A 57,425-nucleotide genomic window follows, 5' to 3' on the forward strand; every position below is an offset into this window, starting at 1 on the left:
GGAAGCTCAATGTCGCTCATCGAAATCACTGAAGTCCGCAAGAGCTTTGGCACCACCGAGGTGCTGAAAGGCATCAATCTCGATGTGGAGGCCGGCGAAGTCATCGCCATTATCGGCAAGAGCGGTTCGGGCAAATCGACCCTGCTTCGCTGCATCAACGGCCTGGAGACCATCACCGACGGCTCCATCTCCGTGGCCGGCGCGCAGCTCCTCGATGACGAAGTGCATCTGAAGGCACTGCGCCTCAAGGTCGGCATGATCTTTCAGCAGTTCAACCTCTTCCCGCACCTGACCGTCGGCGGCAACGTCATGCTGTCGCAGACCGTGGTCAAGAAGACCCCGAAAGCCGAAGCCGAGGCGACCGCCCGCAAGATGCTGGAGCGGGTAGGGCTGGGCCACAGGTTCGACGCCTATCCCGACGAGCTCTCGGGCGGCCAGCAGCAGCGCGTCGCCATCGCCCGCGCGCTCGCCATGCAGCCGACCGCACTTCTCTGCGACGAGATTACCTCCGCACTCGATCCGGAACTGGTCGCCGAAGTTCTGGCCGTGGTGCGCGAGCTTGCCGCCGAGGGAATGACGCTTCTGATGGTAACGCACGAGATGAAGTTCGCCCGCGATGTCTGCAGTCGCGTCGTCTTTATGCACCAGGGCCGCGTTCACGAAATAGGCCTGCCGGAGGAAGTCTTCGCCAATCCGCAGACGGCCGAGCTGAAGCAATTTCTCGGCGTCAATTAGGAAACGACGACATCTCTCGCTTATACCGGCCGGCATCGTCGTCGGGGATGGCGCGCGAGCGCCGCTTTGCTCGTGCGGAGGCAGACGAGGGAAGAGGCCGCGCATGCCAGACTATTGTGTCCGGTGGGCTGCTCATGGTCGACCGTCCTCAGGACTTCGACCGAGGGTGTCCCATCAACGTTTCATACTCTCTGTCGGTCAATCGTTCGACTGCCCGCAGCTGTGCGGGAATGTCCATCCGCTCGTGTAAGACCGCGGCAATGACGAAGGTTGCATCGTCAGCGACAATGTAGACGGCGTAATGGTGCTCGACTTTGTGCAATCGGAAGAGTGAGTTCCCGACGCGCTCGTCGCTCTTTGTCCTCACGCGGGCACGGGCTTCGGGGATGCCTTCAAATCCTGCCCGCAGCAGGCGGCCGTACGCCTTTGCCTGTTCGGGGGACCATTTGCGCGCCGTTTCGCGGACGGCCAAACGATAGTTATCAAGTGCGGCCGGCAGGATGAGAACGCGTGGAGCCACTAGCGCAGTTCTTCATCCAGTTCCGCGTCGACGGCATCAAGAGCCGAAAGGGGCAGCATTTCTCCGCGCCGGAATTCCCCTTCCGCCCGCAGCAGTGATCGGATGGCATAGCGGCGGTCTTCTTCGCGTGCCATATCTTCGCGAATAAGGGCGCGCACATATTCACTCGGGGTCGTGTACTGGCTCTTCCCGTTGGCGCGCATATCGACAAAGGCGCGCATTTCATCGGGCAAGCTCACATGCAGGCTGCTGGTCATGCCGCACCTTCCTTCAAATTTCTGAATGAATTGTTGTGTATCCATACCTCGATGTCAATATTTGACATCGAGACGTCCGGTTGCAGACCGGGATGCTCGCCTGGATCATGCAGGGACTCGCCAGATCGTAAGGGAATCCGTCTGATTAAGGCATCCAGCCGCAGATAGCGACGATGAATCTTTCCACCTGCTGGCCAACAAGCGAGCAGGCGCTCCAATCCGCAGGCGTGCCGGGAACGGCAGGCAATGCTGCCGTTCCCGGGAATTGTCAGTCTTTGCTGCCAGTAGGGGCGGGCAGCAAGACGGGCTCGGCCGAATGTCTCGGCAGCATCAATTGTGCAAGAATGTAGTCGGCTGAGCCCAAGCAGCTCGGCGGCTTGGACAACACTTAGGCGTCGATCACGGATCTTCTGAATGACTTCGAGGCGATGCAATTCTTTCTGCGACATGGTGATCAAACAGGGCATGACGACTCCGACCGCTCATGGTCTCGACCAGGCTGAAGGTCGTCTCCTTGCTCCCAACGTTGGCATTGACCAGAACGTCGAGAGGCGAGACTGTCGCATCTCTAACTGGCCCAACTGTCGCATTACTAAATAGCCCTGGAGAATCTACACCAAGTGCAACATGGGCGTTTGAAGGGTAGGGGATCAGCCGCATTCACGCAAATGCGCCATGAAGACCTCGGCCGGTGTTTTGTAGCCCAAGCACTTTCTTGGCAGCGAATTCAGGTGATGGGCGAGGTCGACAAGTTGCTTCTGAGCGACGTTGGACAGATCCGTATCGCCAGGCATGAAGCGTCGAATGCGCTTGTTGGTGTTCTCGACAGCGCCTTTCTGCCAAGGCGAATTGGGATCGCAGAACCAGCTCCTGGCGCCGATCCCATCTTCCAAAGCCCTGAAAGCGGAGAACTCCGTGCCGCGATCAAAGGTGAAGCTTCGGCGTGCAAAAGACGGCAATGGTGAGAAGGCATGGATGATCTTGTCCATGATCGGTCGCGAGTGACGGCTGCGGTTCTTGATCATCACCGTATAGCGGCTCTTGCGCTCGACGAGAGAGGTGACGTTGGTCTCTCCGAGTTCACGCCGGAAGATCAGGAGATCGCCCTCCCAATGCCCGAACTGTGATCGATCATCAATAAAATCAGGTCGTTGGGAGATTCTGTAGTCGAGCGGGATTAAGCCGTCGCGCGGTTTGCGTGCGCCGCGGCGCCGACGCCTGCGCCGTCGTTCCGGCAGGTGCTGATACAGCCCGAGCGGATAATCTTAAATCGTTTCCGGGCAAATGCGCACAGGACTGACGCCATCGGCGAGAAGCCGGCCAGCGATCTGCTCAGGTGACCAATGCGCCTTCAGTCGGTCGATGACGAGATCGCGCAGATGCGGATGGCGTCTGAGTTTGCGCAGCCGTCGTCGGCGCTCCTTGCTCATGTCGTTGGCGATACCGCTGTAATAGCCGCTGTATTCCGGAAATTCGTGATCCTGGAACGTATTGCGTTTAAGCTCGCGATAGATCGTCGAACGATGACGACCCAGTTGGCGGGCAATCTCCGAGACGGAAACCTTGCGTTCTCTAAGATGAAAAAGACGCTTGCGATCAGGCAGGGTGAGCTGCGAATAGCAAAGGGACATGCATATATCTCCAAGGCGAAGCCATTGTTTTTATAAGCATGTCGCACTTGGAAATAGAATGTACCGGCTACAATCAATCGATCGCATAACGTAGTTTATGGAACTACTTCGAGAGAGGAAGAACATGGCTGTTTGCAAGCGTGCCCCAAAGGTGCAGCGGGACGAAAACTTCGGCGATCATAGATGTGGCTCCGTGAGTGCGGCCCTGATTTTTCCCTTGCTTTCTGCTTGAAGCATCTGCTTCGGGCTTTGTATTTCTATCAGGCGGGGGCCAAGCCCGGATCGATCCCGGTCATCGCAATAGAGACGTCCCAGAGACGCTTTGACAGAGTTGGATCCTGGGCATCGGGGGCACGTTTCGCCTCACCGGACGGACCCCGAATTCCGCCAAACCCGGTTGGCCCGTAGTAACCACCCGGCATCACCTTGCCTGTCGCCGCCTGCAGCGCAGGCCAGGCTCCCTTGGCCGCGCTGTTGAGGAGCAGACCGACGATCGGACCCACGAGTTGGATGATCCCCATGTGCCGCCCAAGACTGGTACTCGCGACGCCCGGATGGCACCCGACAGCCGTAACTGGAGAATCTGCAGCCCGTAGGCGCCGATCCAACTCGAAAAGAAACAGTGCGTTTGCCAACTTGCTGCCGCCGTAGCGGCCGTTCTTGTTATAGCTTTTCTCGGCGTTGAGGTCGTCCCAGTCGATCCTCCCCTTCAAGTGCGCAATGCTGGATGTTACGACGACACGCGATCCCGGCGTTTCTGCCAGCTTTGGCAAGAGCAACGTTGTCAGCCCAAAAACGCCAAGATGATTGACGCCGAACTGGGACTCGAAGCCTTGCTCGGTGCGTGTCAAGGGTGGGTTCATGATGCCTGCATTGTTGATCAACACGTCAATGCGCGGCTCTCTCGCGGCAATTTCAGCCGCAGCTCGAACGTTGTCGAGATCGCCCAGATCAAGCGGCAACCAGGCTAGATCAGCCTTTGGCGTGATATGCCTGATCCGCGCTATTGCCTGCTCTGCCCTAGTGCGTTCCCGGCATGCCAGTAGGACACGAGCGCCTCTTGCAGCAAGCACTTGTGAGATTTCAAAGCCAATACCTGCGTTGGCACCTGTGACGATGAAGGTCTTTCCCGTTTGGTCGGGAACACTCGCTTCCGTGAAACCAATAGAATGAGCCATGTCGCTTTCCTTTTGAATGAGTATTTAGGCACTCAATAATGAGTCAAATTTTATGCGGCAGTACCTTTCCAAAACAGGTCGAAACCAGCCTGTCGGATGTTCTTGTCCTGTTTCGGGTTGGCGGTTATCGCGTTGATCGTGATTTCGGCAAGGCCGAACAGAACCGTATCGATATAGAAGTCAATCCTTTCAGGATCGGCACGTCCGGCAAGACATGCCGCGACGATTGCCCGTGCATCGTGGACCATGGCTTTGCTTTTTTGTCTGCTCTGCGCGGTTACCCGATCCGAAACCTTGAGCTGTCTGACAGCCTTTCGAGCCGTCGAATTGGTCAATCCCCAATCCACCAGACGGTCCCACACGCGTCTTAGCCTTTGGCGAGGAGCGTCCCCATCCGGATATGGAGCAAGCATCCGCTCCATCAGATCGATTTCGATCGACACGAAGAGTTGATTGAGAAGATCGTCCTTGGTTGGAAAATAAGTGAACAGCGTTCCCTCGGACACGCCCGCAGCCTTTGCAATCTTCGCGGTCGACGCCTCAGTTCCCAAGCGGGCTACAAAATCGCATGCCGCCTCAAGCAAGGCTTGCCGTTTTTCTTCGCTTAGAGGACGCGCCATATGACCGAGTTCAATTGAGTGAGTTATTACTCATCTAAATAAGTATCCCATTTGGAGAGTCAAGAGGATTTATTGACCAGCGGTTAGAACAGTAGCAGCTATTTTGAACGCGTCACTGTGCTGCTAGATGTTGTGGACGCTGCCGTCTTTGGTCCTTGCCGTGACAGGACCCTCAGACAGCAAGCAGAGCCGAATGCTGAAGAAGGAGCTGTTGGAAACGCTCGGCGTAGTCATCTGAGCGCTACCCGCCACGCCGAGACTTTGGGCAAGTTCTCGAAGATTTGCTTTGATACCACCGGATCGATCATGTCGGTCGCGGGTGTTGAACCGCCACAGTCGGTTTTAAAGTGCCGCGCCTAGCGCGCAATCGCGGTCATAGCCAACATTGGCGCGGGGGACCGCGCCACTCATCTCAGTTGATTGGCAAATGCGCATCCATGTGACCGGACGGCAAACCTGGCTGACCGATCCCGAAGAACTCGCGCGCGGTCAGGCAAGCGCCATCCCCTGGGACGCAGGCGCGGCAGACGTCAGGCCGAAGATCGTACACTTGACAGGATGTCTCCGAACCGACGCGACCGACCAGTGCGGAGCAACGCGCACCGTCGCAACGCATTCCCTGCTCGTTCGCGGCTACGAACTGCGCCGGCAGCAAATCGAGAGCAGCTTCTGTTTCGGTGGAAAATCTGGGCCAGGTCGACGAATAGGAGCAGCAGGCTCCGCAGCTTCGGCAATCAAAATCGATCAGTGATGTCATGAGCCGCTCCTACCACACAGCCTGCCAATGATAAAGCTGCCGGCTAACCGCTTCTCTTGGAGCGAGCGTATCCATCTTCATCAGGCTCCTCGTCCTGACGTTGGGCCTCAAGCCGATCTTGCCGATGGTGTCGAGCGCTGCCGATCGCTCGACGATTGAGGCTTACCGGAGCGGTGGTTCGTGCGTCAGGACCATGTCGATCGGCTTTCGGGCCGATACCGGCACGCGAAAATCCGCGCGCATCTCACCGAAACCGATCAGCGTGATGATGATTTCGTTGTCGGGGATGCCGACGCAGGTCCGCATCTTGATATCCTGCTCGCGCGCCGCACTCCAGTTCAGCATGCAGGCGCCCAGTCCCTCCGCGTGGAGGCCAAGCGCCAGCGTCATGGCGAACATGCCGCCGTCCACCCATCCCTGGTTTCGTTCGCCGACCGTGTTCCAGTGCGACAGGTCGACCGTCACGACGAATACGCCGCCGAGCTGCTCGCCGAAGCCGCGATTGCCGTCGTGATGGGCGAGAACGCGGGCGATCGACGGCTTCTCGGTGAAGGCGTAGACACGGCATGTCTGTCGGTTGCAGCTCGAAGGCGATTGCTGGGCCGCACGGATGGATCTTTCGATCTTCTCGAACGCGACTGTCCTGTTGCTGTCATACTGGCGCACGCTGTGGCGCGCCTCCATGAAGGAGACAAAATCCATCCGCGCATGCCTGACGATCTCGGCAGCACTCACCGTCTCGCTGCCGCCGAGCCGGATATTGTGCCCGGCGCCGGCAACGACGAGCAAATCGTCCAGCAGTGCCTGTGCCTCGCTGACATCGCCCTGCTCCGCGTTGAAGTCGACATAGGCCGAGAGCACGGAAAGGCTGATATCGGCCGAAGCGTCGCGGCCATGCTGCTCGATATAGCGACGCGTCTCCACCGCCAGCAGCCGCACCTTGTCCATGCCGAAGCCGTTGCGTGGATTGGAAAGCGACATTCCGTATTCCAACATATGCGCCAGGAGATGGATATGTGCCCGCCGGTTTTCGCGCGACTCTGCGCCATCGATGAAGGAGGCGCGGCGGAAACGGCGATAGTCATAGGCGAAATTCGCAAACAGGCGCCACGCCGTTCTGGCGCGGGTCTGGAAGGATGATGCGGAAGGCGCGGCTTTGGCCGAAGGCATGGCACGATTCCCCGGGGATGAGCAGGCGGTCTTGAACTGCTGTCGTCGATGCAGGGTTATTCGTCTGCTCGGCCTCGTCAAACCCCCTGATGGCGGCGGATTTTCACGTTGGAATGCAATGCTTCTGGAATCGGTCATCGAGAAGTATTTGTTTTAAAATCACTTTTTCTCGAGCACCCTATCCATTCGAATAGGTTCTCCACCATCCGTACCGGCCGATGACCCATCCGAATCACATCCGCACCTACTCATTTCAGAACTTCCAAGCCGGGGCGGACTGCGGCACCGTAAGCCCATGAATTGCTCAGAGCGAATTGGGCATCAAGGAGGCCGGCCGTGCAGGATAGCGTCGTAGAAATTCGCGTGGTGTCACCGATCGTCACCAAAGGATTTCGCAAAGTCGCCGATCTCCGGGCGTTGGAATATCCCGGCATCAAGGTCAGCCACTCGCAGATTACGGCGGGACCGGGATCGATCGAAAGCGAATTCGAAGCTGCCTTTTCGGTGCCGGGAACGATTGCCGAAGTGATCAAGGCGCAGAATGAAGGCGTCCATGCCGTCATTATCGACTGCATGGGCGATCCGGGTCTCAGGCCGTCGCGGGAAGCCGTGACGATCCCGGTGCTTGGACCCTGCGAGACCGGCATGCACCTTGCGGCGATGCTCGGCCACCGGTTTTCCGTCCTCACCGTGATGCGCCGACTGCGCGCATCCTTTGAAAACACCGCGGCCGTCGCCGGCCTTTCGACCAAGCTTGCCTCGGTGCGTAGCGTCGATATTCCCGTTCTGGAACTCGAGGAAGATCTCGACCGGACCAAGGCGATGCTGATCAAGGAAGGCATCCGGGCGGTTGAGGAAGATGGCGCCGAGGCGCTTGTCTTCGGCTGCACCGGCCTGATGGGCTGCGCCTTCGCCCTGCGCGAGGGACTTCTGGCGCACGGGATCGATGTGCCTGTCATCGATCCCATTCCCGCCGCTGTTTCCGTTGCCGCCGCGCTGGTGCGTTCGAACCTTACCCACAGCAAGCTGACATTCCCACAGCCGCCCGAAAAACAGTTGCTCGGCTACGACTATATTCATCTGCCCATGCCGCTTGCGGCCGAATGAGAGAACGCTGGACGTTCCATTGAGAGGACAGGGATGGCGATTGCGCAAACGGACACCATGACACGAACGGAAAAGCGGAAAGGATCGACCACCGCTCTTCAGGATTTCCGCCTGTGGTGGCTGGTCATCCCGGCGTTCCTCGTCTTCCTTGTCTTCTTCGTGATCCCGACCGCATCACTCTTCGGGCTCGCCTTCAACAAATCCGTCGCCGGCGTCATCGCCCTCAACAGCCAGATCACCTTCGACAATTTCGTCCGCATCTTCACACGGGCGAGCTATTATGAATCGATCCTGCGCTCGATCTGGATTTCCGCCATCGTCGGCGCCGCTTGCCTGTTCTTCGGCTATCCCCTCGCCTACGTCATCGCAAAGACGGTGAAGCCGAGCCGCGCCACGCTGTTGATGATCCTCGTCCTGTCCTCCATGCAGCTCGACATGGTCATCCGCATGTACGGACTGATGGTGCTGCTCGGCGATAACGGCCTCATCAACGGATTTCTCCTCAGGGTCGGGGCGATAACAGCGCCACTGCCGCTGATGTATAATGTCTTCGGCGTCATCGTCGGGCTGGTGCAGATCACCCTGCCCTTCATGGTGCTGTCGCTGATCGGCATCATCAAGGCGATCCATCCCTCGCTCGAAGAGGCAGCCCGCAGCCTCGGCGCCTCGCGCTGGCAGGCCTTCGTCACCATCGTGCTTCCGCTCTCGATGCCCGGAATCCTGGCCGGCACGCTTCTGGTCTTTGCGCTTTCGATCAGCTCCTACGTCGTGCCCGCTCTGATGGGCGGCTGGAAGGTGATGGTGCTGCCCATCCATATCTATCAGCAGATCGCCGAGGTCGGACGCTGGCAGTTCGGCGCCGCCATCGCCGTCGTGCTCTTCGTGACGAGCATCGCAGCCGTTGCAGTCTACCACCAGGCGGCGGTCAGAACCTCGGGAGGGCGCACCTGATGCGTGAAGAGTCCGCCATCCCCCTTGCCTTCAAGGTCATCTCGCTGCTGTCGCTGGCGATCCTCCTGGTGCCGGTCTTCATCGTGGTGCTTGCCGGCCTGAACTCGGGCGATTACCTGACTTTTCCGCCGGAGGGCCTGTCGCTGCGCTGGATACAGGCGTTCCTGACTTCGCCCGTCTTCCTCTCGGCCTATGGGGTCAGCTTCATGATCGCACTGGTCTCGACGCTGATCTCGACGGTGATCGGCACGATGGCGGCGATCTATCTGACCCGCTCGCAGAGCCGTACCTCCAGCATCTTGCGCGGCTTCTTCATGCTGCCGATCGTGCTGCCCGGCGTGGTGCTGGGACTTGCCCTCTATGTCTTCTACGTGACCACGGGCATCGGCCTTGCCCGCACCATGCCGGGGCTGATTATCGGCCACGTGATCGTCACCTGCCCCTTCGTCATCGCGACGGTGACGGCGGCACTGGTCGGTTTCGACCGCTCGCTGGAAGAGGCCGCCCGCAGCCTTGGCGCCTCGCCTTTCACCGCTTTCCGGTTGGTGACGCTGAAGATCATCGGGCCGGCAATTTCGGCGGGCACGATCTTCGCCTTCATCGTCTCGTTCGGCCAGTTCGAAGTCACGCTGTTTCTGTCGACGCCGAACCTGCAGACGCTGCCGATCGCGATGTATGTCTCGATGCGCTACCAGTTCGAGCCGACGGCCGCCGCCGCGGGCATCTTCGCCATCGCACTCGTCATTCTCTCCACCGTGCTGACCTCCAGACTCGTCAACCTGAAACGCACCTTCGGGGGATGAATACCGCTACGCCTTCACATCAACGATAGAGCAAAAAAGGGGAACTTCATGACTGAGAAAACGCCAGGGCATACCCGCCGCACGATCCTGAAGATGGGCGTCGCTGCCACAACACTGCCCCTGTTCAACATCAATCACGCCTGGTCGCAGGATGTTGTCTTCGACGGCAAGGTCTTCGATGCCGGCGGCGCCGTGCTGCGCGTCGGCGAATGGGGCGGCCCCTGGGGTGAGCTGGTCAACAAATACCTGCTGACCGACTTCCAGAAGGAGTTCAACTGCAAGATCGAATACGACTCGACCTGGCCCTGGTTCCCAAAATTCGTCGCCGGCGGCGCCGAGAAGCCGCCGCTCGACATTACCAACTGGAACTTGCCGGAGATGTTCAAGACGGCAAAGGCCGGCGATTTCTTCCTAAAACTCGACGAACTGCTGCCGAACGTGCCGAACGCCAAGAACCTATGGCCCTTCGCCACCGCCAATGGCGTCGGCGTCACCTGGGCCTTCAACCAGTATGGTTATGCCTACCGCACCGATCTGGTTTCGCCGCCGCCCTCGTCGTTCAAGGATCTCTGGAAGCCGGAATTCGCCGGCAAGCGCGGCACCTACATCACGTCAAACACCTTGCAGATGGACTTCTTCCTCGTCGCCTGCGGCATCTTCGGCAAGGATCAGTACGATCTTGATGCCGGCTACGAGGCGATGAAGGCGCTGATGCCGGCCAAGATCTCCGATTTCACCGGCAACATGCAAACGCTGATGGACCGCGGCGAAGTGGTGGTCGCCGTGCTCGACGATGCCGAGCCGATGCAGGCCCGCGACAAGGGCGCGCCTTTCGCCTTCTGGTACTGGACCGAACAGCAGCCGATCCTGACGCAGACCTATACGATCAGCCGTTATGCCGAGCCGGTGCAAAAGAAGCTCGCTTTTGCGCTTCTTGACCGCGCCCTCGATCCGACCTTCATCGGCAATATGGGCAAGGAATTCTACCTGCGCCCGACGGTCAGCAACGCCGTCCTGCCCGACAATCTCGCCAAGGCCGGCGTCGTCAACAGCGCCGACGCCATCAAGGGCTTCTGGGTGCCGGACTGGAATTCCTACCTCGAAAACGAAGACGACATCGTCGAAACGGTCAACGGCATTTTCGCCAGCTGATGCCGCCGCGACGGGCGGTTCCGCGCCGCCCGTCGCACATCTTTCATAACAGGAGAGCCTTCGCCGCATGTCCGATATCCATCTGAAAAAGCTCGCTAAATCCTACGGCGATAGCGTCGCGGTCGCCGGCGTCGACCTGCACATCGCCGAAGGAGAGTTCTTTTCCCTTCTCGGCCCATCGGGATGCGGAAAATCGACGACGCTCCGGATGATTGCCGGCTTCGTGCCGCCCAGCGGCGGCGAGATTCTCATCGGCCGCGACGACGTGACGAGATTGCCGCCGGAGAAACGCGACATCGGCATCGTGTTCCAGAACTACGCGATCTTCCCCCACATGAACGTTGCCGACAATATCGCCTTCGGCCTGAAGCTCCGGAAGCTGCCGAAGGAGGAGATCCGCAAGCGCGTCACCGCCGCGCTGCGCCAGGTCGGGCTTTCCGGATATGAGGAGCGTTTCCAGCGCCAGCTTTCGGGTGGCGAGCAGCAGCGTGTCGCCCTTGCCCGCGTGCTGGTGACGGAGCCCCGCATCCTCCTTCTCGACGAGCCGCTGTCGGCGCTCGACAAAAGCCTCAGGGAGGAAATGAAATACTGGATCAAGGACCTGCAGAAGAAGCTCGGCATCACCACCGTCTACGTCACCCACGACCAGGATGAGGCCCTGACGATGTCCGACCGCATCGGCGTCATGCAGAAGGCGCACATCGTCCAGGTCGGGACGCCCGAGGAAATCTACGAACGGCCGAAGACGCTGTTTGTCACCACCTTCATTGGTCATTCGAATGTCATTGACGTCACCGTCGGCGCCAATGACGGGCAAGGCATGACCGTGCTGCTGGAGGGAACCGTGTTGCCGACGCGGGGTCCCGAAGGCCTGGCCGCCGGGCAGGCGGCAAAGCTGGTGGTTCGCCCCGAGAACGTCATCATCGGTCCCGACAGCTCATCCGGCGTCAGCCTTCCCGCGACGGTCGTCAGCGAAACCTATCAAGGCGCGCTGGTGCGCTACCGGCTGGCCATCGGTTCCCAGGAGATCGTCGCCGAGCGCCAGAACCAGTCCCGCACCGAACGATTTTCCCCCGGTGCCGCCGTCATGGTCGGGTGGGACCCCGACCGGTCCGAGGCGCTCGTCGCCTGAAGCAACACGGAAACAGCGAACATCGCCAGCGCCGGAGCCATCCGCTCCGGTGCCACGGCCAGGCATATTCTCACGGAGGTCATGATGCGTATTGGAATAGATGTGGGCGGCACGAATACCGATGCTGCCCTGATGGACGGCCCGCTGGTACTCGGCGCGTGCAAGAGCCCGACGACCAGCGATGTCGGCTCCGGCATTGTCGCCGTGTTGAAGCAGGTGCTGTCGATGACCGGCGTCTCGGTGTCGGAAATCCAGGCGGTGATGATCGGCACGACGCATTTCACCAATGCCGTCGTCGAGCGCAAGCGGCTGCTCGAAGTCGCCGCTATCAGGCTCGGCCTGCCGGCGACCAAGGCGCTGCCGCCGATGACCGATTGGCCGAAGGATTTGGCCGACACACTCGGCCGCCACACTTTCATGGTGCGTGGCGGCAACGAATTCGACGGCCGCAAGATCGCGCCGCTTGATGAGCCCGAGATCCTGCGCATCGCCGGTGAAATCCGCAGCCGCGGCCTCAAGGCAGCCTCGATCACCTCGGTGTTTTCGCCGGTGACACCTGATATGGAGCTGCGGGCCGCCGAGATTCTCGGCAACGAGATCCCCGGCCTGTCGATATCGCTCAGCCACGAAGTCGGCCGGGTCGGTTTCCTCGAACGCGAAAACGCCTCGGTGATGAATGCGTCGCTCGCCGACCTGTCGCGCAAAGTCGTCAACTCCTTCCGTAACGCCCTGAAGGAACTGGCGATCAATGCGCCCTTCTATATCAGCCAGAACGACGGGACACTGATGGTGCCGGACTACGTCGAGCGTTATCCGGTGCTGACATTCGCCTCCGGCCCGACCAATTCCATGCGGGGCGCCGCGATGCTTGCTGGCGAGAAGGAGGCGATGGTCGTCGATATCGGCGGGACCACGTCGGATGTCGGCATGCTGATGCAGGGCTTCCCGCGCGAATCCGCTGTCGCCGTCGATATCGGCGGGGTCAGAACCAATTTCCGCATGCCCGACGTGCTCGCCATCGGTCTCGGCGGCGGCTCGATCGTGCGCAACGACGGTGCCCGCATTGGCCCGGATTCGGTCGGCTACGAAATCACCTCCCGCGCCCTGATCTTCGGCGGCGACACACTGACGACGACGGACATCATCGTCGCGGCCGGCCTCGAGGATATCGGCGACCGTTCGTGTGTCGCGCATATCCCGGCAAGGACGATTAAGACGGCGCTCGATACCATCCACCGCATGGCCGACGAGGCCGTCGACCGGATGAAGACGAGCGCCGAGCCCCTGCCCGTCATCCTGGTCGGTGGTGGTTCGATCCTGATCTCGCGCGACCTGCCCTCCGCATCCCGCGTCATCCGTCCTGAGAACGCCTCCGTTGCCAACGCCATCGGCGCTGCGATCGCGCAGGTCGGCGGCGAGGTCGACCGCATCTTCTCGCTCGAAGGTACCTCCCGCGACATCGTGCTCGGCGGCGCCAAAAAGGAAGCCGAGGAGCGCGCCGTCAAGGCGGGTGCAGAGGCCGGAACGGTCAAGATCATGGATGTCGAGGAAGTGCCGCTCGCCTATCTGCCAGGCAGTGCGACACGCATCCGCGTCAAGGCTATCGGCGATCTCGTGATCGGATGAGGACCCTATGAAACTCAACAGTCAACAACTCTGCGACCTTGCCGTCGGCGCGGCATTCCTCGGGACCGGAGGCGGCGGCGATCCCTATGTCGGCCGGCTGATGGTGCAGCAATGCCTCGACGAAGGGCTGGAGGTGAACATCATCGATCCCAGCGAATTGGCGGACGACATGCTGGTCATTCCGACCGCCATGATGGGTGCGCCGACCGTGCTGGTCGAGAAGATCCCTAGCGGCGAGGAGGCGATGTTTTCGCTACAGCGGCTCGAACGCCATCTCGGCCGCAAGGCGCAGGCGACCATGCCGATCGAGATCGGCGGCATCAACTCGACGATCCCGCTTGTCGTCGGCGCCCGCCTCGGCCTGCCCGTCGTCGACGGTGACGGCATGGGCCGCGCCTTTCCCTTTCTCGAAATGGAAACCTTCGGCGTCTACGGCGTCTCCGGCAGCCCGATGGCCGTCAGCGACGAATATGGTGATTGTGCCATCATCGAGGCGGTCGATAACCGCCAGATGGAATGGCTTTCGCGCGCCGTCGCCATCCGCATGGGCGGCTGCGCCTATATCGCCGAATATGCAATGTCGGGCGCCGACGTCAAACGCACCGCCATTCCGAACACGCTGAGCCTCGCCATCCGCATCGGCGAAGTCCTCCGCAACGCCAAAAGCTCGCACGAGAATCCGATCGAGGCGTTGCTCGGATTTCTGCCTTCGACGCTCTACCGCTACGGGCGCATCATCTTCGGCGGCAAAATCACCGATGTCATGCGCGAGACCAAGGCCGGATTTTCGATCGGCCGCGTTACGATCGGCGGGCTGCCGCCCTTCGGCTCGACGATGGAGATCGAGATCCAGAACGAGAACCTGATCGCCCGCGTCGACGGCAAGGTGAAGGCGATCGTGCCCGATCTCATCTGCATCATGAACACCGAAACGGCAGAACCCATCACCAGCGAAAACCTTCGCTACGGACAGCGCGTCACCGTGCTTGCCGTCTCCGTTCCCGAAATCATGCGGACGCCGGAAGCGCTCGATGTCTTCGGCCCTGCCTGCTTCGGGCTGAAGGAACCCTTCATTTCCATCGAAGAGATCGGCTGAACACATGGCAATCATCACCAACGAGGATATCGACGACCTGGCGGTCGGCGCAGCCCTTCTCGGCACCGGTGGCGGCGGCGATCCTTATATCGGCAAGCTGATGGCGAAGGCGGCGATCGAACGCCACGGCGCGGTCGATCTTCTGGCGCTCGACGACGTGCCTGACGGCATCGAGGTCGCCGCCTGTGGCGCGATGGGGGCGCCGACGATCCTGATCGAGAAGATGCCGAGCGGCGAAGAGATCGGGCTTGCACTCAGGGCTTACGAGAAACGCGTCGGCAAGGCGATGGGAGCGATCATCCCCTTTGAGGCGGGCGGCATCAACTCGATGGTGCCGATCATGCTGGCGGCGGAATGCCGACTCCCGGTTATCGACGCGGACGGCATGGGACGCGCCTTTCCGCAGCTCGAAATGGAGACCTTCAACGTCTATGGCGTGCCTGCCGCACCCGTGACGGTCGCCGACGAGCAGGGCAATGTGGTGATCATCGAGACGGAAAGTGCGGCCAAGGCCGAATGGCTCGCTCGCGGCGTGACGATCCGAATGGGCGGCCAGTCCTATATCGTCAATTACGGCATGGATGGCCGCACGACCCGTCGCGTATCCGTTCCAGGAACGATGTCGCTTGCCATCGGCATCGGGCGTACCATCCGGCTGGCACTTGCCGCGCATCGCGATCCGCTCGCCGACCTGATCGAATTCTTCTCCGGAACGCATTACGAGACCGCGCGCCTTCTGGCCTCGGGAAAGGTGGTCGACGTCTCGCGGCGCGAGCAGAACGGCTGGTCGGTCGGGGTCGTGACGATCGAACCTTTCGACACAAGCCGCAGGCCGGTGCGCATCCAGATCCAGAACGAGAATCTGGTGGCAGAGGAAGATGGCAGGGTGCTGGCGATCGTGCCGGATCTCATCTGCATCCTCGAAGCCGACACTGCCGAACCGATAACCACCGAACGCCTGCGTTATGGCCAGCGGGTCAACGTGCTTGGCGTCAAGGTGCCGCCGATCATGCGCACACCGGAGGCATTGGACGTCTTCGGCCCCGCCGCCTTCGGCCTGACGCAGAATTACGCACCGCTCGAGGCCGGTTAAATCTAGGCTGGCACGGGATATGCTTCTTAAAGCTCGCAAGTCAGGATGGTCGAATGAGCGAGGCGTTTTTGGATGCATCACAGTCGTTCCGAAGGCAAAACGGCAACCCGCCCCGGCGGGCGTGAACCGAAGACGCTAGGTTCCCGGTTTCGCCCGCCGCGCATGCTGTTCACGGCCATCGACCGTCCCTTTCCCCTTTCGAAGATTCGCGACGGTCTGGCGCGCCAGATCGTCGTCGTCCATGCACCGTCTGGCTTCGGCAAGACGGCACTGCTCAAGGCAGGATATGAGGCAGTCACTTCCGGCTCTGATTATTTTCAGTCGCTGTTCGATGGCGGCGTCGGTCATTGCGGCTGGATCACGCTCGGCCCCACGCATGGCCAACCTGCCGAACTGCTAGCCGATCTTTGCCTGGCGCTCGGCATCCACACCCCACGGCCTCCCGCCTCTCTGAGGGAACTGTTCGACATCGTCGCCGACCGGGCAAGCGGCGCAATCCTGTTCATCGACGAGCTCGATATTGCTTCCTCACCCGACGTGCAGGCTTTCCTCGACGGATTTTTCTTAGGTGCCCCCGACAATCTGAGGATTGTCTGCGCATCGCAGCAGAAACTGCCGCTGCCGCTCGCCCGCCTCAGGGTGCGCGGTCTTGTCACGGAGATCAACGCCGTCGACCTCGCCTTCAGCCGCAACGAGATCCGCAGCCTGTTTCCCCGCACCATCAATACTGGCGATGTCGCAAACTTCGTTCGCGCCACCCGTGGATGGCCGGCCTTGACGCAGATCGCGCTCGGCGTGATGGAGAGCGGCGGGATAGACGAGCGCAACAGGCTGCTGGCCGGCGAACATCCCGATCTCTTCCGCCATATCGACGAAGCGATCCTGCGTCCGCTGTCGCCGGCGCTTCGCCGAACGCTATGCGTCACGTCGATCCTGGAGGAATTCCCGCTGGAGCTGGCAAGCCATCTCTCCGGCACCGATCTGCAGGCAGATGACCTTCGGCTGCTCGAGGATATGAGCCCGCTGATCGAAAAGAGTCAGATGGGTGCGGCCTGGTACAGGCTTCATCCGATCGTGCGGAAGTGCCTGACGACCGAGCTTGCCGGTGATCCCCAGACCGACGAGGCAACGCTTCACTCCATCGCGGCGATCTGGTTTGCCGAGCGCGGGTTCCTGGAAAGGGCCGTTTCGCATGCGGCGCGCGCCGGCAACTTTTCGCTCGCCGCACAGACGATCCGGCAGGCCGGCGGCGTCAATCTCTTCATCCGCGCCGGCCACACAGTGCTCGAACATTTGATCGCCGACCTGCCCGCCGGCGTCATCCACGAATCTCCGAGCCTGTCATTGTGTTACGTGCTGGTGCTCGCGAAGAAGGGGCACATCAAGGCGGCGCGCGAGCGGATGGAGGCGATCAAGCAAGGCCGGGCCCTGCATGGCGACGAGTTCCTGACGATCGAGGCATCGACGCTCGATCACATCGACGGGCTGGTCGATATCTATGAGGATCTTCATCTCGACGATGCGCAGATCCTGCATCTCGAACGAATGGCGTCAGGTTTTTCGCCGCAATCGACGTGGGAGCTCGGCTGGATCTACAACCATCTGTGCATCGCTTATACCAGGCGCGGCAATCTCGACCTCGCGCGGCTGAGCGCCTTGAAGGCATTGGCCTATTATCGCGAGGAAAAGACGGCCTATGCCCAGATCTTCATGCTGATCCATCTGGGGCTGGTCAATACGCTCGCCGGCAACTTCTCGGCGGCGCTGACTTTCTGCCGGGAGGCGCAGGACCTGATCCAAAGCGCGCAGTGGACCGACGTCAATCTCGAAGCGATCTGCCGCGTCGCGACGGCGGATGTTCTCTACCTCCAGGGCGAGATGGCTCTGGTCGAGAAGAGCCTTGGCGAGGCGGTCAATGCCGTGGTCCAGGGCGAAGGTTGGGTCGATATCTATTCCCGGATGTTTTCGCTGCTGGCCCGCAGCCGGCTGCGGTTGAGCGGTCTCGATACGGCAATGGCAGCGATCGACAAGGCGGAAGAGGTCGCCGTCGAACGCGCGCTGCCGCGCCTGAAGATTGCAGCCGACATCATGCGCGTCGATATCTTCTCGAAGACCGGCCTGATTGAATCGGCGGTGCTTCTCGTCGAGCGGCTGGTTTCATCGTTGCGCGATCCTGAACTCGGGCACTTCTGGACCTGGCGCGAGGAAAACGATTTCCTCGTCGCGCAAGCGCGCCTTCTCAAGGCTCAGGGACGTCCAGGCGAAGGGCTCGCCAATCTGGAGATCGTGATGGCGCGAAGCCGCTCGAACGGCAGCGGTTATCACCTGCTGGCGGCGGAAATTCTGGCAACGGTTGCCGCCTGGAACGACGGCCGGCATGCCCAGGCACTCGAATATTTCCAGTTTGCGATCGCGCGTGCTCGCTCGCACGAGGTAACCCAGCTTTTCGAGGACGAGGGGCTAGAATTCTCCACGGTCGTGCGGGCGATCGTGCGGCGTTTCGGCCTGAAGGTCTTCAGTGCCGATGCCGTCGACTTCATCGGTCGCATAATTGGCCAGGGTGAAAGAAGCGTCTTCGGCAAACCGGCCGATAACGGCCGCCGGATCAAGGGTCCTCTTGGCGGCAAAAGTCTTCTCAGCCAACGCGAGCAACAGGTCCTGCTCTGCCTACATGAAGGCAAGAGCAACAAGGAAATCGCACGCGCGCTCGGGCTTTCCGAGCCTACGGTGAAATTCCACCTCAAGAACGTGTTTTCCAAACTGGGGGTCAGTCGCCGGGCAATGGCCCTGGCAGTTTCGGCTAAATTGAACCTTAAATAGCACGACGAAATGCCGGCACTGTCAGCATAAACGATCTTAATTCACATAAGACAATCCGAACCGGGCAATCATGAAATTCTGCCAGCTGGTAATGGTCGGCCGGGGGTATCGGTGCGTTGAGGGTCATAAGATGCACCCTGCTTTATCATGAGCGTGTTAGAACAGCCGCAGCCTGGTCGGCGGCCCGCAACCCGCTTTCCCATGCGCCATGCGCGGTCGAAAAGTCGGACTGGTGCGTCGCCTCGCCGGCGAAAAACAGCCGGTCGCCGACCGGGCGCGCCAGGACTGCGCGTGCGCCCGCATGGCCGGGCAGTGCGTGGCTGTAGGAACCGCCTATCCAATCGGTCCGACACCAGGAAGAGGCTGTGAGGGGCCGCAGATGGCGGCGAATGTTGCTGCCGAGCAGCGATGACAGCTGGTCGAGTGCGAAGGCAAACGCGTCCACCAAACCCGCGCGTTCGATGACGACAGCGCCGTTTCCGCCAAAGAAGCCTTCGATGATCGGCCGGCCGAGCGGCCGGATATAATAGCTGCCGGTCTCGGCATTTTGCGGGTCGCCGAGCAGATGGGTTTCCGGCTCCAGACCATGATTGCCATGGAGTTCCAAAAACAGCTTATCTGCGAGGCCTAGCGGCAGCTGACTTGCGGCATGGAGGTGATCGTCGGCCTCCGGGTCGAAGATAATGGCTCCGCGGGCTAGAAGGGTGGTCGATGACGTGATGATCGCGGCACCTGATGTGACCGGGCCGCGGTCGGTCTCCAGCTGAATGCCGCTCCCGGTCAATGCCATACGCCGAACGGGGGTCGAAAGGCGCAAGGCGACGTTCGGAACGGCGGCGCTGATCAGACTTCCATAGCCTTCGTGCACCCGCCAATTGGCATCGGTTGCCGCATTGTCATAGGCAAGAAAGTCAGCGACTGACAGCCGATCGAGCGGTGCGCCGTTCATATATCCGCTGAGGGACTGGCAGTAGGCGTTCCATTTGCCGCCGGGCTCCAGTGCGTCCGACGCCCTGTCGCTGGCGGGGGGATCTGCCCGCATCCGCTCCTCAAGCGCGTTCCATGCGGCCGCCGCAGCCGCGCGCTCATCCTGCGTGAAGCCGAGATCGCGCCACTGGCTTTGCCACGCCGTCGGTCCGCGCTCGATATTGAACCCAGCGTCACGGCCGATGGCGACGAGAGGATTGCGCTCGGCAGAGTGCAGCCAGCCGCAACCCATATCCAGCGGCATTCCGGCCAGTTCGATTGTCCAGGCTCGTCCGCCTACGCGGTTGCTGGCCTCCAGGATGATGACCGAGCGCCCGGCATCGGCCAGTCTTTTTGCTGCTGCAATGCCGGCTGCGCCAGCCCCGACTATCGCAACCTCGTAGTCCATCCCGCCCTCCGCCGCTGCGTCATCAGCTTGATACGACACAAGCTTTACATCGGGGTTGCACCCGCTTCAATGTGCCCGAAAGCCTGCTAGTATGCTGACATGACGTTCTTCGAAACACTTGTTGCATTGCTGGCGGTTGCCATCCTGCTGCTGCAGATCACGCGTCGCATGCGCCTGCCCTACCCCGGCATTCTGGCTGCCGCCGGCGTCGCCGTGGCGATGTTGCCAGGGGCGCCGACGATTCCGATCGATCCTCCGACGGCGCTCGCCCTGTTCATTGCGCCCGTCCTTGTCGATTCGGCCTATGACTTCCCGGTGGGGGCGGCGCGGCGCATGCTGCTGCCGCTGTTCTTCTATGCGGTCGTCGCCGTTCTCGTCACGACAGGCGTGGTCGTGTCGATCAGCATGCTGACCGTCGGGCTTCCGATTGCGGTCGCGGTCACACTTGGCGCAATTGTTTCGCCGCCCGATGCCGCGGCCGCCACGGCAGTCCTTTCCAATTTGCCCGTCGCCCGCCGTGTGGATGCCCTGCTCAAGGGAGAAAGCCTGTTCAACGACGCGACCGCACTGCTGCTTTTCGGCGCCGCGCTGACTGTCCAGGCGCGTGGTGGGCTGGATGTCGGGACGGCACTTCAGGTGGGGATCGCCGCACCTGGAGGGATCCTGTTCGGCATCGTCTTCGGCTTTTTTGTCTCGCGGCTTCGGCCGATAACCGAAAACACGGTCGGCGGGACCCTGCTTCAATTCGTCTACGCTTTTTCGACCTGGCTGATCGCCGAACATCTGCATCTGTCGGCTGTCCTTGCCACAGTGGCGAGCGCAATGACGCTCGCCACGCTCTCTTCGGTCAGGGATTCACCGCGGATGCGGGTACATTCCTTCGCCGTCTGGACGACCGTCGTCTTCCTACTGAACGTGGTGGCTTTCCTGCTGATGGGCCTGCAGGCTCGCCGCATCCTTGAGGCGATGTCGGCTGAAGAGCTGCAGCGGGCGATGGGATTTGCCGTCATCGTGGTGGTCGGCGTGATCCTGGCGCGCATGGCGATGGCTTTCCTGCTTCACGCCGTCGTCGCTTCTCGTCACCGAAGCGGCCATGAATTGGCGCCTTTCACGTCCGGGGAGACCTTCCTGGTGGGTTGGGCCGGTATGCGTGGCCTCGTTACGCTGGCGACGGCCTTCGCGCTCCCCGCCGACTTTCCCGAGCGAGACCTGGTCGTGCTCACAGCCTTCGCGGTGGTGCTCGCAACCCTGGTCATTCAAGGGGCGACCTTGGCTCCGATGATCCATCTCCTGAAACTCGGTCGGCAGGCAGAAGTCCGTGATGAACTCAAGGTGGCCCGAAGATCGCTCGCCGAAGCCGCCTTTCAGCGGCTTGAGAAGGAAGACGGCACTGAGGCCGAAGCGATCCGGACGATCTGTAGGGACCATTGGACCGCGTCAACCGAGGCAAACAAGGCTTCGGCGCTCGATCGCCGCCGCGACCTGACGATCGCCGCCGTTCTCGCCCAGCGCCAGCGCCTTGAGGAATTGCGCGACACAGATCAGATCGGCGCGACGCAATATCTCGAGCTGCAGGAGGACCTGGACTGGAAGCAGCTCTCCGTCGGCTCGGATGAGGATCGCCGCATTACAGAAAGCTAGAGCCGATAAGGCATCACACAGATTGCTGCTCCGTCAGCCCAGCCTCTCAAATGAGGCGGGACGCATCACTCGATATCCTTCAGCGCATCGAGTGGGCCGGTCAGCGCCGTGCGTGGTGGGACGAGGGTCGGCCGCACCAGATGCGTGATTGGCGGGCCGCGGTCCGCATCGAGGATCGCAAACCCCTTGGTGATCATAGCCTCGCTGTCCTGCCGGATCATGAAGACGGGGAAAGGCAGGAAGGAGCCGAAGGGATCGTAGTCGTAGCAGCCGACGATGATGTCGGCGAAGGTCTCATGCGGATGCAGCGCGAGGAAGCGCATCAGCCCTTCGAGATTGATCGAGGAATTGACGAAAAATGTGCGCGGCAGCTTTCCGTGGCCTTCGTAGAAGGCTTCAAAGGCACGCGCCGTCATGGCCGGGGAATAGCCGGTCGGCTGGATGCAGACATCCGGATCCGCGCCCAGAAGTGCGCGCTTTACGTCGCGGAAACCGCGAATTCGCTCGTGGCTGGCATGGTCGTTGCGGCCGCCGAACAGGTACAGATCGTCAGGTGAAAGCGGGCCATCCTCCTGCGCGCGTTCGATGATCGCCTGCGTCAGCATGCGCGCACCTTCATAATTGTCGCTGATGATCGACGGCGCCAGCGTGCCCGGCAGATCGATGTTGACGTGCTTCAGCCCTGCCTTTTCGCAGACCTTGTGTACGCCATCCGGATCGGTTGCGCCGGCGATGAAAAGTTCGTCGATCGAATAGGAGATCAGTGTCTCGACGACCTGGCGCTCCTCGTCCGGATCGCGACAGGCGCTGACGACGAGGGGGCACTGGCCGCGGCTTCTGACCTGTGCCTCGAAAGATTGCGCCATGGAGGAGAAATAGCGGTTGTCGTGCACCGGCAGCAGAAGACCGACGAGGCCGGAGCGGGACGAACGCAGGCCGCGGGCCTGCAGATTTGCCGTATATCCGTGCTCGTTCGCCAGGTTCTGAATGAGTTGGGCCGTCGCCTCCTTGATACGCCTCTTCCGCCAGCTTCCGTTCAGCACGGCGCTTACGGTAGAAGCCGACGCACCCGATAGGATCGAGAGATCGTAGATTGTCGCCTTCTTCTTGCTGATGTCTGCCATATCTCGCCTTTTCCGCTGTCGTTCCCTTAGAAACAAACCCCTCTTGACGAAAGCCCTACCTTGATCGATAGTCATTGCACCATCGATTGTGCAAAAAAGAAAGATCGATTGCGCAAAAATGGTTCGCCGGAGGAGGCGGGATGGGAGGCAAGGGTGTTCCCTCGCCAAGAAGCAACCAGGAACAACCTGCCGCAAAGCGGCCGGTGGTCGTCGTTCGCCATGAGCGACCTTGAGGAGGAGTGAAGATGAGGAGACTTATCATAGCGGCATTTGCCGCATCGCTGTCGCTTGCCGGGGCGGTGGTCGCGTTTGCGCAGGACGCACCGAAGGTCGGCGTTGTCGTCAAGATCGGCGGCATTCCATGGTTCAATGCGATGGAAGCCGGCATCAAGGAACAGGGCAAGAAATTAGGCGTCGATGCCTTCATGATCGGCCCGACCAGCGCCGACCCGGCGCTGCAGGTGCGCGCCATCGAAGACCTGATCGCCCAGGGTGTCAAGGTCATCGGTGTGGTGCCGAACGATGCCAAGGTGCTCGAGCCCGTGCTCACCAAGGCGCAAGCCGCCGGCATCAAGGTCATTACGCATGAATCGCCCTCGCAGAAGGGCGCCGACTGGAATTTCGAACTCGCGTCGTCGACCGGTTTTGGTGAGGCGCATGGCAAGCTGCTCGCCGAAAAGATGGGTGGCAAGGGCGAATATGCCGTCTTCGTCGGCTCGCTGACCGTTCCGCTGCACAATGCCTGGGCGGACGCCGCAATCGCCTATATCAAGGCGAATTATCCGGACATGAAACTCGTCGGCGACCGTTATGGCGTCGCAGAAGATGTCGACAAAAGCCGCTCGACGGCGCTTGATCTCATCGCTGCCCATCCGGATCTGAAAGGCTTCCTCGCCTTCGGCAGCCAGGGCCCGATCGGTGCCGGGCGCGCTGTCGAAGAACGCCGCAAGACGGGCAAAATCTTCGTGCTCGGCCCGTTCTCGCCCGGCCAGGGCCAGAAGCTGATCAAGTCCGACGCGATATCGGGCGGCTTCATGTGGAATCCGAAGCAGGCCGGCGAAGTCTTCGTCACGCTCGCCGATCGCCTGATCAAGGGCGAGAGCATCAAGGAAGGTGATGATATTCCGGGTCTCGGCGTGATCAAGCCTGTTGGTAACGACATCATCGTCGATCAGCTGCTGCCGATCAACAAGGATACGGTCGACGACCTGGCCGCAATGGGCCTCTGAAGAGGCCCCCTCCCCGGGTGTCGGGCCGGTCGATACGGACCGGCCCGGCGTTCGGGAAAAGAGCGATATCCGGCCATGGCTGGACCATTGACCTTTCATGGCATTCGACTGGACAGGCAACCGGCATGAGCATGGCAACGGATGATGGTGTGAAGGTCCAGCCGCTCCTTTCGCTTCGCGGCATCAACATGACATTCGGCGGTGTGAAGGCGCTGAAAAACGTCTCCTTCGAAGTCCTGCCCGGCGAGGTGCATTGCTTGGCCGGCGAGAATGGTTCCGGCAAGAGCACCCTTATCAAGGTGATATCAGGCGTCTATCGGCCTGCAGACGGCGCCGAGATCGTCTTCGACGGTGAGACGATATCCCACATGACGCCAGGCATGGCCCAGTCCCGCGGCATCCAGATCATCTGGCAGGACCTCGCGCTCTTTCCGGAAATGAGCGTGGCGGAAAACATCGCCTTCCAGACCCTTTCCGGTTCGCGCCCGCGCTTCGTCAATTATGCCGCGATCCGCGGAACAGCCGAGGAGGCGCTCGCCCGGCTCGGCATCACCCTCGATGTCGACAGGCCTCTCAAGGACTTCGCCATCGCGCAGCGTCAGATCGTCGCCATCGCCCGCGCGCTGGTCGGAGAGGCCCGGATCGTCTTCATGGACGAGCCGACCGCCTCGCTCACCCAGTCTGAGACCGATCATCTGCTGCCGATCGTGCGCACCCTGTCGGCTTCAGGCGTTGCCGTGGTCTTCGTCAGCCATCGCCTTGCGGAAGTGCTGGAAATTTCCTCGCGCATCACGGTGCTGCGCGATGGTGCGCTGGTCGGGGTCTATCCGGTGGAGGGCATGACCCAGTCTAAGATCACCGAGCTGATGACCGGGCGCACCTTCGACCAGAATGTTCGCGCCCGCGACCTATCGCAGAAGCCGGTCCTGCTTTCTGTCAGCAAGCTTTCCCGGCCTGGCGAGTTCGAGGACATTTCCTTCGATCTGCGCCGCGGCGAGACCCTCGGGATCACCGGCCTGCTCGGCTCCGGGCGCACCGAACTCGCGCTCACGCTGTTCGGCATGCGCCGGCCCGCCGCCGGAACGATCGTGTTGGAGGGAAAGCCGGTGCGCTTTGCCTCCAACCGCGAGGCGATCACATCAGGCGTCGCCTATCTCTCCGAAGATCGCCTTTCGCTCGGTCTCAACCAGCCGCAATCCATCGCCGACAATCTGGTCATGGCCTCCCTCAACCGTATCCTGGGCCGCCGGCTCATCTCGCCGGAAAAGAAGCGCTCGCTGGTCGCACGCTGGATCGCCGATCTCGGCGTCAGGATCGGCAAGCAGGACGATGCGATCTCGACGCTTTCGGGCGGCAACCAGCAGCGCGTCGCGATCGCCAAATGGCTCGCCACCGATCCCAAGGTGCTGATCCTCGATGCGCCCACGGTCGGCGTCGATGTCGGCGCGCGCGCCGGCATCTTCGAAATCGTTGCACGCCTCGCCGAGGCGGGGCTGGCGATCATCCTGATTTCGGACGAGGTGCCGGAGGTCTATTTCAACGCCGATCGGATCATCCATATGGAAAAGGGCCGCATCGCCGGCTGGCATGATCCGCGCGCGACTACGCTGAAAGACCTGGAGGCGGCGGTCTATGCGTAAGCTGTTCCTGTCCCATACGACTGAATTCGTGCTGTTTGCCGTCATCATCGCGATGAGCATTGTCCTGGCTTTTATGACCGACCGTTTCTTCACGCTCGGCAATGTCTTCGACCTGCTCAATATCAGCGCGGTCAACATTATCTTTGCCGTTGGCCTGCTCGTGGTGCTGATATCAGGCGGGATCGACATCTCCTTCGCGGTCGCAGCCTCGATCGTGCAATATGTCACTGCACTTGCGCTCGAGAGGATCGGCGGGGGTGGATGGGTATCCGGCTTCCTGATTGCGGCCGGCATCGGCATCGTGCTCGGCGTGATCAACGCCTTCCTGATCCACCGCTTCCGCATCATCTCGATCGTCGCGACGATCGCGACCTTCAACGTCTATTTCGGCTTGCTGATGTTTTTCACCAAGGGGGTGTCGATCTACAATCTGCCCGACTGGCTGACGAGCCGCGTCATCATCTACGAGCGCGAAATGGCCGATGGGAGCTGGGCTGAGATCACCTTGCCGGTTGTGGTCATGGCCGTCTGCACGCTCGCCACATGGTTCTTCATTACCCGCACGACGACCGGCCGGCAGCTCTACGCCTTCGGCGACAATCCGGAAGGTGCGCGCCGCTTCGGCATCAATATCGGCGCCATGCAGTTCATCGCCTTCGGCTGGCTTGGGTTGATGGCAGGCATCGCCGGGCTCATGCAGGCGCATTATGCGCAGGAGGTCGTGCCGAACGCACTCTATGGCCGCGAACTCGACGTCCTGGCTGCCGTGGTGCTCGGTGGGGCGCGGCTGGGCGGCGGCAAGGGCTCGGTGCTCGGTTGCGTGCTGGGCGTACTGCTCGTCTCGATCACCCAGAACGGCCTCAACCTGATGGGCGTCTCGCCCTTCGCCTTCAAGATGATCGTCGGCGCGATCATCCTCGTTGCGATCACCTTGTCGAGCGCCCGCATCGGCAATCTGGTGCCGGTGTTTGCGACCCGGAAATCGACCGGTGACAGGCCTGCAGACAGGGGAGAGAACTGATGAACGCGCTCGCCGCCCGCTTCAACGCCATCTTCGGGGCCGACATGGCCGGTCCCCTCGCCGCGCTGGCGGCCGTGCTTGTCGTCTTCAGTTTCGCCTCGCCGCATTTCCTGACGGGCGCGACCTTCGGATCGGTCGCCTTTCAGCTTCCCGAGCTGGGCGTTCTGACGCTTGCCATGCTGATGCCGATCCTCACCGGCGGCCTCAACCTTGCGATCACCTTCACCGCCAACATCGCCGGCCTGACTCTCGCCTGGACGCTGCAGGCCAATGGCGGGATCGATGCCGGCCCGGGCGCCTTCCTGATCGGCTCGGCTCTGGCGGTTGCCGTCGGCGCCGCCAGCGGCCTGGTCATGGGCCTGGTCATCGCCTTTACCCGCGCCCATCCGATCCTCGTTTCGCTGTCGATGATGATCTTCCTACGCGGCCTCGGCGAGTTCCTGACGCGCGGCGGCGATATCTCGGGCTTCCCTACCTTCATCGCTCCGATCGGCCACGGCAGCATCCTCGGCATCCCGGTACCCTTGTTGATCCTGATCGCCTGCGTGATCGCCAGCCACATTCTGCTCTCGCGCTCCAAGCTCGGCTTTTCCACCTACATGATCGGCTCCAATATCGAGTCTGCCCGCTATTCCGGCATCAACACCCGCAAGGTTCTGGTGCTGGTCTACATGCTCTCCGGCGTGATGGCTGCGGTTGCCGGCATCATCATGCTTGCGCGCTTCAATTCGGTGCGCGTCGGCCACGGCGAGTCCTATCTGCTGATCACCGTGCTCGCCTGCTTTCTCGGCGGCATCAATCCTTTCGGCGGCTTCGGCCGCGTCCTGCCCGTCTTCGTGGCGCTCATCGTGCTGCAGCTTCTCTCTTCGGGGCTCAACCTGCTCGGCGCCAACCAGCACCTCACCACTGCCGTCTGGGGCATCCTGCTCATCGTCGTGATGGTGCTGCGGTGGTTCTCGGCCAAGTTCATCAGAATCGTGAAATAGGAGATACGACCATGGAAGGTTTCGGCGTTCACACCAGCATGTGGACCATGAACTGGGATCGCGCAGGTGCCGAAAAGGCGATTGCCGGAGCCGTGCACTACAAGATGGATTTCATCGAGATCGCGCTGCTGAACGCGCCTGCCGTCGATGCCAAACATACCCGCGCCCTGCTTGAAAAGAATAAGCTGCGCGCTGTCTGCTCGCTCGGCCTGCCGGAACATGCCTGGGCCTCGGTCCGCCCGGATGCCGCAATCGAGCACCTGAAGGTTGCGATCGAAAAGACTGCAGAAATGAACGCCGAGGCCCTGTCCGGCGTCATCTTCGGCGGCATCGGCGAGCGCACCGGCGTGCCACCGACGCAGGACGAATACGACAACATCGCCAAGGTGCTCGACGTAGCGGCAAAGCATGCTAGGAAGCACGGCATCCAGCTCGGCGTCGAGGCCGTGAACCGCTATGAGAACCACCTGATCAACTCGGCGCAGCAGGCCGTCGACATGGTGGAGCGCGTCGGCGCGGATAACATCTTCGTTCACCTCGACACCTACCACATGAATATCGAGGAAAAGGGTGCGGCAAATGGCATCCTGATCGCCCGCGATCACCTGAAGTACATCCATCTTTCGGAAAGCGACCGCGGCACACCGGGCTACGGCAACATCCCGTGGGATGCGATCTATGCCGCGCTCGCCGCAATCGGCTTCAAGGGCGGGCTTGCGATGGAAAGCTTCATCAACATGCCGCCTGAGGTCGCCTATGGCCTGGCCGTCTGGCGCCCCGTTGCACGCGATATGGAAGAGGTCATGGACAAGGGCCTGCCGTTCCTGCGCAATAAGGCGGAACAATACGGTCTCATCTGACCCCGTTTGCCGGATATTCCGAATTCCACTGGTGGCCGACTGCCATCAACGACAAGCCATAACCGCAGCGGCCGCACGGGTGTCTGGCTGAAGAGTTCTTGCCATCGCCGGCAAGGGGCGTGACGCCCGTCTCTTCAGCACAGGCACCGAATTTCATTCGGCTCCTGCATGCGAAATGACTCTTGAGAAATATCATACTGTTTGTGATATTGTTATTGATGCTTGTTACTTTCCTCCCCCTATGCCATTTTGCCTGTTAAAATAAGGCGCTTGAACGGCCCGCGCCCGGGCTCTAGTTTCAAAGAGATGGCGGCGTTTCGATCGACCATCGATATGGGGGAATCTTGGATGGCACGCATTACGCTGAGGCAACTGCTCGACCATGCTGCGGAGGAAGGCTACGGCGTTCCCGCTTTCAACATCAACAACATGGAGCAGGCGCTCGCCATCATGGAGGCCGCGGATGCGTGCCAGGCGCCGGTTATCATGCAGGCGTCGCGCGGAGCCCGCGCCTATGCCAATGACATCATGCTGAAGCACATGATGGATGCCGTCGTTGAAATCTATCCGCATATTCCAGTCTGCGTGCATCTCGATCACGGCAACGATCCCTCCAACTGCATGACGGCGATCCAGGCGGGCTTCACCTCGGTAATGATGGATGGTTCACTGAAGGCGGACGCCAAGACGCCCGCCGACTGGGCCTATAATGTCGGCGTCACCAAGATGGTGACTGACATGGCGCATTTCGGCGGCATCTCAGTGGAAGGCGAACTCGGTGTTCTCGGTTCTCTCGAGACCGGCATGGGCGAGGCCGAGGACGGCCACGGCGCCGAGGGCAAGCTTTCGCATGACCAGCTGCTGACCGACCCGGACGAAGCCGTGAAGTTCGTGCGCGAAACCAAGGTCGATGCGCTCGCCATCGCGATGGGCACATCGCATGGCGCCTACAAGTTCACCCGCAAGCCGGACGGTTCGGTACTGGCGATGAACGTCATCGAAGAAATTCACCGCAAGCTCCCGAACACACATCTCGTCATGCATGGCTCGTCCTCGGTCCCGATCGAACTGCAGGAGATCATCAACAAGTATGGCGGCCAGATGAAACCGACATGGGGAGTGCCGGTCGAGGAAATCCAGCGCGGCATCAAGAACGGCGTGCGCAAGGTCAACATCGACACCGACGGCAGAATGGCGATGACCGGCCAGATCCGCCGCGTGCTGCACGAAGATCCAAGCGAGTTCGATCCGCGCAAATATCTGAAGCCGGCGATGACGGCGCTGACCAAGCTCTGCAAGGAACGCTTCGAACAGTTCGGCACCGCCGGTATGGCCGGCCGCATCACGCCCCTTCCCGTTTCGGAAATGGCGAAGCGTTACAAGTCCGGTTCCCTCGATCCGGCTTTCTCCTGAAACTGGGTTAGCCCGAGGCCGGGCGTGGTGCCTTTTCCGGCTCGGCGGCAACCTTGCCTGTCAGTGCTTGGCCGTGGAAGCGGCCCAGCTGGCTGACAACGTCCTGGATTTCGCTTGCCGTTCGTTCGGCATTCCAATCGAGCGCTGCCCCGGCAACGCCGGCGATTTCCCGCAGGCCTTCCAGCGTCAACCGGCCCTCGATCGCAAGCGTCGTACGACGCATCACGATGTCCGACAGGTGGACGACGATTTCGTTCCGGGCGATCCAGTCGATCTCGCGGAGACTGTAACGCGGCGCACCCGCCAGGCGCTGCTCGTCGGTATAGCCTGAAGGAGAAGAAAGCAGGGCTGCGGCCGTCGTGCCGTAGCGGGCGAGCAGTTCGTCGGCACGCTCGGCGGCAACGCCGCTGCGTGATGCGGTATCCCTGATCCAGGCGCTACGTTGCTGGGCATCAGCCGGAAAGGCCTTGCCGCCGCCGATCGCCAGATAGCGTGTCGACTGGCTGCGGCTGCGCTGCAGCCGGGAGAGAACGGTGTCGGCGACCTCTTCCGCAAAGCCACGGAACGTCGTCCACTTGCCTCCGACCAGCGAAATGATCGGAAACGGTCTGCCGCTCTCTGGCTCCTTTACCGGCGCGGAGTGATCGCGGCTGATCAACCCCGGTGCTGCCGCATCTGACGCCGGCAGCGGACGGATGCCGCTATAGCTGTAGACGATCTGATCGCGATCGAAGCGGAGCGTCGGCAGCAGCGAGCGGACGCTTTCGAGAAAATACTCGGTTTCCGACTCCTCGCAGCGGACATTGTCCGGATCATCCGCCGGAATGTCGGTCGAACCAACAAGTGCCAGCCCGAGATAGTCGTAGACCAGGCAGATTCGGCCGTCGTCGGCCTCGAAATAGATCATGTGGCCGTTGAGGCTTCGCACCAGCTCGGGATGGTCAAGCAGGATATGGGAACCCTTGGTGCCGCCGATTAGGTGCGATGGGGCGCCGAGTAAATTGTTGACGTGATCGATCCAGGGACCTGCCGCATTGACGACCAGTTTGGGAGCAACGGTGACATCGCGACCATCGGGCTGCCGGAAGGTCAAATGCCCCTCTGAAACGGCCGCCAGTGTCGCGAAATTTGCCGCGAGGCTCCGCGCATTCGCATCGAGACCATCGCTCACGAGCTCATAGACGAGTCGCTCCGGCCTGCTGATCTTGGCATCGTAATAGATGCCGCCGGCGACGATGGCGGGGGTGACATGCGGCATTTCCTTGCGCGCCTGTTTCTTCAAGATCAGCCGGTGGCGCGGCATGACCTGGTCGCGTGAACCGAAAAAGTCATAGAGCCGAAGCCCGATCTTGATGAGAACCGCACCACGGCTGCGTGGCGCCGTCTTCGACCCGAAGAGCGTTCTGATCGCTGCCCAGATGCCGCGGGTCCAGGAAAAGACCGGAATGAAGGTCGGCAGCGGCTCGACGCAATGCGGCGCGTTCTTGAGCAGGAGGTTGCGCTCAAGCGTCGACTGCGCAACCAGTCCGAACTCACCCGTCTCCAGATATTTCAGGCCACCGTGAATGAGCCGCGATGGTGCGGCGCTCGTGCCGGAACCAAAGTCGGCCTTGTCGACGATCAGGCAATTGACTCCCTGTATCGAGAGGTCGCGGAACAGGCCGGCGCCGTTGATGCCCGCCCCGATGATCAAAACGTCGATATCGTTCTCGCCGAGATTCGAGAAGCGCTGCTGCAAATCGGGGGTCATGCTCGTCGTCCTAAATTGCCCGCCGCAGCAGGCATTTGTCTTTTCAGTTTGCCGATTGTTCCGGCGCAAGCTCGGCAATCCTAGGCCAAAGGGGGATCATCGCGTCGGCAATGTCGCGGAACACCTGGTAACGCTTTTCATAATCCGCGCTGCGCGCCGCATCCGGCCGGCAAGTCTTTGCGATGGCGGCCGTGTCGCGCGGATCGCTCTGCGGATCGGCGAAGACACCAGCACCCGACCCGGCACAAAGCGCAGCACCCCAGGCGGCCGCCTCATCCGTCTCGGTTACCGTGACCGGCATGCCAAGCACATCGGCAAACATCTGCACGACGGCAGGGTTGCGCGAGACGCCCCCGGCGAGCCGCGCCTGATCGAAGGCAAAGCCGTCGCGAAGCGCGTCGACATGGATGCGATGATTGAAAGCGATGCCCTCAAGCACGGCGCGCAGCATGTCGCCGCGGTCGTGCCATCCACCGAGCCCGAAGAAGCCGGCGCTGGCCGCCGCGCCATAGGGCGAGCCGAACAGATAGGGATGGAAGAGCGCCGTCGAGGGGCGCTCGAAGGCGGCATCGATCTCGGGCGCCAACAGGACGTGGATGGAGTTGCCTTGCGCCTCGCCACTCTTCCGTTCGGCAGCGCAGAGCGTGTCGAGAAACCAGTCGTAATTCGCTGTCGATGCCGGGGAGATCGACATGCTGTTCCAGATGCCGGGCGCAATCCCGTTGCGGCAGTACCAGCGCCGGTCGACACGCGGTTCCGACGAAAGCGTCTCGTTGATCGAATAGGTCCCGGCGATGACCGCGACAACGCCCTTGGCATAGCCCCCTGCCCCGAGCGCCGAGGCCGTGACGTCGTGCAGACCGGCAACGACAGGCGTTCCCTCCGCAAGGCCCGTCAGCTGCGCGGCTTCACGGGTCACGCGTCCGACGATCTGGTCGGAGCGCGAGGCTGGTGGCAAGGCGTCGACGAGATCCTGCAATCCAAACAGCCGCAGGGCGTCCTCACTGTAGTTCTGCGTCTTGACATTGGTGAAGGAGGTGCTGGCTTCGGTGCGGTCCGTACCGATGATCCCGGTCAGGCAGAACCGCAGCCAGTCCTTGCAGCTGATAAAATGGCCGATGCGCTTATAGCGCTCAGGCTCGATTTCGCGGATCCAGGCAAGCAATGCCGATGGCGCGGAGACGTGTGGGATCTGCCCCGTCAGTTCGATCGCCAGATCGGCGACATCGCTCTCCGTCCACCGGTCGACGATCGCCCCTGCCCGGCTGTCCAGCGAGAGAATGGCCCGGCCGAGCGGCTTCCGGGCGTGATCGAGCAGGTAGATGCCGTCTCCATGCGCGGTAGCGGCAATGCCCTCTATGTCGCTTGCCGGCCGCCCGCTGAGTGAAATCGCTTCGCGGATGGCATCGGCCGTCGCCTTCCACAATTCATCCATGTCGCGCTCGATATGGCGGGCCCTCGGTATGAACTGCGTCACGCGGCGCCGTGCGGCTGCAAGCGGCGTGCCGTCGATATCGAAGATGACTGCCTTGGTGACTGTCAAACCACTATCGATCCCGAGCAGTGTCGGCATTCACGTTTACCTCACGAGGGACAACCGGCCCGTGCCGTCAGGAGCGCCCTCCGGCGCCCTTGGCGATGACCACGTTGATATCTCTGGACCGCATGCGGTCGATGTGCACCGGCTGGGTCTTGTCGTCGACGATAACGACGTCGAACTCATCCAGTGCTGCGAAACTGTGGAGTGCACGCCGTTCGAACTTTGTATGATCGGCAAGCAGGATGCGTTTTACGGAACAGTCGAACATGGCGCGCTTGGTATCGACTGTTTCAGGGGACTGGTGCAGCACCGTGCCATCGCTGATCGCCGACATCGAGATGAACGCGACATCTGCCCTGAGTGCCTTGATCTCGTTGATTGTTATGCGACCCATGAAGGCATTGCACCAATTGTAATATTGGCCGCCGAGGGCGAGCAGCGTGACGTCGTGCAGGCCCGTCAGCGCATTCATCAACGTCAGGGAATTGGTAATTGCGGTGACCGGCACCTTCGAAGGCAGATGCGCCGCCATCTGAAGTACCGTGGTCGAGTCATCGAAAAAGATCGCTTGTCCCGGTTCGACGAATTGCATTGCCGCCTCGGCGATCAGCTTCTTTTCCACCGACTGGCGGTTCGAGCGATAGACGTCGCTGGATTCGATGAGATTGGTCGCCGCCGCAGTGACGATGCCGCGCGTCTTCCTGAAGAGGCCGCGGCTGACGAGCTCATCGACATCGCGGTGAGCCGTCATCAGGCTGATCCCAAAGCGGTCGGTCAGGTCTTCAATCCGCATCGAGCCTTCACCCATCACGGCCTCTGCAATCATGCGGCGGCGCGCGATCTGGCGCGTCTGCCGGCTGTCGCTGGTGAGCTGGTCCAACAGATCGTCGTCCCGGCTGGTCTTCTGTGTCACGGGTCACCCCTGTCGCTGAATTATGGATCCCAGCTTCGTACAGTGATTGCCGCGCCAAGGCAAAAAGGCGAAACGCAACCGGCGGTTGGACCGCAGGCCATCGCTTCCAGCATGAAAATGAGGGCGCTCTTGCGAGCGCCCTTTTACCGTTTACTGCGCCAGAACGAACGGGCCGGTGTACTTGTCGATGTTGTCCTTGGTGATCAACAGGCAATCGAAGAGCTGCTTTTCGCTCTTGGCACCCGTGTTACCCGTCTTGATCAGGTTGTCTGCCTGCTTGACGGCTTCTTCGGAGAAGACGGCAACCGGCTGGAGAACGGTGTATTGGAGTTCGCCCGCCTTGATGGCCGCAACGGCATCCGGAGAACCGTCGAAGCCGCCGACCTTCACATTGGCGAGCTTGCCGGCTTCCTTGAGTGCGGCGATCGCACCGAGCGCCATTTCGTCATTGCCCGAGATGACGCCGACGATATCCGGGTTGGCCTGCAGCATGGACTGCATCTTGTTGTGACCCTGGGTGCGGTCCCAGTTGGCAACTTCCTTGGCGACCTTCTTCAGATCCGGATACTGCGAAAGGACAGTCTCGTAGCCATTCGAACGCGTTGCCGCGTTGTTGTCGGACGGCGCGCCGAAGAGTTCGGCATAGTTGCCCTTGTCGCCGATCGCTTCGACCCATTGCTGTGCGCCGAGGGCGGCACCCTGTGCGTTGTTGGAAACAAGCTGCGCCTTGGCCAGGCCTTCCTGGTTGATCTCGGCGTTGACGAGGATGACCGGGATGCCGGCAGCAACGGCCTTCTTGACCGCACCGACGGAACCGTCGGCGTTTGCCGGGTCGAGGATGATCGCCACCGACTTGTTGGTGATCGCCGTATCGATCAGGTTGCTTTCGGTATTGGTGTCACCCTTGTGGGCGTTGACCGAGGCCGTGTAGCCCAGCTTTTCGGCGGTTGCCTTGGCGACATTGCCTTCTGTCAGCCAATAGGGATTCGACGGATCGTTGACGATGATCGTCATCATGCCCGCTGCCCAAGCGGAGCTTGCAAGAAGCGGTGCCACGGCCGCGGCGGCCAGAAGTATGCGCATGCCTTTCTTAAACATAGTCTCTCTCCCATTTGTGAGTTCAGTTATTGCCGGGGATCCGGCAGTGCTTTCCCCAATCGGCTTCGTGGACTCCAGCCTGCCGTCGTGGATAAGTTTCGGTCTCAGCCATCAGGACGATTTGACCCGGCGGCCGTATTGGATGCTGTTCATGAGGACGGCGAGAACGATCACAGCGCCGGTGAATACCGTCTGCCAGTAGGCCGAGACGCCGATGATCACGAGGCCGTCCGAAAGGAAGCCGATAACGAAGGCGCCGAGCATGGTGCCGCGAACCGTACCGCGGCCGCCGGTCAGCGCCGCGCCGCCGATGACCACGGCTGCGATCGCCGTCAGTTCGTAGGTTGTGCCTGCCGTCGGACCAGCAGAGGTCAGCTGCGAGGAGAGGACCAGGCCGGCGATCGCAGCACAGACGCCCGAAAGCACATAGACGATGATCTTCACGCGCTTGACCGGGACGCCGGAGAGGTCAGCGGCACGCTCGTTACCACCTGAGGCGTAGAGCCAGCGGCCGAAGGCCGTGCGGCTCAGCACGATGCCGCAAACGATGGCAAGAACCGCAAGCACGATGACCCCGATCGGAATGCCTGCGAGCCGGTTGAAGCCCAGCCAGTCGAAGCCGGTATTGCCGAGTTCCGGACGGCCGCCGAGATTGTTGTAGGTCAGGCCGTTGGTCATCAGGAGCGCGATACCGCGGGCCACGTAGAGCACGCCAAGTGAGGCGACGAAGGCCGGCACCTTGAGATAGGCGATCAGCACGCCGTTGACCGCACCGACCAGCGCACCGAGCGCACATGTGATGACGACGACGGCCCAGACCGGCGGATAGAGGATGACGCCGAGATAGGTGAGCGTGACCCCCTGCATCAGGAAACCGGCGATGCAGCCTGCAAGCCCGAGTGTCGAGCCGACCGACAGATCGATGCCGCCGTTCAGGATGACGAGCAGCATGCCGATCGCCAGAATGCCGAAGATCGCGACATGCGACGCCATGATCAGGAAGTTGTTCAGCGTGAAGTAATAGGGCGACAGGAACGAGAAGACCGCGATGATGACGATCAGCGCGAAGAAGGCCCGGCCTTCCAGGATGAGACGCACGATATTGGTATTGCGCTTCTGCCCGCTGGAAACTGATTTCTTCTCGGTGACGTTCGTGACTGACATAATCAGTGCTCCATAATCCAGGCTAGTGCGCGACCACGGCTTCGCCGGAGGCGGCCATGATCTTTTCCTTGGTGACATCCGAGCCGAACTCGGCCGATATCCTGCCGCGATGCATGACGATGATGCGGTGCGCGATACTCAGGCATTCATTGACTTCGGACGTCGAATAGATGACCGCCAATCCCTGCTTGGCGCGCTCCGCGAGCAACTTGAAAACTTCCGCCTTGGCGCCGATGTCGATGCCGCGGCTTGGCTCATCGAGCAGGATGACCTTCGGCTGGGTTGCCAGCATCTTGCCGATGACGACCTTCTGCTGGTTGCCGCCGGAGAGCGAGCCGATCGAAGCTGCACCGCCATCGGTTTTCACATGCACCCGCCGGATCGCGTCATTGACGAGATCGCGCTCCCGATGGCCGGAGGTGAAAAGCCCTTTGGTGAAGGCGCGGATACTCGCAAGCGACAGATTGGAGCCGACCGTCATCGTCTGGACGAGGCCGTCGCGCTGGCGATCTTCCGGCACAAGCACGAGACCGCTGGCAATGCGCCCGGCGATGCTGAGCCCACTGACGTCCTGTCCTTCGAGCAGAACCTGTCCGCCACTTGCGCGCAGACGTCCGGCAATGCATTCGAGCAGTTCCGTGCGCCCGGCGCCCATCAGCCCGTAGATGCAGACGATCTCACCGGCACGCACCTTGAGAGACAGACGATCGACCGCATTATAGGCAGCGCCGGAGGGACCGGGGACACTGAGGTTTTCGATGGAAAGCGAGACGTTTCCGAACGGGTGACCTTGCGGCGGGCTGCCAAGGTCGAAATTCTCGCCGACCATGTTGCGGACGATCCATTCGAGATCGATATCCTTGCGCTCGGCATAGGCCGTCATGTTTCCGTCGCGCAGAACGACGGCGTGATTGGTGATCTGTAGCGCCTCTTCCAGATGATGCGAGATGTAGACGATCGACACGCCGCGGCTCGTCAGGTCGTGGATGACTTTGAAGAGCACTTCCACCTCCGTCGCGCTCAGCGCCGAGGTCGGCTCGTCCATGATCAGGATGCGCGAATTGATGGAGAGTGCCCGCGCAATTTCGACGATCTGCTGCTGGCCGAGGCGAAGATCCTCGACGCGCGTCTGCGGATCGATGTCTTCCTCGAGCTCTTCCATGAGCGCCCGGGTCTGACGCTCCTCTTCAGCGAAGTCGACGACACCACCCTTGATGATCTCCCGGCCCATGAAAATATTGTCACGGACACTGAGATTGGGGGCGAGGCTGAGCTCCTGATGGATGATGGAGATCCCGCACTCGCGCGCATGGGTCGACGAGCTAAAGCTGATCGGCGAGCCGTCGAGAATGATCTCGCCGGAGCTTGGCTGCGCGACACCCGAAAGGATCTTCATCAAGGTCGACTTGCCCGCGCCGTTCTCTCCGAACAGCGTTGTGACCTGGCCGCGATGAATGTCGAAGTTCACTCCCTTGAGGGCATGAACGCTGCCGTAGGATTTTGCGATGTTGCGGGCTGCGAGGACGACCTCGCCTTTCGCCCCGTTGCTGCGTTGCGGCTGGCTCATTTGAGCTCGACCTTCACCGGCGTGACGAGCCAGTTCTTCGGGTTGATGAGCTTGAAGACGCCGACGACGGTCGCCTGCTTTCCGTCCAGAGCGTCAGGATCCAGGCCCGCAAAAACCGCCTTCTTCATCTCGTTATTGATGGCCGAGCCGGCATCCTGATACTGGATCTGGTTGGTAAACTGGCCGAATTCGATGGTGCCGGTTGCATCGCGGAGGTCCGTGCCGTTGACCGCAGGGCCGGTCTGGACACGGACCACCGTCTCGGGAGGCAACCCATCGATCTTCATTTCATTCGTGTTCGACTTGCGGGCGCCGAAAACGCCGGTCAGCGTGACGGGAATGACCGGTCCTGTGCTCGTCGCAGTGCCGTATTTCTCGGCCGCCGCCTTCTTGTCGGCGGCAATGGCGGCCGCGAGATCGGCGGCCGCAGCGGCCCGCTCCTCGACATTTGCCTTGATCTTCGGGAACTGCTCAGCGCCGAAGGTTTCCGGAGAGAACGCCTGCTGGCGGACATCGTTTTCGGAACCGATCTTGACGACCGTCGTATCGAACGCGATCGCTGCAACGACGATGACCGCCAACGCCACGCTGACAAGGAGCCCGCGATTGCCGCTGCTCGGCTTTGATGCTGCATAATCGGGCGAGGTACTCATGTCGGACGGCCTTTGGCTTGGAATAGCGAGATGGAGGGGCTAGCGCGATGATGATCGCAGGCGCGCTGAAGCATTGCGTCGCACCGGAACAGAAACCGGCGGGCCACCCGCAAGAGCGCAACTCTGGACGAAAATTCGCATTGGAAGCCTCCTCAACAAGACCGGCAGCTGTCTCCTCCAACCGCCTGGGCCTGCAAATTCTCCATCAGGAAGCGCACTTCCGTGATAGAAGTATGTTACTTATGCCGTAAATGATGTTATATATTTTATAAGCTGTCAACGGCACATTCACGCCACTTCGACTGAAATGCACGACCTCACATCTTGTTCATCGCGCTGCGGTGCAGCAAAAAGTGACGGCAAATGCAGACGCCTTCACACTTGTCATTCTACCGAAATATGGCAACAGGTACCTGTTTTTCATGCAAAATTTTACAGATCGAGCATTGCGCGCATGACCGTTTTCGATGCTGCGCGCCAATAGCCCGGCGGCGCGCAAGTAAGCTCCTTACTCTTCTATTTTAGATGAAAAAAATTACATCACTAGAAAAATCTTACTGGCGTTGTGGTATCTTTATGTTATGTTTTCGAGCGAAGTTTAGGGAGATTGCGGCTGCGCGCCGGATCTGGGATTTGCCAAAGGCGGCGCGCTTGCCGTTACCCGTGAAAGGGCCGACGTTGGCAGCCGGATGCATCATCCCAGAGAGTTTAGGGATCGGGAGGACTTCAGATGAAATTGTTGCGCGTATTGCCCGCCGCGGCGCTTGCGATGGTGGCGAGATAGGCCTGGGATGACATCGACCCAGACGATCATCATTGGCATAGATGCCGGCACCTCGGTCATCAAGGCTGTCGCCTTTGATCTGTCCGGACGCCAGATTGCCACCGCCTCCGTTCGCAACAGATACACCACCGGAGACGATGGCTCGGCAACGCAGTCGCTGGATCAGACCTGGCTCGATTGCGCCAGCGCGTTGCGGGGCCTCGGCGAAAAAGTCGCTGATCTCGCATCATGCACTGCAGCCATCGCCGTCACCGGACAGGGCGACGGCACCTGGCTCGTCGGCCGCGGCAATATGCCGGTCGCCGATGCCTGGCTGTGGCTCGACGCGCGCGCCGCGCCGACGGTCACGTCGCTTGCCGGCGGAACGCAGAACCGTGCCCGCTTCGAAGCGACAGGCACCGGTCTCAACACTTGCCAGCAGGGCGCGCAACTTGCCCATATGGACCGCTTCACGCCGGATCTTCTCGATCGGGCGGAGACGGCGCTGCACTGCAAGGACTGGCTCTATCTCAACCTCACGGGCGTGCGGGCGACCGATCCATCGGAGGCAAGCTTCACCTTCGGTAATTTCAGAACGCGCCAGTATGATGCAGTGGTGATCGATGCGCTCGGCCTTGACCACAGGCGCGGGCTCCTGCCCGAAATCATCGACGGCAGCGAGATCAGCCACCCGCTGACATCGGAAGCGGCAAAGGCCTGCGGGCTTCTTGCCGGAACGCCGGTCTGCCTCGGTTATGTCGACATGGTGATGACGGCGCTCGGTGCAGGCGTGCGCAGCGGCGCTCGCAACGCCGCCTGCTCGACGATCGGCTCGACCGGTGTGCACTTGCGCGCCAAGTCCGTTGCCGACGTTCAGCTCAATCGTGAGGGCACCGGCTATGTGATCGCCCTGCCCATTCCCGGCATCGTCACCCAGGTCCAGACGAATATGGGCGCCACGATCAACATCGACTGGATCCTTGAGGTCGCCGCCTATCTGATGGCCGAGGCAGGTAAGCCTACTTCGCATGCAGACCTCATTGCGCGCATCGACGGCTGGTTTGCAGAAAGCCGACCGGGGGCGGTGCTTTACCATCCCTATATTTCCGAAGCGGGCGAACGTGGGCCTTTCGTCAACGCCAATGCGCGCGCGGGCTTCACCGGGCTTTCGATGCGTCACGGCTTCCCCGATCTGCTGCGCAGCGTGGTCGAAGGGTTGGGGCTTGCCACCCGCGACTGCTACGCGGCGATGGGCGCGATGCCCGAAGAATTGCGGCTCACGGGCGGGGCAACACGCTCCCTCGCCCTTCGCCGTTCACTCTCGGCCGCCGTTAACGCACCGATCCGCCAGTCGCGCCGCGAGGAGACGGGGGCGGCCGGCGTGGCGATGATGGCCGCGGTGGCTGTCGGCGCCTATTCCAGCATGGACGATTGCATAGCCGACTGGGTGACGCCGCTGCTCGGCGATCCGGAGACACCGGATGCCAACGAGGTCCACCGGTTCGACCGGCTCTTTTCCGCCTATACCGATGTGCGCCAGGCAATGGCGCCCGCCTGGGACAAGCTTGCCGAAGCCGCAACGACGTCGCCGGTGGGCGCGTAATTCTGATGCAGCAGGCATCGAAGGAGCATGACATGACCGAACCCGAACTCCTGGATCTCTTCGTTATCGGCGGCGGCATCAACGGCGCGGGGATAGCACGCGATGCTTCGGGCCGCGGCCTGAAGGTTGTGCTGTGCGAAAAGGACGACCTGGCACAGGGAACTTCGTCGCGTTCGGGCAAGCTGGTGCATGGTGGTTTGCGCTACCTCGAATATTACGAATTTCGTCTGGTGCGTGAAGCGCTGATCGAGCGTGAAGTGCTGCTCAATGCCGCGCCGCATATCATCTGGCCGATGCGCTTCGTCCTGCCGCACAGCCCAGAGGATCGCCCGGCATGGCTCGTGCGGCTCGGCCTCTTCCTCTATGATCATCTCGGCGGCCGCAAGAAGCTGCCCGGGACCCGCACGCTCAACCTGCGCCGCGACCCGGAAGGCACGCCGATCCTCGATCAATACACGCGCGGCTTTGAATATTCCGATTGCTGGGTCGACGACGCCCGCCTCGTGACCTTGAATGCGTTGAGCGCAGCAGAAAACGGCGCTCTGGTGCTGACCCGCTCGCCGGCCGTGTCGGCCCGTCGCGAGAATGGCGGTTGGACCGTGGTCACGAAAAGCAACTCCACGGGAGAGACGCGAACCTTCCGTGCCAAATGTCTGGTGAACTGCGCCGGCCCCTGGGTGATGGACATCATCAATCGCGTCGCCGGCTCGAACTCCGGCCGCAACGTCCGCCTCGTCAAGGGCAGCCACATCATCGTGCCGAAGTTCTGGGCAGGTGCCAATGCCTATCTGGTGCAGAACCACGACAAACGCGTCATTTTCATCAATCCCTACGAGGGCGACAAGGCGCTGATCGGGACGACCGATATCGCTTACGAAGGCCGGGCCGAGGATGTTTCCGCCGACGAGACGGAGATCGAGTATCTGCTCAAGGCGGTCAATCGCTACTTCAAGGAAAAGCTGCGTCGCCACGATGTGCTGCACAGCTTCTCCGGCGTGCGCCCGCTGTTTGACGACGGCAAGGGCAACCCGTCGGCCGTTACCCGCGACTATGTCTTCGATCTCGACGAGACCGGCGGCGCTCCGCTGCTCAACGTCTTCGGCGGCAAGATCACCACATTCCGCGAACTCGCCGAGCGCGGCATGCAGCGGCTGAAGCACATCTTCCCGAACATGGGAGGCGACTGGACGGAGAAAGCGCCGCTGCCGGGCGGCGAAATTCCGAATGCCGACTACGAGAGCTTTGCCAACAGCCTGCGCGATATCTATCCCTGGATGCCGCGCAAGCTCGTGCATCACTACGGCCGTCTCTATGGCGCCCGCGCCAGGAATGTGGTTGCCGGCGCGACAGGCATGGAAGGGCTCGGGCGGCATTTCGGTGGACAGCTCTATGAGGCCGAGGCCCGCTATCTCGTCGCCACGGAATGGGCCGAAACGGCCGAGGACATCCTCTATCGCCGCACCAAACACTATCTCCATCTGAACGAAGCGGAGCGCGTGGCCTTTGGCGAGTGGTTTGCGTCAACCCGCCTTGCTGCCGCCTGAAGGATGCCGCCATGCCGCTGACCCTTTCGCTCAATACCAATCCGCTGGTCAACCGCTTCGCCGACCCAGATGATCTCATCGACACGGTTGCGCATGATTTGCGGATCCGCGACCTCCAACTGACCCACGAATTCATCAATCCGAGCTGGCAGGCGCCCGTCATCCGCCGCCTGACGCGCACGATGAGCGCTGCCCTGAAGCGCACCGGCGTACGGGTCACCTCGGGCATGACAGGCCCCTATGGGCGCCTCAACCATTTCGGACATCCGGATGCCGATGTGCGCCGCTACTACGTCGACTGGTTCAAGACCTTTGCCGACATCACCGCCGATCTCGGCGGCCATTCGGTCGGCACGCAATTTGCGATCTTCACCTATAAGGACTTCGACGATCCGGCCAGACGCGAGGAACTGATCAAGATCGCCATCGAATGTTGGGCCGATGTCGCCGAGCATGCGCGCGCTGCAGGCCTCTCCTACATGTTCTGGGAGCCGATGAGCATCGGCCGCGAGTTCGGCGAGACGATCGCCGCCTGCCTGTCGCTGCAGGGGCGGCTGACATCCGCCGGAATGGCCATCCCGATGTGGATGATGGCGGATATCGATCATGGCGACATCACCTCCGCCGATCCCGATGACTACGACCCCTATGCCTGGGCACGCGCCGTCCCGCCGGTATCGCCGATCATCCACATCAAACAGAGCTTGATGGACAAGGGCGGGCACCGGCCCTTTACCGCCGAATTCAACGCCAAAGGCCGCATACAGCCGGCGCCTCTTCTCCAGGCGCTGGCCGACGGTGGGGCAAAGGACAATGAAATCTGCCTGGAACTCTCCTTCAAGGAACGCGAGCCGAACGATCGCCAGGTCATCCCGCAGATCGCCGAAAGTGTCGCCTTCTGGGCGCCGCATATCGACACCGGCGTCGCCGACTTGAACATCTGAGGCGGAGATCTTTAAAAGGCAGCACTGCGATACGGCGGAATCGCCGCATGACCTTCGAAAAGGAGCCGTGATGACGGACGCCGATGATACGCTTGCCGTGCGTGCTGCCTGGCTTCACTATGCCGGTGGCCTGACGCAGTCCGACGTTGCGCGCCGCCTCGGCGTGCCGTCGGTAAAGGCCCATCGCCTGATCGCCAGAGCGGTCGCCGATGGTGTCGTCAAGGTCACCATCGACGGGGATATCGTCGAATGCGTCGAGCTGGAGATGCGGCTTTCGGAACGCTTCGGGCTTCAATATTGCGAGGTCGCACCTGATCTCGGCGAGGAAGGCTTGCCGCTGCGCGCACTCGGCCATGCTGGCGCCGGCTATCTCAAGCGCGAGATCGAGCGCGGCGACAATACGGTGATCGGCCTTGGTCATGGCCGCACGCTTTCCGCCGCCGTCCAATATATGCCGCGGGTGAGCGCGAAGAACCTGCGTTTCGTCTCGTTGCTTGGCGGCCTGACACGAAACTACGGCGCCAATCCCTATGACGTGATGCATCGCATCGCCGAAAAGACCGGCGCCCATGCCTATGTCATGCCGGTTCCCTTTTTCGCCAATACCGGCGATGACCGTGAAGTGCTGAAGGCGCAGCGTGCCGTCAAGGAGGTCTTCGACCTTGCTAATAACGCCGACCTGAAGCTCGTCGGCCTGGGAACTGTCGATGCCGAGGCGCAGCTTGTTTTGTCCGGCATGGTTGAACCCGGTGAAATTGACGACATTGCCGCGGCAGGCGGCGTCGGCGAAATCCTCGGACATTTTTTCGACGCCGACGGCCATATCCTCGACACCGCGCTGACGGCGCGCACGCTCTCCGCGTCTTTTCCCAAGACCAAGAAAGAGCGGCTCGTGGCGCTGGCGGGCGGACAGTCGAAAGTGGCGGCGATCCGGGCAATTCTGAATAGCCGCCGCCTTTTCGGGCTGATCACCGACGAGCGAACCGCGCAGGCACTGCTGAAGTAGCGATGGAAAGACAACAATATTTGATCGCAAAATAACATAATAAATGTTGATTATCACGCATACTCCGTTATCTTCACATCAAACGAGGGTGGAGAGCGGGATGAGGCGGGAAGAGCGGCAGCAGTTGATCGTCAACCTGCTCGTCGAAAACAAGACCGTCGATCTCGACGACCTTGCCGATCGCTTCACCGTGTCAAAAATGACGATCCATCGCGATCTCGACGATCTCGAGCAGGCGGGCGTCCTGCGCAAGGTTCGCGGCGGCGCGACCATTGACGCCGGAACGCAGTTCGAAAGCGACTTCCGCATTCGCGAGCGCCAGGGCAACGAGGCAAAGCTGGCAATGGCTGAGACCGCGCTGGAACTGGTCGAGCCCGGGATGACGGTGATGGTAAACGACGGCTCGATGGCGGCCGTTCTCGGCGAAATGCTGCTGCAGAAGCGGCCGCTGACGTTGATCACCAACAATGCGGCGATCATGGAGCGGCTGAAAGGCGAAACCGGCATCACCCTGATCGCACTTGGCGGCATCTATTCGGCGAAATTCAACGCCTATCTCGGCGTCGTCACCGAGGAGGCACTGTCGCGGCTGAGGGCCGACATTGCCTTCATTTCAACGCCTGCCGTCAGTGGCAGGCTGGCCTATCACATGGACGACAACGTCGTGCGCGCCAAGCGGGCGATGATCGCGTCATCGACCAGGACCTGTCTTCTGGTCAATCATCAGCGCATCGGCCACACCGCCCTGCATGTCATGGCGGATCTGGCCGATTTCGACGCGATTATCACCGACAGCGCACCGGATGCTGCTGTCCTGGAGGAATTTGAGCAGGCGGGCATTACGCTCACCATTGCATCAACGCAGGATCCGACATGACCGAAAAGCCGCACTTCTGGATTGGCACCAGCTGGAAGATGAACAAGACGCTTGCTGAAGCCGAGCATTTCGCCCGCGGTCTAGAAGCTGCCGATGCCGCGCGCGACCCGCGTATCCAGCGCTTCGTCATTCCGCCCTTCACGGCGGTGCGCGAGGTCAAGGCGATGCTTGCCAAGACCTCGGTGAAGGTCGGCGCTCAGAACATGCATTGGGCCGACCAGGGCGCCTGGACCGGCGAAGTCTCGCCGGTGATGCTGAAGGACTGCAATCTCGATCTCGTCGAGCTCGGCCATTCCGAGCGGCGCGAACATTTTGGAGAGAACGACGCGACTGTGGGTCTGAAGACCGAAGCGGCCGTTCGCCACGGTCTCATCCCGCTGATCTGCATTGGCGAGACGCTTTCCGACCGCGAAAGCGGAAAGGCCGCCGACATCCTCGCGACCCAGGTGCGCGGCGCACTTTCGAAACTTTCGGGCGCCCAAAAGGCTGCCGAGATCCTGCTGGCCTACGAGCCGGTCTGGGCGATCGGCGAGAAGGGCATCCCGGCGAGCGCAGATTATGCGGATGCCCGCCAGTCTGAAATCATCGCCGTTGCCGAAACTGTGCTGGGCCGGAAGATCCCCTGCCTTTATGGCGGGTCGGTCAACCCGCAGAACTGCGAAGAACTGATCTCGAGCCCGCATATCGACGGGCTCTTCATCGGCCGTTCGGCCTGGAATGTCGAAGGATACCTCGACATTCTGGCCAAATGCGCCGCCAAACTCTGAGGAGAAAGACAATGAAGCTTGCCATTGCAGGAGACAGCGCCGGCGAAGGCCTCGCCAAGGTTCTCGCCGACCATCTGAAGGACCGTTTCGACGTGTACGAAGTCTCGCGCACGAGCGCCGGTGCCGATCCTTTCTACGCCAACCTCTCGGACCGTGTCGCCTCAGGCGTCATCGACGGCACCTACGACAAGGCGATCCTCGTTTGCGGCACCGGCATCGGCGTCTGCATTTCGGCCAACAAGGTTCCGGGAATCCGCGCCGCCCTGACGCACGACACCTATTCTGCCGAGCGTGCAGCACTTTCCAACAATGCACAGATCATCACCATGGGAGCCCGCGTCATCGGAACGGAGCTGGCAAAGTCGATCGCCGATGCGTTTCTTGCCCAGACCTTCGACGAGAACGGCCGCTCTGCCGGTAACGTCAAGGCCATGGATGATCTCGACGCGAAGTACAGCGCCCGTTGAAGAATGCTGAGGGTGATTGCCGGGCCGGAGCGCGTTCGATGTCACTGAGGCCTTACCGGGACGACCAACGCGACGATTGCTCGGCCAATCCAGATCCGGCAGCGATTTCGGGACTTGGAATACGGGAGGCATCGACGCGTTAAGTCCTTGAAATGAGATTCGTTTCGACTCGGAACAATCAGCCGCGTGATTTGGTTGAGTAGCGTTGTTGCCATCGACGCGAAGAAGAAGCAGATGAAAAAGCCGAGCAGGGCACCCGGGGAGGTGTTAGACCTGATCATGAAGCACCCGCGCCGCCCAATTCTGCCCTTGCTTGGCGAGTCACAGTCGAAGCTGCAGTCTCGTCCGATCCGCAAGCGCGATCCTGACCAGCCCAGTCTACCCTTCGATCCAATGCCGTTGCGCGTCGAGCCTTGCCTCGCGCTGCTGAAGCCGACCGTGCCTGTGGGGCCGGACTGGCTCTACGAGGTGAAGTGGGACGGCTACCGCTTGGCAATCCACATCGAGCCGAAGGGCGTGCGGGTCATCACCCGCGGCGGCCATGACTGGACCCACCGCTTCCCCACCATCGTCGCGGCAGCAAAAGAGCTTGGAGTAACCACTGCCATCCTCGATGGCGAAGCGGTTGTGCTCGATGATCATGGCCGGTCGGATTTTGGCGCCCTGCAGCGTTCACTCGGCGGACGGGGCGGCAAGCGGGTGTCGACCGAATCGATCCTCGTCGCCTTCGACCTTCTCTATCTCGACGGGCACGATCTCACTAGCACCGAGCTTGACGTACGCCGGCACCTGCTTGAAGATCTGATACCGGAAGGCGGCGATCAGGCGATCCGCATTTCCGAAGAGCTAGAACTGCCAGCCGTAGACCTTCTCGAGCACGCCTGCCATCGTCATCTGGAAGGCATCATCGCCAAGCATCGCGACCGCCCCTACCGTAGTGGCCGCACGGGCGACTGGCTGAAAATAAAATGCGTCCAGAGCGAGAGCTTCATGATCGTCGGCTATGAGCAGTCGGCCTCCGCCCGTGCTGGCATCGGCAGCCTGCTGCTGGCCGGCAGACAAGGCCTCGACTGGGTTTACGTTGGGTCGGTCGGGACAGGTTTCAGTGCCAGGGATGCTGAATATCTGAAAAAGACGCTCGACCGATTGAAGACGAGCCGGCCGGTCATTCCCCTGAAGGGCAAACGCCTCGTCTTCGTGCAGCCAACGCTGATCGCTGAAATCGAGTTTCGCGGCTGGACGGATGACGGCAATCTCCGCCACGCCTCCTACAAGGGGCTGCGCGAAGTTCAGGACAATGCCGCTGTTTTCGACATGAAAGGCATCTTGGGCCGTTGAGGACAAACGATTATCAGCTTTCCCCTTTGAGCGGGAATTCGACCCTAACCGCTGCCTATCATCGCCGACGGATCCGGTCGTCTCTGCGAAGTCGCCGACCGGTCTCTGCCGCCGGCACGCTGGCGATCGAGCCGGTCGGCTAAATCGCCGTTTCGTAAAACAAGATAAATAGTCGACGAAGCAGCCGACATCACGTATGCCGCTCATATGTCGCTCCGACAGGCAATAGAAAGTGACAACGATGACAAACCCGCCCCGCCGACCTGTCAATCCAATGGATGCCGCCGAAGCGTTGTTCAAACCCGCGAAGAAGAAGCTGGAACAAGCTGTCGAGCGGCCGGCGTTGCCGAATACCAAGGAGCTGGTTTCGCTCAAGATCGACAGCGATGTGCTGGCCTTTTTCCAGGAAAATGGCCCTGGCTGGCAGGATCGGATCAATGATGTATTGCGGGCCGCGATGAAGAACAGGGTCTGACCCTGTTGCACCCGAGCCGCGCCGCCGGCCGATGCATGGCCAGCTTCATCTATCCTAATGTATTGCTTTAAAGCAATTCGCCGCCGATCCTAGGCAACTGTTCGAGCCGCGGATAGGCACTCCGCATGCCAGGCATTAGAGCGCTCGCAAGATGATCGTGTTGATCGACAGGCTGGATTTCCTCGTCTTCTCGGCGCCCATCCATCGCTACGGCTGGTCGTTGTGATGCCGAATGGACTGCACCGGCTTCTCCGCAGCAGCGTTGTCCATGTTCTCTTCGCCTTTTTGGCAATGGGCAGCTGGGCGGTTTTGGCCAATCTTGGACACGCCATGCCATTGCCGCTCTATGCTGGCCTTGTGCAGGGTGCGATATCCGCCTGCCTGACGCTTTTCCTGAAATCTGTGATCGACTGGCTTTCAAAGCGCTTCGTCGGATCGGTACGATTTTGGGCGCCGCCTCTCATTGCTTGTCTCGGCTCAGCCAGCATTCTGGTGGCGATCCATGCGGCGACCGGTACACCGGAAATACTCAAGACCATCGCATTTCCGCTGCTCGTATCGACGAGCTACGCGGCAATTTACAATTATTCGATCTCGGCAAGACGAGGTTTCGATACATGATGGGAAGGCCCCTGATCCCATTTAAGCTGCGGACACGCCTATCATTGCTACCGGGCGTGCCCGCGCTAGGCTCTCACTCCTTCACCGCCCCGGTCATCGATGAGACGTAGTAGTCCACGAAGAACGAGTAAAGGATGACCACCGGGAGCGAGCCGAACAGCGCACCTGCCATCAGAGCTCCCCATTCGAAGACGTCGCCGCGCACCAATTCGGTCAGCACCCCGACCGGAATGGTTTTGTTTTCCGACGACTGGATGAAAGTCAGCGCATAGATGAATTCGTTCCAGGACAGCGTGAAGGCGAAGATGCCGGCTGAGATCAGCCCTGGCACCGCGAGCGGCAGGATGATCTTGGTGAGAATCTGCCATCTGTTGGCGCCATCCACCAGCGCGCTTTCCTCCAGCTCGAATGGGATAGACCGAAAATAGCCCATCAGCAGCCAGGTGCAGAAGGGAATGAGGAAGGTCGGGTAGGTGAAGATCAGCGCCAGCCGCGAGTCGTAGATCCCGAGCTTGAATACGATGAAGGCAAGCGGGATGAAGAGGATCGACGGCGGCACGAGGTAGGCAAGGAAGATCACCAGGCCGACTGAACGCGAGCCGGTGAAGCGGACACGCTCGATGGCATAGGCGCCGAAGACCGAGGCTACCAGCGAGAGAAAGGTGGAGCAGACCGCCACCAGCATCGTGTTCCACAGCCAGCCCGGATAGGACGTCTCGAAGAACAGATATTTGATATGATCGAGCGTTGGCCCGACCACCCAGAAGGGGCTGTAATTGCTATAGTCGGTCAGCTGCTCGTTCGGCTTCACTGCGGTGATCGCCATCCAGTAGAACGGGAAGAGCAGCACGAAGACGAAGACGGCCATCGGCAGGTAGAGCATCACGATCCGCCGCGGCAGCCGGTTCAGATAGCTCATGCCTTCGGCATTGTCGGTCACGACCTGATCGGCGGCGTTTGAATTTATCGACATCATCACTCTCCCTAACCCCAATTTGGCCCTAGCCGTGGCCCTAATCCTGGCCGCCCTGCTGCCATTTGCGCCGTTGCAGGCCGAAGAAGCTGAACATGATTGCGCCGAGCAGGAAGGGCACCATGGCGACGGCGATGGCCGCACCCTCGCCGAGTTGACCGCCCGGAATGCCGCGCTGGAACGAGAGCGTCGCCATCAGATGCGTCGCGTTGACGGGTCCCCCCTTGGTCAGCACGTAGATCAGCTGGAAATCCGTAAAGGTGAAGAGCACCGAGAAGGTCATCACGACGGCGATGATCGGCGTCAGCATCGGCAGCGTTACATAGCGAAAACGCTGCCAGCTCGTGGCGCCGTCGAGCGAAGCAGCCTCCTGCAGCGACGCCGGTATCGTCTGCAGGCCCGCAAGCAGCGAGATCGCCACGAACGGAATGCCGCGCCATACATTGGCGACGATGACGGATATGCGCGCATTGATCGGATCGCCAAGGAAGTTGATCGGTCCGCTGATCAGCCCCAGCTGCATCAGCGACCAGGAGATGATCGAAAATTGGGAATCATAGATCCACCAGAAGGCCAGCGCCGAAAGCACCGTCGGCACGACCCAGGGAAGCAGCACGATTGCCCGAAAGAAGGATTTGAACGGCAGGTGCTGGTTGAGCAGCATCGCCAGCCAAAGGCCGAGCGCGAATTTCAGCACCGAGGCGACGGAGGTATAGAGAATGGTGTTGAAGACCGATAGCCAGAAGACGCTGTCGTCCATCAGGAACTGGTAGTTCTCCAGCCCGATGAAGATGCCGTCGCGGCCGATCCTTGTATCGGTGAAGCCGAGCCAGACGCCGAGCCCCAGCGGATAGGTGAGAAAGCAGACGAGGAACACGGCCGCCGGCAGCATGAACAGGAAGCCGAGCACATTGTTGTTCTGCAGGAGCGAAGAGATCGGCCCACGCCTGTCCTCCGAATTCACCATCGACATTGCCTATCTCCCAGATTGCGTTTGAACTCGCAGAGGACTTGCGGCATGCCGAGGGCCGGCACACCGCTTGCTTTGAGGCGTGGCTCAGACGCGATAGTAGCGGTTTGCCCGGCGTTCAGCTTCCTTCATCGCATCTTCGGGCGACATCTGGCCGGTGACGGCCGCCGCGTACATGTCGACCAGAACGTAGTCGGCCATGGTCGCTGCCGAGGCATAACCGAGTGGGCCGGCATAGCCGTTCGGACGCAACTTTTCCGAGGCACGCGCATAAGGCGCGTGGATCGGGTCGGATGTCCAGATCGGGTTCTTGGCGAAAGCTTTGAGCGGCTGGCAGCAATAGGCGCTGGAGCCCTGGATCCAGGCATTCATTTGGTCGGCTTCCATCATGAACTTGATGTAGGCCTTCGCGGCTTCCGGATATTTGGTGTGCTTGAAGAGAAGCAGCGAGCTCGTCTGGCAAAGCTCGACGCTCTTGCCGACAGGACCGATCGGGAAGTTCGTCGTGCGGATGTCCTTGGCGATCTCGGCGAGCTTCGGGTCGTTCTTGGCGGTGTAATAGACCGAGACGCCGTTGGCGATCAGCGAGACCTGGCCAGCGAGGAAGGCGCGGTTGTTGTTGACGTCCTGCCAGCTTTCCGTGCCCGGAATGAAGGTCGCGTAGAGCTCCTTGGCATAGTTGATTGATGCCAGCGTTTCCGGGCTGTTGATCGTCACCTTCCCGCCTTCGTCGACCATCATGCCGTTGTGGCTCCACAGCAGCCAATGGGCGTAGTTGTTGCCGTCGCCGACGGCCTTGCCGTGCGGGAAGCCGGCCGGCGTGCCCTTGGCTTTCATCGCCTTGCAAAGCTCGAGGAAGCCTGCGGTGTCTTTCGGGAACTCGCTGAAACCGGCCGCCTTGACGTGAGTGTCGCGATAGACCACAGCATTGCCGATTGCGGTCAGCGGCATGGCGATGAAGGTGTCGCCGCGCGCGGCATAGCCCTTCACACCGTCATACCAGCCGCCATACTTGTTGCCGAGATAGTTGGCGAGCTCGGTCAAGTCGACCAGCTTGTCGGGATATTGGTGGGCGTCATCGAACCAGCACATGATGAGGTCCGGGCCGGAGCCGACATTGGCCGCAACGGCCGCCTTCGGGCGGATATCTTCCCAGCTTTCCTTGTCGATGCGTACCTCGACGCCGGTCGCTTCGGTGAATTTCTTGGTGTTGGCAAGCCAGGCCTCCTCGTCGCCCTTGACGAAGGGTGTCCAGCGCAGCAGGCGAAGGCTGGCGCCGCTTTCTGGCGTATAGGTCGGTTCGGCCTGCGCTAGGGATGGCCGAATGCCAAGGCCGGCGGCGCCGGCGACGGCAGCCGAGGCGGCAAGAAAGTCACGTCTCTTAATCCTCATGATATTCCTCCTCTTCAAACAGCGGGGGCGAACTCTCCGCCATTCACCTCCCGCTTGGTGAACGACGGTCCTTGCATCCCTGAACCAGGGTGCAGCCGACCTGCGGGTGACGAGGGGCTCCTCCGCCCCCGCGCAGCCGCCGGACGGCGTCAGTCGGTCAATCTCCGGCCGCTCTCGGCATCGAAAAGATGAACATGCGCGGCGTCGATCGCAACGCGCAGGGTCTCGCCTGGCCGCGCGTTGACGCGTTCGCGGAAGACACAGCTGAGATCGCTGCCGCCGAGCCTGAGGATGAGATGCGTCTCATAGCCGGTCGGCTCGATCACCACGATTTCACCGGGCAGGCCATTGGCATCGAGCAGGATGTATTCCGGGCGAAGCCCGTAGACGAGGTCGCGGCCCATGGCGTCGGCCGGCGGATTGGAAACTGGGAGCGCCGTGCCGTCAGGCGCCTTGAAACTTGTCGGGTTTTCGGGGTCGAGCCTGCCCTTGATCATGTTCATCGCCGGTGAGCCGATGAAACCGCCAACGAAGAGATTGGCGGGTTTGTCGTAGAGTTCGAGCGGCGTGCCGATCTGCTCGACGACGCCGTCATGCATGACGACGATCTTGTCGGCCATGGTCATGGCCTCGATCTGGTCGTGGGTGACGTAGACCGTCGTCGTTTTCAGCCGCTGGTGCAGTTCCTTGATCTCGGCGCGCATGGCGACGCGCAGCTTCGCATCGAGGTTGGATAGCGGTTCGTCGAACAGGAAGACTTCCGGATCACGCACGATCGCCCGCCCCATGGCGACACGCTGGCGCTGGCCGCCGGAAAGCTGGCGCGGATAACGGTCGAGCAATTTGTCGAGACCGAGGATGCCGGCCGCATATTTCACCCGCTTTTCGGCTTCCGCCTTCGGCGCCTTGTTCAGCATCAGCGAGAAGCCCATATTCTGCTGCACCGTCATATGCGGATAGAGCGCATAGTTCTGGAACACCATGGCGATGTCGCGGTCCTTGGGCGGCAGCGTGTTGACGACACGCCCGCCGATCTTGATCTCACCGCCGGAAATGTTTTCAAGTCCCGCCAGCATCCGCAGAAGAGTGGATTTGCCACAACCCGACGGGCCGACCAGGATCACGAACTCCCCGTCGGCAATGTCGATATCCACGCCTTTGATGACCGGAAATGCCCCGAATGATTTCCGCACATCCGCGAATTGAACGCCTGCCATACTCACTCCTCCCAGAAATCGAGCGCTACATGCTATGTATTCGTATTTTCGTATATCTTGGCCGCGGCCGTCATCTCCTCTAGGCCCTCGGCCGCTTCAATCCCGCATCTGTGGGCCTGCCCGGTCGGGATTTTCCTCCCATGCAACGGCGTTAGCCCAGTTTGATCTCATCCGGACGCACCCGGAGCGTCTTCGTCGAGGTAGACCTCAATCAACTCGTCGACGGTGGTTTCGGCGACGAAACCCAGTTGCGTCGCGCGTTCCGGCGCAAAGGACTTCGGCCATCCGTCGACGATCTTTTCAATGACCTCGTCGCGGCGACGATCAATCAAGTCCGCCGCCTGGGGACCAGCAGCGCGGCTCAAGGCGGCAATCTGGTCGGCAACGGTGGCGGCAACGCCCGGCATGGTGAGCGTGCGCCGAACACCCAGCGCCGATGTGTCGAGGGTCGCAGCATGGATCAGGAATTTGACGGCAGAACGCGGGCTCGCCAGCCAGTGTTTGACGGTCTCTTCGACCGGAAGAACAGCCCGCTGGCCCGCGAGCGGTTCACGAAGGATTCCAGAAAAGAAGCCCGATGCGGCAGCATTCGGTGCGCCAGGCCGGATGACGATGGTCGGCAACCGAATTCCGACGCCGTCAATGAAGCCGCGCCGCGAATAGTCGGCAAGCAGAAGCTCGGATATCGCCTTCTGGACTCCGTAGCTGGTGAGAGGTGCGAGCACGTAATCGTCGGGAATGGGATCGGGAAACGGCGAGCCATAGACCGCGATCGATGAGGAGAAAACGAACCGGGGAACATAGGCTTGGCGGGTTCCTTCCCGACGGATCGCTTCCAACAGCGCTCGCGTGCCATCGAGATTGACCCGATAGCCGAGGTCGAAATTGCGCTCGGCTTCGCCGGAAACGATGGCGGCGAGATGGAAGATCACATCGGCCCGGCGAGCCGCGAGGGCTTCCGCCGCACCGCTTTCGGAAATGTCGGCAGCCAGTGCTTCCACCGACCCGGAGACGCTGGCGGGTACCGGCGGCGCCGTGACATCGACGAGCGTCATGCGCGTGATCGCATGGCCGCCGAGCGAGCCGCTGCGCCCCAGTGTGGCAGCAAGCTTCCGGCCGATCATTCCTCCCGCCCCGATAATGAGAATATGCATCGTGTTTCGCCTCCCTGCGAGCTACGAAAAGAGCAGCTTGGTCGTCGTATAAATACGGGTTTCGTGGACCGCGAAGGCAGCGGCTGCGGCATCCGGATCCCGCGTCTCCAAGCCGGAGAGGATCATCCGGTGATCGGCGATGCTGGTGGCGATACTGCCAGGCTGCGATACAACGCGCCTTCGGTGGCTCAGAAGATAGGAATAGAGGTCGGCGGCCATATCAGCCAGCACCGCGTTGCCGCTGGAGCGGTAGATAGCGGTGTGAAATTCCCGGTCACATATCAAAAAACGAACAGGATCGTCACAGGCGGCTTCCTGTGCTGCGATCGACTTGTGGAGATAATCAAGGGTTGAAGGCTCCATCTTGAGCGTGGCAGCCCTGACGACCTGTGCTTCGATAAGAAGCCGCGCCTCATGAACATTGTCGAGACTGTAGGCCGCGATGTCGCGATACCGCGCAGCCTGGACAGCCAGTTCGCCGACGTCTTCTGATGCCACCACCGTGCGCGTTCCGTGCACAACCGAGAGAATGCCGTGGGTGGAAAGGATAAGGATCGCGCCACGGACGGTCTCGCGGCTGACCGAGAGTGCGGAGGCGAGTTCACGTTCGCTGGGCAGCGGATCGCCCACTTTAAGGATGCCGGTGGCAATGAAGGTCGCAATCTTCTGGACGACGAAGTCTTTCATCGACTTCTTCGGCGCTCCACCGAGCGCTGCAACGTCGTCTTCGAGCATTGCTCGAACATCCATTGCCTTTGCCCTCCCCCGCGCTCAGGTCTACTGGTCCGGTTAGTGGACCAGTAGACCTGAGCTGACCAGGGTTGTCAACGCTTCATGGGCATGCGGCAACGGCGGGAATAGGCAAGCCGAGAATTTCGGCATGTTTACAAAGCTTCTGCCAAGGTGCATCGCCGACCGGCACGCCCTCTTCCAAGGCCGCGCGGCGCCTTCGCGCTGCGCTGTCACCCGGCATGCGAACGGGGCCATTGTTCCAGGGCGCGGGAGGATTGCTGCGGCATGCAGAGGCGAGAAAATCAGACTGCGCCGTAAAGGCATCCAGCCCGGCGAAAAAGGCGGGGTCAATGACCTGAAGGAAGGCGCTTTGCGAAAAGACACCGGCCGGCGCGTTCGCCCGTCCCTTGCCGGAAAGCCCCTGCCCCAGCAATTCGACGATCAGCCCGAGCCCAAAGCCCTTGTGGCCCTTCAACTGACCGCCGAGAGGCATCATCGTCCCACCACGTTCGGTCACCTCGCGCGGATCATCGGTCGGCTCGCCTGCGGCGGTGAAGGCCCAGGCCTCCGGAAATTTCTTGCCGGCCTTGGCCAGGTTTTGCGTCATGGTCGTGGTGGTGATCGAGGCCGAGACGTCGATCAGGATCGGATCCGCAGATGTCGGGAAACCGGCAGCCATCGGGTTGGGCGTCAGGAGCGGCTTTGTGCCGCCAAAGGGCGCAACGCGGCTTGCAGCGGGATGCGACACCGACAGCTGCACGATGAGGCCCCGCTCGGTCGCCTGCCGCATGAAGGCTGAAAGAGCGCAGGTATGGTGGCAGTTGCGGATCGCGGCGGTGACGACGCCATGGTCGCCGACGCGTTCGCAGGCCTGGTCGATCGCTTTGGTCAGCAGCCATGCGCCAGGCAAGGATTTGCCGTCCCAAACAAAGGCCGCGCCGCGGTCATTGACCACCTCATAGCTGCCGGACTTCGCCAGCGAACCGTCTTCCAACGCCTCGACATACCAGTTCAGAAGGCTGACACCATGCGTTTCGTGGCCGATCATGTCGCCTTCCACCAGGACGGCGGCAGTCGTTTCGGCCTTGTCGGGCTCCATGCCCGCACGGGTCAATATCTGCTCGGCGAATTGGGTTAGGGCAATGCGGTCAATCAGGGGCATAGCTATCCCTCCGTCAGGTCATGGAAAGCACGGGCCGCTATTTGCGGACGACCCGTGCCTAAATTCTGCGAACCGGCTTACTTGAAGCGGATCTGCGAGAGCTGCAGTTCGGAATTCGTCGCGATCGTCGGCTTGAAGTCGAGACGCGGCGAGACGCGGGTGAACCCCACCATGTGAAACATCGGGATGTCCGCGATGATCTCGGTGTTCACCTTGGCGAACAGCTCCTTCCAGAGCTTTGTGCGTTCGTCGCCGTTGGCAGACGTCGCCTTGGCGATCAGCGCGTCAACAGCGGGATCCCGGACCATGGAGTGGGAGCCGTCGGTCGCGTATTTCACGAATGCGGTGAAGACGGGATCGCCGGTCGCATTATCGTGCTGCGACTGGGTCAGCGTCGGACCGGAATCGGCCACAAAGGGTGCAACGAAGTAACCGTTCCACACGGAAACGTCATACATGTCGAGCTTCACGTTCAAGCCGACTTCCTGAAGCATTGCCATCATCGCTTCCATCGCTTCGGTGGCGTTTGGATATTGCCCGTTGCGACCGATGATGCGGATCTCACGATCGATCGGGACGCCATCAGCTTTCGCCGCTTCGACCAGTGCTTTTGCTTTTTCGGGATCATAGGGCCAGGCGGGAATATCGGCATTGTAGCCGATCGTTGTGGGTACGACGAGCTGCGTCGCGATCTTCGCCTGTTCGGGAAACAGCGTTCCGAGCATCGCCTGCCGATCGATGGCGAGGTTCATCGCTTCGCGGATGCGCCGATCGTTAAGGGGTGCTGCGCGCGTATCG

The 57,425-nt window shown here is 61.1% G+C and carries 51 protein-coding genes and 2 pseudogenes (2 of these 53 only partly in view); 28 read left to right on the forward strand and 25 right to left on the reverse strand.

Going from position 1 to position 57,425, the window contains the following annotated elements; genetic code table 11:
• Together MOV76_RS00290 and MOV76_RS00295 are read left to right on the forward strand one after the other, a co-directional pair.
• A protein-coding gene (locus MOV76_RS00290) for an amino acid ABC transporter permease (RefSeq protein WP_018245708.1) crosses the window boundary here: on the forward strand, positions 1-32 show its final stretch. 628 nt of this gene lie to the left of the window's left edge; the window shows 32 of its 660 coding nt (coding positions 629-660); the start codon falls outside the window, past its left edge; its stop codon occupies positions 30-32.
• On the forward strand, positions 10-735 hold the full coding sequence (locus MOV76_RS00295) for an amino acid ABC transporter ATP-binding protein (RefSeq protein ID WP_130746160.1): 726 nt from the start codon (positions 10-12) through the stop codon (positions 733-735). The genes MOV76_RS00290 and MOV76_RS00295 overlap by 23 nt, the downstream gene beginning before the upstream one ends.
• A gap of 148 nt (positions 736-883) precedes the next feature.
• Here the strand turns inward: MOV76_RS00295 and MOV76_RS00300 are convergent, their stop codons facing one another.
• From MOV76_RS00300 to MOV76_RS00335, 8 genes and pseudogenes are all read right to left on the reverse strand, one after another.
• Positions 884-1,255 carry a type II toxin-antitoxin system RelE/ParE family toxin gene (locus MOV76_RS00300; protein WP_247263536.1) on the reverse strand — a complete coding sequence of 124 codons (372 nt, stop codon included), beginning with the start codon at positions 1,253-1,255 and terminating at the stop codon, positions 884-886.
• Positions 1,255-1,512 carry a hypothetical protein gene (locus MOV76_RS00305; protein ID WP_018245705.1) on the reverse strand — a complete coding sequence of 86 codons (258 nt, stop codon included), beginning with the start codon at positions 1,510-1,512 and terminating at the stop codon, positions 1,255-1,257. The genes MOV76_RS00300 and MOV76_RS00305 overlap by 1 nt, the downstream gene beginning before the upstream one ends.
• A gap of 268 nt (positions 1,513-1,780) precedes the next feature.
• Positions 1,781-1,870: pseudogene (locus MOV76_RS39985) on the reverse strand (PspA/IM30 family protein); the annotation flags it as partial.
• Between the two features lie 292 nt (positions 1,871-2,162).
• Positions 2,163-3,143: pseudogene (locus MOV76_RS00315) on the reverse strand (IS30 family transposase).
• A gap of 260 nt (positions 3,144-3,403) precedes the next feature.
• On the reverse strand, positions 3,404-4,321 hold the full coding sequence (locus tag MOV76_RS00320) for an oxidoreductase (protein WP_247263537.1): 918 nt from the start codon (positions 4,319-4,321) through the stop codon (positions 3,404-3,406).
• Positions 4,322-4,371: 50 nt separating this feature from the next.
• Positions 4,372-4,941 carry a TetR/AcrR family transcriptional regulator gene (locus tag MOV76_RS00325; protein ID WP_018444816.1) on the reverse strand — a complete coding sequence of 190 codons (570 nt, stop codon included), beginning with the start codon at positions 4,939-4,941 and terminating at the stop codon, positions 4,372-4,374.
• Positions 4,942-5,353: 412 nt separating this feature from the next.
• Positions 5,354-5,698: a YkgJ family cysteine cluster protein gene (locus tag MOV76_RS00330; protein ID WP_247263538.1), complete on the reverse strand. Its 345-nt coding sequence runs from the start codon at positions 5,696-5,698 to the stop codon at positions 5,354-5,356.
• A 162-nt stretch (positions 5,699-5,860) separates the two neighbouring features.
• Positions 5,861-6,868, reverse strand: a complete 1,008-nt coding sequence (locus MOV76_RS00335; protein ID WP_247263539.1) for a nitroreductase family protein — start codon at positions 6,866-6,868, stop codon at positions 5,861-5,863.
• Between the two features lie 336 nt (positions 6,869-7,204).
• Between MOV76_RS00335 and MOV76_RS00340 the strand changes: the two genes are divergently transcribed.
• From MOV76_RS00340 to MOV76_RS00380, 9 genes are all read left to right on the forward strand, one after another.
• Positions 7,205-7,975 (forward strand): aspartate/glutamate racemase family protein, encoded by a 771-nt coding sequence (locus tag MOV76_RS00340; protein ID WP_247263540.1) that lies wholly within the window; start codon positions 7,205-7,207, stop codon positions 7,973-7,975.
• A gap of 33 nt (positions 7,976-8,008) precedes the next feature.
• Positions 8,009-8,926, forward strand: a complete 918-nt coding sequence (locus tag MOV76_RS00345) for an ABC transporter permease (protein ID WP_065276540.1) — start codon at positions 8,009-8,011, stop codon at positions 8,924-8,926.
• Positions 8,926-9,729 carry an ABC transporter permease gene (locus tag MOV76_RS00350; RefSeq protein WP_027686377.1) on the forward strand — a complete coding sequence of 268 codons (804 nt, stop codon included), beginning with the start codon at positions 8,926-8,928 and terminating at the stop codon, positions 9,727-9,729. The genes MOV76_RS00345 and MOV76_RS00350 overlap by 1 nt, the downstream gene beginning before the upstream one ends.
• Positions 9,730-9,777: 48 nt before the next feature.
• Positions 9,778-10,881, forward strand: a complete 1,104-nt coding sequence (locus tag MOV76_RS00355; protein ID WP_247263541.1) for a PotD/PotF family extracellular solute-binding protein — start codon at positions 9,778-9,780, stop codon at positions 10,879-10,881.
• A 67-nt stretch (positions 10,882-10,948) separates the two neighbouring features.
• Positions 10,949-12,013 (forward strand): ABC transporter ATP-binding protein, encoded by a 1,065-nt coding sequence (locus tag MOV76_RS00360; protein WP_247263542.1) that lies wholly within the window; start codon positions 10,949-10,951, stop codon positions 12,011-12,013.
• 84 nt (positions 12,014-12,097) lie between these two features.
• Positions 12,098-13,639 carry a hydantoinase/oxoprolinase family protein gene (locus MOV76_RS00365; RefSeq protein ID WP_247263543.1) on the forward strand — a complete coding sequence of 514 codons (1,542 nt, stop codon included), beginning with the start codon at positions 12,098-12,100 and terminating at the stop codon, positions 13,637-13,639.
• Positions 13,640-13,646: 7 nt separating this feature from the next.
• A complete protein-coding gene (locus MOV76_RS00370) occupies positions 13,647-14,735 on the forward strand; it encodes a DUF917 domain-containing protein (protein ID WP_247263544.1) in 1,089 nt (362 codons plus the stop codon).
• A gap of 4 nt (positions 14,736-14,739) precedes the next feature.
• Positions 14,740-15,828, forward strand: a complete 1,089-nt coding sequence (locus tag MOV76_RS00375) for a DUF917 domain-containing protein (RefSeq protein ID WP_247263545.1) — start codon at positions 14,740-14,742, stop codon at positions 15,826-15,828.
• Positions 15,829-15,900: 72 nt separating this feature from the next.
• Positions 15,901-18,648, forward strand: coding sequence for a LuxR C-terminal-related transcriptional regulator (locus tag MOV76_RS00380; RefSeq protein ID WP_247263546.1), 2,748 nt, complete (start codon positions 15,901-15,903; stop codon positions 18,646-18,648).
• A gap of 145 nt (positions 18,649-18,793) precedes the next feature.
• Here MOV76_RS00380 and MOV76_RS00385 read toward each other — a convergent pair whose 3' ends face one another.
• Complete coding sequence (locus MOV76_RS00385) at positions 18,794-20,023, reverse strand: NAD(P)/FAD-dependent oxidoreductase (protein ID WP_247263547.1); 1,230 nt, start codon at positions 20,021-20,023, stop codon at positions 18,794-18,796.
• A gap of 99 nt (positions 20,024-20,122) precedes the next feature.
• Between MOV76_RS00385 and MOV76_RS00390 the strand changes: the two genes are divergently transcribed.
• Entirely contained in the window at positions 20,123-21,664 is a 1,542-nt protein-coding gene (locus tag MOV76_RS00390) for a sodium:proton antiporter (protein WP_247263548.1), read from the forward strand.
• A 65-nt stretch (positions 21,665-21,729) separates the two neighbouring features.
• Here MOV76_RS00390 and MOV76_RS00395 read toward each other — a convergent pair whose 3' ends face one another.
• Positions 21,730-22,788 carry a LacI family DNA-binding transcriptional regulator gene (locus tag MOV76_RS00395; protein ID WP_047619868.1) on the reverse strand — a complete coding sequence of 353 codons (1,059 nt, stop codon included), beginning with the start codon at positions 22,786-22,788 and terminating at the stop codon, positions 21,730-21,732.
• A 245-nt stretch (positions 22,789-23,033) separates the two neighbouring features.
• Here MOV76_RS00395 and MOV76_RS00400 point away from each other — a divergent pair, with 245 nt between their 5' ends.
• The 6 genes from MOV76_RS00400 (at position 23,034) to fba (ending at position 29,937) form a co-directional block, all read left to right on the forward strand.
• Positions 23,034-24,017, forward strand: a complete 984-nt coding sequence (locus MOV76_RS00400; RefSeq protein ID WP_247263549.1) for an autoinducer 2 ABC transporter substrate-binding protein — start codon at positions 23,034-23,036, stop codon at positions 24,015-24,017.
• Between the two features lie 125 nt (positions 24,018-24,142).
• Positions 24,143-25,657, forward strand: a complete 1,515-nt coding sequence (locus MOV76_RS00405) for a sugar ABC transporter ATP-binding protein (RefSeq protein ID WP_247263550.1) — start codon at positions 24,143-24,145, stop codon at positions 25,655-25,657.
• Positions 25,650-26,678: an ABC transporter permease gene (locus tag MOV76_RS00410; protein WP_247263551.1), complete on the forward strand. Its 1,029-nt coding sequence runs from the start codon at positions 25,650-25,652 to the stop codon at positions 26,676-26,678. Before MOV76_RS00405 ends, MOV76_RS00410 begins: the two co-directional genes overlap by 8 nt.
• On the forward strand, positions 26,678-27,664 hold the full coding sequence (locus MOV76_RS00415; protein WP_247263552.1) for an ABC transporter permease: 987 nt from the start codon (positions 26,678-26,680) through the stop codon (positions 27,662-27,664). The genes MOV76_RS00410 and MOV76_RS00415 overlap by 1 nt, the downstream gene beginning before the upstream one ends.
• An 11-nt stretch (positions 27,665-27,675) precedes the next feature.
• A complete protein-coding gene (locus tag MOV76_RS00420) occupies positions 27,676-28,524 on the forward strand; it encodes a sugar phosphate isomerase/epimerase (protein ID WP_247263553.1) in 849 nt (282 codons plus the stop codon).
• Between the two features lie 348 nt (positions 28,525-28,872).
• The gene (gene fba, locus MOV76_RS00425; RefSeq protein WP_247263554.1) at positions 28,873-29,937 is read left to right on the forward strand and encodes a class II fructose-bisphosphate aldolase; all 1,065 of its coding nucleotides are present in this window, start codon (positions 28,873-28,875) and stop codon (positions 29,935-29,937) included.
• A gap of 7 nt (positions 29,938-29,944) precedes the next feature.
• On the opposite strand, the gene MOV76_RS00430 is transcribed toward fba, so the two are convergent.
• From MOV76_RS00430 to MOV76_RS00460, 7 genes are all read right to left on the reverse strand, one after another.
• A complete protein-coding gene (locus tag MOV76_RS00430) occupies positions 29,945-31,687 on the reverse strand; it encodes a glycerol-3-phosphate dehydrogenase/oxidase (RefSeq protein WP_247263555.1) in 1,743 nt (580 codons plus the stop codon).
• Between the two features lie 43 nt (positions 31,688-31,730).
• Complete coding sequence (locus MOV76_RS00435) at positions 31,731-33,260, reverse strand: FGGY-family carbohydrate kinase (protein ID WP_247263556.1); 1,530 nt, start codon at positions 33,258-33,260, stop codon at positions 31,731-31,733.
• A gap of 37 nt (positions 33,261-33,297) precedes the next feature.
• Positions 33,298-34,140, reverse strand: a complete 843-nt coding sequence (locus MOV76_RS00440) for a DeoR/GlpR family DNA-binding transcription regulator (protein ID WP_018444795.1) — start codon at positions 34,138-34,140, stop codon at positions 33,298-33,300.
• A 150-nt stretch (positions 34,141-34,290) separates the two neighbouring features.
• Entirely contained in the window at positions 34,291-35,238 is a 948-nt protein-coding gene (locus MOV76_RS00445) for a D-ribose ABC transporter substrate-binding protein (protein ID WP_003550839.1), read from the reverse strand.
• A 111-nt stretch (positions 35,239-35,349) separates the two neighbouring features.
• Entirely contained in the window at positions 35,350-36,402 is a 1,053-nt protein-coding gene (locus MOV76_RS00450; protein WP_018245678.1) for an ABC transporter permease, read from the reverse strand.
• A 22-nt stretch (positions 36,403-36,424) separates the two neighbouring features.
• Positions 36,425-37,969 carry a sugar ABC transporter ATP-binding protein gene (locus tag MOV76_RS00455; RefSeq protein ID WP_130718956.1) on the reverse strand — a complete coding sequence of 515 codons (1,545 nt, stop codon included), beginning with the start codon at positions 37,967-37,969 and terminating at the stop codon, positions 36,425-36,427.
• Complete coding sequence (locus tag MOV76_RS00460) at positions 37,966-38,622, reverse strand: DUF2291 domain-containing protein (protein WP_247263557.1); 657 nt, start codon at positions 38,620-38,622, stop codon at positions 37,966-37,968. The genes MOV76_RS00455 and MOV76_RS00460 overlap by 4 nt, the downstream gene beginning before the upstream one ends.
• A gap of 791 nt (positions 38,623-39,413) precedes the next feature.
• Here MOV76_RS00460 and MOV76_RS00465 point away from each other — a divergent pair.
• From MOV76_RS00465 to MOV76_RS00510, 10 genes are all read left to right on the forward strand, one after another.
• Positions 39,414-40,988 (forward strand): FGGY-family carbohydrate kinase, encoded by a 1,575-nt coding sequence (locus MOV76_RS00465; RefSeq protein WP_247263558.1) that lies wholly within the window; start codon positions 39,414-39,416, stop codon positions 40,986-40,988.
• 32 nt (positions 40,989-41,020) lie between these two features.
• Positions 41,021-42,532, forward strand: a complete 1,512-nt coding sequence (locus MOV76_RS00470) for a glycerol-3-phosphate dehydrogenase (RefSeq protein ID WP_247263559.1) — start codon at positions 41,021-41,023, stop codon at positions 42,530-42,532.
• An 11-nt stretch (positions 42,533-42,543) separates the two neighbouring features.
• Positions 42,544-43,476 carry a sugar phosphate isomerase/epimerase gene (locus MOV76_RS00475; protein ID WP_247263560.1) on the forward strand — a complete coding sequence of 311 codons (933 nt, stop codon included), beginning with the start codon at positions 42,544-42,546 and terminating at the stop codon, positions 43,474-43,476.
• Between the two features lie 70 nt (positions 43,477-43,546).
• A complete protein-coding gene (locus MOV76_RS00480) occupies positions 43,547-44,482 on the forward strand; it encodes a sugar-binding transcriptional regulator (protein WP_221948784.1) in 936 nt (311 codons plus the stop codon).
• 100 nt (positions 44,483-44,582) lie between these two features.
• On the forward strand, positions 44,583-45,359 hold the full coding sequence (locus MOV76_RS00485) for a DeoR/GlpR family DNA-binding transcription regulator (RefSeq protein WP_018245670.1): 777 nt from the start codon (positions 44,583-44,585) through the stop codon (positions 45,357-45,359).
• Positions 45,356-46,126 (forward strand): triose-phosphate isomerase, encoded by a 771-nt coding sequence (locus MOV76_RS00490; protein ID WP_247263561.1) that lies wholly within the window; start codon positions 45,356-45,358, stop codon positions 46,124-46,126. Before MOV76_RS00485 ends, MOV76_RS00490 begins: the two co-directional genes overlap by 4 nt.
• An 11-nt stretch (positions 46,127-46,137) precedes the next feature.
• Positions 46,138-46,593, forward strand: a complete 456-nt coding sequence (locus tag MOV76_RS00495) for an RpiB/LacA/LacB family sugar-phosphate isomerase (protein WP_003562478.1) — start codon at positions 46,138-46,140, stop codon at positions 46,591-46,593.
• 279 nt (positions 46,594-46,872) lie between these two features.
• Positions 46,873-47,931: a non-homologous end-joining DNA ligase gene (gene ligD, locus MOV76_RS00500; protein WP_247263623.1), complete on the forward strand. Its 1,059-nt coding sequence runs from the start codon at positions 46,873-46,875 to the stop codon at positions 47,929-47,931.
• Between the two features lie 241 nt (positions 47,932-48,172).
• Positions 48,173-48,406, forward strand: a complete 234-nt coding sequence (locus tag MOV76_RS00505) for a BrnA antitoxin family protein (protein WP_018245667.1) — start codon at positions 48,173-48,175, stop codon at positions 48,404-48,406.
• A gap of 225 nt (positions 48,407-48,631) precedes the next feature.
• Positions 48,632-49,027: a hypothetical protein gene (locus MOV76_RS00510; protein ID WP_247263562.1), complete on the forward strand. Its 396-nt coding sequence runs from the start codon at positions 48,632-48,634 to the stop codon at positions 49,025-49,027.
• 73 nt (positions 49,028-49,100) lie between these two features.
• Here the strand turns inward: MOV76_RS00510 and MOV76_RS00515 are convergent, their stop codons facing one another.
• The 8 genes from MOV76_RS00515 to MOV76_RS00550 form a co-directional block, all read right to left on the reverse strand.
• On the reverse strand, positions 49,101-50,000 hold the full coding sequence (locus tag MOV76_RS00515) for a carbohydrate ABC transporter permease (protein WP_018444785.1): 900 nt from the start codon (positions 49,998-50,000) through the stop codon (positions 49,101-49,103).
• Positions 50,001-50,040: 40 nt separating this feature from the next.
• Positions 50,041-50,973 carry a carbohydrate ABC transporter permease gene (locus MOV76_RS00520; RefSeq protein ID WP_003550789.1) on the reverse strand — a complete coding sequence of 311 codons (933 nt, stop codon included), beginning with the start codon at positions 50,971-50,973 and terminating at the stop codon, positions 50,041-50,043.
• 84 nt (positions 50,974-51,057) lie between these two features.
• Positions 51,058-52,362 carry an ABC transporter substrate-binding protein gene (locus tag MOV76_RS00525; protein ID WP_018444783.1) on the reverse strand — a complete coding sequence of 435 codons (1,305 nt, stop codon included), beginning with the start codon at positions 52,360-52,362 and terminating at the stop codon, positions 51,058-51,060.
• Between the two features lie 149 nt (positions 52,363-52,511).
• The gene (locus tag MOV76_RS00530; protein WP_018444782.1) at positions 52,512-53,579 is read right to left on the reverse strand and encodes an ABC transporter ATP-binding protein; all 1,068 of its coding nucleotides are present in this window, start codon (positions 53,577-53,579) and stop codon (positions 52,512-52,514) included.
• Between the two features lie 167 nt (positions 53,580-53,746).
• Entirely contained in the window at positions 53,747-54,733 is a 987-nt protein-coding gene (gene denD / locus MOV76_RS00535) for a D-erythronate dehydrogenase (protein WP_018444781.1), read from the reverse strand.
• A gap of 21 nt (positions 54,734-54,754) precedes the next feature.
• A complete protein-coding gene (locus MOV76_RS00540; RefSeq protein WP_026230424.1) occupies positions 54,755-55,483 on the reverse strand; it encodes a FadR/GntR family transcriptional regulator in 729 nt (242 codons plus the stop codon).
• Between the two features lie 82 nt (positions 55,484-55,565).
• Positions 55,566-56,627 (reverse strand): Ldh family oxidoreductase, encoded by a 1,062-nt coding sequence (locus tag MOV76_RS00545; RefSeq protein ID WP_247263563.1) that lies wholly within the window; start codon positions 56,625-56,627, stop codon positions 55,566-55,568.
• 77 nt (positions 56,628-56,704) lie between these two features.
• A protein-coding gene (locus MOV76_RS00550; protein WP_247263564.1) for an ABC transporter substrate-binding protein crosses the window boundary here: on the reverse strand, positions 56,705-57,425 show its 3' end. Its footprint extends 800 nt past the window's final position; only the last 721 of its 1,521 coding nucleotides appear in the window; the start codon falls outside the window, past its right edge; it ends in the stop codon at positions 56,705-56,707.

Source organism: Rhizobium sp. PRIMUS64 (assembly GCF_023006465.1).
In the GTDB taxonomy this organism is placed as follows: domain Bacteria; phylum Pseudomonadota; class Alphaproteobacteria; order Rhizobiales; family Rhizobiaceae; genus Rhizobium; species Rhizobium leguminosarum.

Excerpts from the sequence above, each read along its gene's own strand:
- MOV76_RS00495 (WP_003562478.1), top strand. The coding sequence starts at position 46,138 with ATGAAGCTTGCCATTGCAGGAGACAGCGCCGGCGAAGGCCTCGCCAAG.
- MOV76_RS00460 (WP_247263557.1), bottom strand. The coding sequence starts at position 38,622 with ATGAGTACCTCGCCCGATTATGCAGCATCAAAGCCGAGCAGCGGCAAT.
- MOV76_RS00490 (WP_247263561.1), top strand. The coding sequence starts at position 45,356 with ATGACCGAAAAGCCGCACTTCTGGATTGGCACCAGCTGGAAGATGAAC.
- MOV76_RS00525 (WP_018444783.1), bottom strand. The coding sequence starts at position 52,362 with ATGAGGATTAAGAGACGTGACTTTCTTGCCGCCTCGGCTGCCGTCGCC.
- MOV76_RS00295 (WP_130746160.1), top strand. The coding sequence starts at position 10 with ATGTCGCTCATCGAAATCACTGAAGTCCGCAAGAGCTTTGGCACCACC.
- MOV76_RS00505 (WP_018245667.1), top strand. The coding sequence starts at position 48,173 with ATGACAAACCCGCCCCGCCGACCTGTCAATCCAATGGATGCCGCCGAA.
- MOV76_RS00445 (WP_003550839.1), bottom strand. The coding sequence starts at position 35,238 with ATGTTTAAGAAAGGCATGCGCATACTTCTGGCCGCCGCGGCCGTGGCA.
- MOV76_RS00390 (WP_247263548.1), top strand. The coding sequence starts at position 20,123 with ATGACGTTCTTCGAAACACTTGTTGCATTGCTGGCGGTTGCCATCCTG.
- MOV76_RS00430 (WP_247263555.1), bottom strand. The coding sequence starts at position 31,687 with ATGACCCCCGATTTGCAGCAGCGCTTCTCGAATCTCGGCGAGAACGAT.
- MOV76_RS00335 (WP_247263539.1), bottom strand. The coding sequence starts at position 6,868 with ATGCCTTCGGCCAAAGCCGCGCCTTCCGCATCATCCTTCCAGACCCGC.
- MOV76_RS00465 (WP_247263558.1), top strand. The coding sequence starts at position 39,414 with ATGACATCGACCCAGACGATCATCATTGGCATAGATGCCGGCACCTCG.
- MOV76_RS00405 (WP_247263550.1), top strand. The coding sequence starts at position 24,143 with ATGAGCATGGCAACGGATGATGGTGTGAAGGTCCAGCCGCTCCTTTCG.
- MOV76_RS00320 (WP_247263537.1), bottom strand. The coding sequence starts at position 4,321 with ATGGCTCATTCTATTGGTTTCACGGAAGCGAGTGTTCCCGACCAAACG.
- MOV76_RS00370 (WP_247263544.1), top strand. The coding sequence starts at position 13,647 with ATGAAACTCAACAGTCAACAACTCTGCGACCTTGCCGTCGGCGCGGCA.
- MOV76_RS00365 (WP_247263543.1), top strand. The coding sequence starts at position 12,098 with ATGCGTATTGGAATAGATGTGGGCGGCACGAATACCGATGCTGCCCTG.
- MOV76_RS00395 (WP_047619868.1), bottom strand. The coding sequence starts at position 22,788 with ATGGCAGACATCAGCAAGAAGAAGGCGACAATCTACGATCTCTCGATC.
- MOV76_RS00380 (WP_247263546.1), top strand. The coding sequence starts at position 15,901 with ATGCATCACAGTCGTTCCGAAGGCAAAACGGCAACCCGCCCCGGCGGG.
- MOV76_RS00515 (WP_018444785.1), bottom strand. The coding sequence starts at position 50,000 with ATGTCGATAAATTCAAACGCCGCCGATCAGGTCGTGACCGACAATGCC.
- MOV76_RS00325 (WP_018444816.1), bottom strand. The coding sequence starts at position 4,941 with ATGGCGCGTCCTCTAAGCGAAGAAAAACGGCAAGCCTTGCTTGAGGCG.
- MOV76_RS00475 (WP_247263560.1), top strand. The coding sequence starts at position 42,544 with ATGCCGCTGACCCTTTCGCTCAATACCAATCCGCTGGTCAACCGCTTC.
- MOV76_RS00345 (WP_065276540.1), top strand. The coding sequence starts at position 8,009 with ATGGCGATTGCGCAAACGGACACCATGACACGAACGGAAAAGCGGAAA.
- MOV76_RS00360 (WP_247263542.1), top strand. The coding sequence starts at position 10,949 with ATGTCCGATATCCATCTGAAAAAGCTCGCTAAATCCTACGGCGATAGC.
- MOV76_RS00545 (WP_247263563.1), bottom strand. The coding sequence starts at position 56,627 with ATGCCCCTGATTGACCGCATTGCCCTAACCCAATTCGCCGAGCAGATA.
- MOV76_RS00355 (WP_247263541.1), top strand. The coding sequence starts at position 9,778 with ATGACTGAGAAAACGCCAGGGCATACCCGCCGCACGATCCTGAAGATG.
- MOV76_RS00410 (WP_247263551.1), top strand. The coding sequence starts at position 25,650 with ATGCGTAAGCTGTTCCTGTCCCATACGACTGAATTCGTGCTGTTTGCC.
- MOV76_RS00305 (WP_018245705.1), bottom strand. The coding sequence starts at position 1,512 with ATGACCAGCAGCCTGCATGTGAGCTTGCCCGATGAAATGCGCGCCTTT.
- MOV76_RS00420 (WP_247263553.1), top strand. The coding sequence starts at position 27,676 with ATGGAAGGTTTCGGCGTTCACACCAGCATGTGGACCATGAACTGGGAT.
- MOV76_RS00470 (WP_247263559.1), top strand. The coding sequence starts at position 41,021 with ATGACCGAACCCGAACTCCTGGATCTCTTCGTTATCGGCGGCGGCATC.
- MOV76_RS00400 (WP_247263549.1), top strand. The coding sequence starts at position 23,034 with ATGAGGAGACTTATCATAGCGGCATTTGCCGCATCGCTGTCGCTTGCC.
- MOV76_RS00455 (WP_130718956.1), bottom strand. The coding sequence starts at position 37,969 with ATGAGCCAGCCGCAACGCAGCAACGGGGCGAAAGGCGAGGTCGTCCTC.
- ligD (WP_247263623.1), top strand. The coding sequence starts at position 46,873 with ATGAAGCACCCGCGCCGCCCAATTCTGCCCTTGCTTGGCGAGTCACAG.
- MOV76_RS00385 (WP_247263547.1), bottom strand. The coding sequence starts at position 20,023 with ATGGACTACGAGGTTGCGATAGTCGGGGCTGGCGCAGCCGGCATTGCA.
- MOV76_RS00435 (WP_247263556.1), bottom strand. The coding sequence starts at position 33,260 with ATGCCGACACTGCTCGGGATCGATAGTGGTTTGACAGTCACCAAGGCA.
- MOV76_RS00485 (WP_018245670.1), top strand. The coding sequence starts at position 44,583 with ATGAGGCGGGAAGAGCGGCAGCAGTTGATCGTCAACCTGCTCGTCGAA.
- MOV76_RS00350 (WP_027686377.1), top strand. The coding sequence starts at position 8,926 with ATGCGTGAAGAGTCCGCCATCCCCCTTGCCTTCAAGGTCATCTCGCTG.
- MOV76_RS00450 (WP_018245678.1), bottom strand. The coding sequence starts at position 36,402 with ATGTCAGTCACGAACGTCACCGAGAAGAAATCAGTTTCCAGCGGGCAG.
- MOV76_RS00375 (WP_247263545.1), top strand. The coding sequence starts at position 14,740 with ATGGCAATCATCACCAACGAGGATATCGACGACCTGGCGGTCGGCGCA.
- MOV76_RS00330 (WP_247263538.1), bottom strand. The coding sequence starts at position 5,698 with ATGACATCACTGATCGATTTTGATTGCCGAAGCTGCGGAGCCTGCTGC.
- MOV76_RS00510 (WP_247263562.1), top strand. The coding sequence starts at position 48,632 with ATGCCGAATGGACTGCACCGGCTTCTCCGCAGCAGCGTTGTCCATGTT.
- MOV76_RS00540 (WP_026230424.1), bottom strand. The coding sequence starts at position 55,483 with ATGGATGTTCGAGCAATGCTCGAAGACGACGTTGCAGCGCTCGGTGGA.
- MOV76_RS00415 (WP_247263552.1), top strand. The coding sequence starts at position 26,678 with ATGAACGCGCTCGCCGCCCGCTTCAACGCCATCTTCGGGGCCGACATG.
- MOV76_RS00530 (WP_018444782.1), bottom strand. The coding sequence starts at position 53,579 with ATGGCAGGCGTTCAATTCGCGGATGTGCGGAAATCATTCGGGGCATTT.
- denD (WP_018444781.1), bottom strand. The coding sequence starts at position 54,733 with ATGCATATTCTCATTATCGGGGCGGGAGGAATGATCGGCCGGAAGCTT.
- MOV76_RS00480 (WP_221948784.1), top strand. The coding sequence starts at position 43,547 with ATGACGGACGCCGATGATACGCTTGCCGTGCGTGCTGCCTGGCTTCAC.
- MOV76_RS00520 (WP_003550789.1), bottom strand. The coding sequence starts at position 50,973 with ATGTCGATGGTGAATTCGGAGGACAGGCGTGGGCCGATCTCTTCGCTC.
- fba (WP_247263554.1), top strand. The coding sequence starts at position 28,873 with ATGGCACGCATTACGCTGAGGCAACTGCTCGACCATGCTGCGGAGGAA.